Annotated in this window: 36 protein-coding genes, 1 tRNA gene and 1 riboswitch; of the genes, 15 read left to right on the forward strand and 22 right to left on the reverse strand. The window is 69.9% G+C overall.

The features are described from left to right. Nucleotides 1–261: aquaporin (locus tag E3T54_RS04405; protein ID WP_174844386.1), on the reverse strand; the 261-nt coding region annotated here is incomplete at its 3' end. 139 nt (nucleotides 262–400) lie between these two features. Next, nucleotides 401–2,212, reverse strand: coding sequence for a glycerol-3-phosphate dehydrogenase/oxidase (locus E3T54_RS04410; protein WP_134474730.1), 1,812 nt, complete (start codon nucleotides 2,210–2,212; stop codon nucleotides 401–403). Nucleotides 2,213–2,246: 34 nt separating this feature from the next. On the opposite strand from E3T54_RS04410, the gene E3T54_RS04415 reads away from it, so the two are divergent. The 6 genes from E3T54_RS04415 to E3T54_RS04440 all read left to right on the forward strand — a co-directional run bounded on the left by E3T54_RS04415 (nucleotide 2,247) and on the right by E3T54_RS04440 (nucleotide 7,634). Further along, nucleotides 2,247–3,221 (forward strand): sugar-binding transcriptional regulator, encoded by a 975-nt coding sequence (locus E3T54_RS04415; RefSeq protein WP_134474731.1) that lies wholly within the window; start codon nucleotides 2,247–2,249, stop codon nucleotides 3,219–3,221. Nucleotides 3,222–3,542: 321 nt separating this feature from the next. Beyond that, a riboswitch (FMN riboswitch) is annotated at nucleotides 3,543–3,675 on the forward strand. A 91-nt stretch (nucleotides 3,676–3,766) separates the two neighbouring features. Continuing rightward, nucleotides 3,767–4,813, forward strand: a complete 1,047-nt coding sequence (ribD, locus tag E3T54_RS04420) for a bifunctional diaminohydroxyphosphoribosylaminopyrimidine deaminase/5-amino-6-(5-phosphoribosylamino)uracil reductase RibD (protein WP_134474732.1) — start codon at nucleotides 3,767–3,769, stop codon at nucleotides 4,811–4,813. Then, entirely contained in the window at nucleotides 4,794–5,468 is a 675-nt protein-coding gene (locus tag E3T54_RS04425; RefSeq protein ID WP_134474733.1) for a riboflavin synthase, read from the forward strand. The genes ribD and E3T54_RS04425 overlap by 20 nt, the downstream gene beginning before the upstream one ends. After that, nucleotides 5,465–6,727: a GTP cyclohydrolase II gene (gene ribA, locus E3T54_RS04430; RefSeq protein ID WP_134474734.1), complete on the forward strand. Its 1,263-nt coding sequence runs from the start codon at nucleotides 5,465–5,467 to the stop codon at nucleotides 6,725–6,727. The genes E3T54_RS04425 and ribA overlap by 4 nt, the downstream gene beginning before the upstream one ends. Next, nucleotides 6,724–7,197: a 6,7-dimethyl-8-ribityllumazine synthase gene (ribH, locus tag E3T54_RS04435; protein ID WP_134474735.1), complete on the forward strand. Its 474-nt coding sequence runs from the start codon at nucleotides 6,724–6,726 to the stop codon at nucleotides 7,195–7,197. The genes ribA and ribH overlap by 4 nt, the downstream gene beginning before the upstream one ends. 80 nt (nucleotides 7,198–7,277) lie before the next feature. Then, a complete protein-coding gene (locus E3T54_RS04440; RefSeq protein ID WP_092322988.1) occupies nucleotides 7,278–7,634 on the forward strand; it encodes a hypothetical protein in 357 nt (118 codons plus the stop codon). 73 nt (nucleotides 7,635–7,707) lie between these two features. Here the strand turns inward: E3T54_RS04440 and E3T54_RS04445 are convergent, their stop codons facing one another. The 3 genes from E3T54_RS04445 to E3T54_RS04455 are packed head-to-tail and all read right to left on the reverse strand — an operon-like array spanning nucleotide 7,708 to nucleotide 10,294. Beyond that, nucleotides 7,708–8,487, reverse strand: a complete 780-nt coding sequence (locus E3T54_RS04445) for an ABC transporter permease (RefSeq protein ID WP_092323016.1) — start codon at nucleotides 8,485–8,487, stop codon at nucleotides 7,708–7,710. 47 nt (nucleotides 8,488–8,534) lie between these two features. Further along, nucleotides 8,535–9,371 carry an ABC transporter permease gene (locus tag E3T54_RS04450; RefSeq protein ID WP_134474736.1) on the reverse strand — a complete coding sequence of 279 codons (837 nt, stop codon included), beginning with the start codon at nucleotides 9,369–9,371 and terminating at the stop codon, nucleotides 8,535–8,537. Then, on the reverse strand, nucleotides 9,368–10,294 hold the full coding sequence (locus E3T54_RS04455; protein WP_092322985.1) for an ABC transporter ATP-binding protein: 927 nt from the start codon (nucleotides 10,292–10,294) through the stop codon (nucleotides 9,368–9,370). The genes E3T54_RS04450 and E3T54_RS04455 overlap by 4 nt, the downstream gene beginning before the upstream one ends. Before the next feature lie 183 nt (nucleotides 10,295–10,477). On the opposite strand from E3T54_RS04455, the gene E3T54_RS04460 reads away from it, so the two are divergent. After that, nucleotides 10,478–12,412, forward strand: coding sequence for an ABC transporter ATP-binding protein (locus E3T54_RS04460; protein WP_134474754.1), 1,935 nt, complete (start codon nucleotides 10,478–10,480; stop codon nucleotides 12,410–12,412). Nucleotides 12,413–12,610: 198 nt separating this feature from the next. Here E3T54_RS04460 and E3T54_RS04465 read toward each other — a convergent pair whose 3' ends face one another. Beyond that, nucleotides 12,611–14,464: a phosphoenolpyruvate carboxykinase (GTP) gene (locus E3T54_RS04465; RefSeq protein WP_134474737.1), complete on the reverse strand. Its 1,854-nt coding sequence runs from the start codon at nucleotides 14,462–14,464 to the stop codon at nucleotides 12,611–12,613. Between the two features lie 157 nt (nucleotides 14,465–14,621). Here E3T54_RS04465 and E3T54_RS04470 point away from each other — a divergent pair, with 157 nt between their 5' ends. Continuing rightward, the gene (locus tag E3T54_RS04470) at nucleotides 14,622–16,064 is read left to right on the forward strand and encodes a helix-turn-helix transcriptional regulator (protein WP_134474738.1); all 1,443 of its coding nucleotides are present in this window, start codon (nucleotides 14,622–14,624) and stop codon (nucleotides 16,062–16,064) included. Between the two features lie 177 nt (nucleotides 16,065–16,241). Here the strand turns inward: E3T54_RS04470 and E3T54_RS04475 are convergent, their stop codons facing one another. Further along, nucleotides 16,242–16,844, reverse strand: a complete 603-nt coding sequence (locus tag E3T54_RS04475; protein WP_241977057.1) for a TetR/AcrR family transcriptional regulator C-terminal domain-containing protein — start codon at nucleotides 16,842–16,844, stop codon at nucleotides 16,242–16,244. Between the two features lie 187 nt (nucleotides 16,845–17,031). On the opposite strand from E3T54_RS04475, the gene E3T54_RS04480 reads away from it, so the two are divergent. Then, the gene (locus tag E3T54_RS04480) at nucleotides 17,032–17,856 is read left to right on the forward strand and encodes a DUF4386 domain-containing protein (protein ID WP_166804822.1); all 825 of its coding nucleotides are present in this window, start codon (nucleotides 17,032–17,034) and stop codon (nucleotides 17,854–17,856) included. Further along, nucleotides 17,853–19,952: a S9 family peptidase gene (locus tag E3T54_RS04485; RefSeq protein WP_134474741.1), complete on the forward strand. Its 2,100-nt coding sequence runs from the start codon at nucleotides 17,853–17,855 to the stop codon at nucleotides 19,950–19,952. The genes E3T54_RS04480 and E3T54_RS04485 overlap by 4 nt, the downstream gene beginning before the upstream one ends. A gap of 130 nt (nucleotides 19,953–20,082) precedes the next feature. Here the strand turns inward: E3T54_RS04485 and E3T54_RS04490 are convergent, their stop codons facing one another. From E3T54_RS04490 to E3T54_RS04505, 4 genes are all read right to left on the reverse strand, one after another. Further along, nucleotides 20,083–20,862 (reverse strand): SDR family NAD(P)-dependent oxidoreductase, encoded by a 780-nt coding sequence (locus E3T54_RS04490; protein ID WP_134474742.1) that lies wholly within the window; start codon nucleotides 20,860–20,862, stop codon nucleotides 20,083–20,085. A 4-nt stretch (nucleotides 20,863–20,866) separates the two neighbouring features. Next, nucleotides 20,867–22,051 (reverse strand): thiolase family protein, encoded by a 1,185-nt coding sequence (locus E3T54_RS04495; protein ID WP_134474743.1) that lies wholly within the window; start codon nucleotides 22,049–22,051, stop codon nucleotides 20,867–20,869. Between the two features lie 93 nt (nucleotides 22,052–22,144). Continuing rightward, entirely contained in the window at nucleotides 22,145–22,951 is an 807-nt protein-coding gene (locus E3T54_RS04500; RefSeq protein ID WP_092322972.1) for an RNA methyltransferase, read from the reverse strand. 233 nt (nucleotides 22,952–23,184) lie between these two features. Then, nucleotides 23,185–24,651, reverse strand: a complete 1,467-nt coding sequence (locus E3T54_RS04505) for an NAD-dependent succinate-semialdehyde dehydrogenase (protein WP_370254875.1) — start codon at nucleotides 24,649–24,651, stop codon at nucleotides 23,185–23,187. 411 nt (nucleotides 24,652–25,062) lie between these two features. On the opposite strand from E3T54_RS04505, the gene E3T54_RS04510 reads away from it, so the two are divergent. The 5 genes from E3T54_RS04510 to hpaD all read left to right on the forward strand — a co-directional run bounded on the left by E3T54_RS04510 (nucleotide 25,063) and on the right by hpaD (nucleotide 30,980). Next, entirely contained in the window at nucleotides 25,063–26,577 is a 1,515-nt protein-coding gene (locus E3T54_RS04510; protein ID WP_134474744.1) for a fumarylacetoacetate hydrolase family protein, read from the forward strand. Beyond that, on the forward strand, nucleotides 26,574–27,233 hold the full coding sequence (locus E3T54_RS04515) for a GntR family transcriptional regulator (protein ID WP_092322967.1): 660 nt from the start codon (nucleotides 26,574–26,576) through the stop codon (nucleotides 27,231–27,233). Before E3T54_RS04510 ends, E3T54_RS04515 begins: the two co-directional genes overlap by 4 nt. Before the next feature lie 46 nt (nucleotides 27,234–27,279). Further along, nucleotides 27,280–28,224: a 4-hydroxy-tetrahydrodipicolinate synthase gene (dapA, locus tag E3T54_RS04520; protein WP_092322966.1), complete on the forward strand. Its 945-nt coding sequence runs from the start codon at nucleotides 27,280–27,282 to the stop codon at nucleotides 28,222–28,224. Between the two features lie 41 nt (nucleotides 28,225–28,265). Further along, nucleotides 28,266–29,789, forward strand: coding sequence for a 5-carboxymethyl-2-hydroxymuconate semialdehyde dehydrogenase (gene hpaE / locus E3T54_RS04525; RefSeq protein WP_134474755.1), 1,524 nt, complete (start codon nucleotides 28,266–28,268; stop codon nucleotides 29,787–29,789). 126 nt (nucleotides 29,790–29,915) lie between these two features. Next, nucleotides 29,916–30,980, forward strand: coding sequence for a 3,4-dihydroxyphenylacetate 2,3-dioxygenase (hpaD, locus tag E3T54_RS04530; protein WP_134474745.1), 1,065 nt, complete (start codon nucleotides 29,916–29,918; stop codon nucleotides 30,978–30,980). 191 nt (nucleotides 30,981–31,171) lie between these two features. Here hpaD and E3T54_RS04535 read toward each other — a convergent pair whose 3' ends face one another. The 11 genes from E3T54_RS04535 to E3T54_RS04580 all read right to left on the reverse strand — a co-directional run bounded on the left by E3T54_RS04535 (nucleotide 31,172) and on the right by E3T54_RS04580 (nucleotide 41,123). Continuing rightward, the gene (locus tag E3T54_RS04535) at nucleotides 31,172–31,903 is read right to left on the reverse strand and encodes an alpha/beta fold hydrolase (RefSeq protein WP_134474746.1); all 732 of its coding nucleotides are present in this window, start codon (nucleotides 31,901–31,903) and stop codon (nucleotides 31,172–31,174) included. 27 nt (nucleotides 31,904–31,930) lie between these two features. Then, nucleotides 31,931–32,521: an isochorismatase family protein gene (locus E3T54_RS04540; RefSeq protein WP_134474747.1), complete on the reverse strand. Its 591-nt coding sequence runs from the start codon at nucleotides 32,519–32,521 to the stop codon at nucleotides 31,931–31,933. Between the two features lie 16 nt (nucleotides 32,522–32,537). Further along, nucleotides 32,538–33,029: a D-alanyl-D-alanine carboxypeptidase gene (locus tag E3T54_RS17210; protein ID WP_241977058.1), complete on the reverse strand. Its 492-nt coding sequence runs from the start codon at nucleotides 33,027–33,029 to the stop codon at nucleotides 32,538–32,540. 26 nt (nucleotides 33,030–33,055) lie between these two features. Further along, on the reverse strand, nucleotides 33,056–34,015 hold the full coding sequence (locus E3T54_RS17215; protein WP_241977059.1) for a D-alanyl-D-alanine carboxypeptidase: 960 nt from the start codon (nucleotides 34,013–34,015) through the stop codon (nucleotides 33,056–33,058). Between the two features lie 80 nt (nucleotides 34,016–34,095). Further along, the gene (locus tag E3T54_RS04550; RefSeq protein WP_134474748.1) at nucleotides 34,096–35,754 is read right to left on the reverse strand and encodes a bifunctional diguanylate cyclase/phosphodiesterase; all 1,659 of its coding nucleotides are present in this window, start codon (nucleotides 35,752–35,754) and stop codon (nucleotides 34,096–34,098) included. Next, nucleotides 35,730–36,278: a hypothetical protein gene (locus tag E3T54_RS04555; RefSeq protein WP_134474749.1), complete on the reverse strand. Its 549-nt coding sequence runs from the start codon at nucleotides 36,276–36,278 to the stop codon at nucleotides 35,730–35,732. Before E3T54_RS04555 ends, E3T54_RS04550 begins: the two co-directional genes overlap by 25 nt. A gap of 143 nt (nucleotides 36,279–36,421) precedes the next feature. Beyond that, complete coding sequence (locus E3T54_RS04560) at nucleotides 36,422–37,405, reverse strand: Gfo/Idh/MocA family protein (RefSeq protein ID WP_134474750.1); 984 nt, start codon at nucleotides 37,403–37,405, stop codon at nucleotides 36,422–36,424. A gap of 101 nt (nucleotides 37,406–37,506) precedes the next feature. After that, nucleotides 37,507–37,582: transfer RNA gene (locus E3T54_RS04565), tRNA-Thr, on the reverse strand. Between the two features lie 52 nt (nucleotides 37,583–37,634). Then, nucleotides 37,635–38,270, reverse strand: coding sequence for a TetR family transcriptional regulator (locus E3T54_RS04570; protein ID WP_134474751.1), 636 nt, complete (start codon nucleotides 38,268–38,270; stop codon nucleotides 37,635–37,637). Between the two features lie 77 nt (nucleotides 38,271–38,347). Then, nucleotides 38,348–39,895 carry an alpha/beta hydrolase gene (locus E3T54_RS04575; RefSeq protein ID WP_134474752.1) on the reverse strand — a complete coding sequence of 516 codons (1,548 nt, stop codon included), beginning with the start codon at nucleotides 39,893–39,895 and terminating at the stop codon, nucleotides 38,348–38,350. 34 nt (nucleotides 39,896–39,929) lie between these two features. Beyond that, entirely contained in the window at nucleotides 39,930–41,123 is a 1,194-nt protein-coding gene (locus E3T54_RS04580; RefSeq protein WP_134474753.1) for a DNA polymerase III subunit delta', read from the reverse strand. Nucleotides 41,124–41,315 lie beyond the last annotated feature (192 nt).

Consider the following 41,315-nt stretch of genomic DNA (forward strand, 5'->3'; position numbering starts at 1 on the left):
CGGCACGCCCGAGCCGAACTCGGTGGCGCCGGAGGCCACGAGGCCGAGCGTCACCGCCGGGTTCAGGTGCGCGCCCGAGTTGTAGGCGACGATCACGCCGGCGTAGACGGCGAGGCCCCAGCCGATCGTGACCATGAGGAAGCCACCGCCGAAACCCTTGGTTTTTGCGAGCGCGACGTTGGCGACAACGCCGCAGCCGAGGAGCACGAGGATGGCCGTCCCAACGACCTCCGACAGGAATACAACACCGAGATTGTCCACATTGACCTTTCTGATGGGGTGAAGCTGAGGATCCGATTCACCAGGGGTGAATCAGCAATCCTGTGAAACCGTACCGGTCCCCCGGTACCCGTTTGGGGGGTTTGGACTGCACGTTCGTGCAGATCCGGCCCGCCGGGCGTCAGGCGGCCGCGTGGGCGTCCCGTTCGATCGGAGCCAGGTCGACTCCGTGAACCTGGCGCAGGATGCCGACCGCGAGCTCGATCTCGGCCGCCCGACGCGCGGCATCCCAGCCGAGCACCGGTGCGACCAGATCGGCGATCTCCCCGGCCAGGGCGCTGCTCGCCCCGCCGACGAAGGCGATGCTCGTGCGCCGCAGCAGCACGTCGATGAGTCGCACGACCGACTCCGTAGCGGCGAGGTATTCGATCTCGCGCCGGGTGTAGTCCGAGGCGTGCTCCAGCGGGGCATCCGGCCCGGCCGTGAGGTGCTCGATGACCTGCACCGCCCGAGTGCCGTACCGGGCCAGGAGCCGCGCGGCCCGGGGCCGGCCCACCTCGTCGCCGTTCGCGGCCAGCCAGACCTGCATCGCGTCATCCGTCACCGGAAAGTCACGCCCGCCGCCGATGGGGAGCCCGACCGTCGAGACCGTTCTCGGCATGCCCAGCAGGGTCAGGATGTCGCCGCCCAGGTTCTCGGCGAGGGCGCGGAACGTCGTCCACTTGCCGCCGACCAGGCTGAGCAGGGTGCCGGGCCGGGCGCCGAGCGGGCGGGATTCGATCCGGTAGTCGCGGGACACGAAGCCGGGCTGTTCGTCGTCGTGGCGGGGCAGCGGCCGCACCCCGGCGAAGCGGAAGACGATGTCGGAACGGCCGACCGTGATGTCTGGGAATACGTGCGAGACGAGTTCGAAGAAGTAGTCGATCTCGGTCTCGGTGCAGCGGATCGGCTGGGTCATGTCGTGCTCGAGGTCGGTCGTGCCGATCAGCACGCGGTCCTTCAGCGGGTAGATCAGCACGATGCGGCCGTCGCTGTGCTCGAAGAAGATCTCCCGCCCGCCGGTCGCGGCGAGCAGTTCGGGATGGTCGACGACGATGTGCGAGCCCTTGGTGCCGCCCATGAACTCGCTGGCCCGGCCGAGCGCGGCATTGGTGAGGTCGGTCCACGGCCCCGAGGTGTTCACCACGACATCGGCCGTCACGCTGAATTCCTCGCCGGTGACGACGTCCCGCAGGCGCACGCCGTCAGCATCCATCCCGATCGCCTCGGTGTAATTGGCGCTGCGGGCGTGCGGCCCGGCGTCCAGGCCGTCGCGCAGCACGTCGAGCGCGAGGCGCTCCGGGTCGTGCATTGCCGCGTCGTAGTAGGTGGCCGTGTACTTGAGGCCCGGGTTCAGCCGGGGCAGCTGGGCCAGCGACTCGCGGGCGCCGCGGAACTCGTGGCGGGGAACGCTGCCGCCGTCGCGGGAGAAGGAGTCGTAGAGGGAGAGGCCGACCTTGATCAACAGGGCGCCGCGCTCCTGGTGCTTGCCCTGCTTGTGGGTGAGGAACCGCAGCGGCGCGGCCAGCACACCGGAGAAGGTCGAGAAGATCGGCACCGTCGTCTTGAGCGGCTTGACGTAGTGCGGCGCGATTTTCAGCAGCCCGTTGCGCTCCTCGACGGATTCCTTGACCAGGCGGAACTCACCGTTCTCGAGGTAGCGGACGCCGCCGTGGATCATGTGCGAGGACGCGGCCGAGGCGCCCGAGACGTAGTCTCCCTTGTCGACGATCACCACGTCGACACCCTGCAGGGCAAGGTCGCGGAAGGTCGCGATGCCGTTGATGCCGGCTCCGATGATGAGCACCTGCGCCTCGGGGCGGGTGCGGATGGCTGACTGAGACTGGGTGGACGTCACTGTTCTCGGGCCTCTCGGGTGGGAGCGTTGCGGGGGGCGCTTGCGCTGACGGCAAGACCTGTGAATGAATACAGCCTGACAGTCCGACACAAACATTCAGTCAGATTGCACATACGTGCAAGGAGTGGGAATGCTGCTCGACGACGACGCGGCGCAGTCTGACCGCAACCGCGACGCGCTCACCGCGTCGCAGCTGTACTACCTGCAGGACCTGACGATGGAGGCCATCGCGCAGGAGCTGCACACCTCGAGATCCTCGGTCTCCCGACTGCTCAGCCACGCCAGGGCGACCGGGCTCGTCGACATCCAGATCCGGTCCCCGCTGGATGCGCCGAGCCGGCTGGAGCAGGAAATCCAGGCCCGCTACGGGGTCACGGCGCACGTCGTTCCGGTGTCCGACCGTGCCAACGACGTCGACCGGCTCGAGCGCGTCGCTCTCTCGGTTGCACGAATTCTCGGCCAGTACTTCGACTCGAACATGATCATGGGCATCGCCTGGGGCTCGACGATGAGTGCGATCAGCCGGCACATCACGCCGAAGGCGACCCACAATTCGCAGATCGTGCAGCTCAATGGCGCCGGCAATATGAGCACCACCGGGCTCGGCTACGCGAGCGAAATCCTCGGCCGGTTCGGCAACGCCTTCGGCGCCCATGTGCAGCAGTTCCCGGTACCCGCGTTCTTCGACGACCCGGTGACCCGGCAGGCGCTCTGGCGCGAGCGCAGCATGGCCCGGCTGATCGAGATGCAGGGGCGGATGGACGTCGCGCTGTTCGGCCTGGGGTCGCCCTTCTCCGAGGTGCCCAGCCACGTCTACGCCGGCGGCTACCTCGACCCGGACGACTTCGACGCGCTCAGCCGCGACGGGGTGGTCGGCGACGTGGCGACGGTGTTCTTCCGCGCTGACGGGTCGACCGGCGGCATCCCGTTGAACGCACGCGGCACCGGCCCGGATTTCGCCGTGCTGCGGAAGACGCCTCGCCGCATTTGCGTCGTCTCGGGCAGCTCCAAGCTGCCGAGCCTCCGCGGAGCCCTCTGTGCCGACCTGATCACCGACCTGTTCCTCGACGAGGGCACGGCGCGGGCGCTGGTCGCCACGCCCTGACCGGCCGGCACGCGGTCCGCCGGTCGCCGCCGCACCAATCCGCCGTCGCCCGGTCCCACGGCCGCCACCGCCGCAATCCGCCGACCAGCGGCTGGTTCGCTGTGTGGCCAACTCAGGAGAATCCGTGCGGCGGCGCCCGGAGGCCGCACTCATCCGGGGGAACGGGGCCCGAACATCCGAAAACTCCTGAGTTGGCCACACAGCAGCCGACGCGGGAAGCGGGAGGCGGGAGGCGGGAGGCGGGAGGCGGGAGGCGGGAGGTGACGATGCGGGCGGGAATTATCCGGAGCCGCCTGCGTTGGGCTATAACTAGAAGTAAGAAACGTGCTCCGGGGTCGGTGAAAATCCGAGCCGGCGGTTAAAGTCCGCGACCCGTGACGCTCCCTGGAGCGAAGCGGTTGAGCTGGTGAAACTCCAGCACCGACGGTTAAAGTCCGGATGGGAGGCGCACGAGCCGGTTGATCTTACGAGATCGATCGGCGGGTTTCGCGTATCCGCGACGCCCACATCCCCGGAGTTCGTGCAGACCACGGACGAGGACGGGAATGACACAGGACGCGGCAGACGAACGCTCCATGCGGCGCGCCCTCGACCTCGCCGGCAACGGCCCGTCGACCGGCGTCAACCCGCGCGTGGGCTGTGTCATCCTGGGCGCCGACGGGGAGACCCTCGCCGAGGGCTGGCACCGCGGCGCCGGCACCCCGCACGCCGAGGTCGATGCCCTCGCCAAACTTCCGGCCGGCGCCGCCCGCGGCGCCACCGCCGTCGTCACCCTCGAACCCTGCAACCACACCGGCCGCACCGGCCCGTGCTCGGTCGCCCTCCTCGACGCGGGCATCGGCCGCGTCGTCTACGCGGTCGCCGATCCCGGCGAGCACTCCTCCGGCGGGGCCGAGCGGTTGCGTGCGGCCGGGGTCGCGGTCCAGGGCGGCGTCCTCGCCGAGGAGGCCGCGGCCTTCCTAGCCGACTGGCTGTTCGCCGCCGGGCTCGGCCGGCCGTTCGTGACCGTCAAGTGGGCCTCCAGCCTCGACGGCCGCGCGGCCGCGGCCGACGGCACAAGCCAGTGGATCACCGGCCCCGAAGCCCGCCAGGACGTTCACCGGCGGCGAGCGCAAGCCGACGCCATCCTCGTCGGGACCGGGACCGTCCTCGCCGACGACCCCGCGCTGACCGCCCGCGACGCCGACGGCGCCCTGCTGGCCGGCCAGCCGGTTCCCGTCATCCTCGGCAGCCGGCCGATCCCGGCGGGCTCGGCCGTGCTCGCGCACCCGAAGGCTCCCCTCTTCTTCGACGGCGGCGACCTCGGCTCCGTTCTCCGCGACCTGCACGATCGCGGCATCCGGCGCGCCTTCGTCGAAGGCGGCCCCACCCTCGCCAGCGCGTTCGTGGCCGCCGGCCTCGTCGACGAATACCTCGTCTACCTCGCCCCCACCCTGCTGGGCGGCGGCCGGCTGGCCCTCGGCGAAATCGGCGTGTCCAGCATCGCCGAGCAGCGACGCCTGGCCATCGACCACATCGACCGACTCGGCGAAGACATCCTCGTCGTCGCCCGCCCCCGCGAAAGGAACGACCATGTTCACCGGAATCATTGAGGAACTCGGCAGCATCGAACGGATCGAGCGTTCGACGGATGCCGCACGCCTCACCTTCCGCGCGCCCCTGGTCGTGGCCGGCGCGGGGCACGGCGACTCGATCTCGGTCAACGGCGTGTGCCTCACCGTCGTCGACCGCACCGCGGAGGGCTTCACGGCCGACGTCATGGCGCAGACCCTGGCCATGTCCACGCTCGACGGCCTGGCCGAGGGCACGCCGGTCAACCTCGAACGCGCCGCCCTCGTCGGCGACCGCCTCGGCGGACACATCGTGCAGGGCCATATCGACGGCACGAGCGCCGTGCTCCGGGTCACCCCCGGCGACGCCTGGCGGGTGCTGCGGTTCGGTCTCTCCCCCGAGCTCGCCCCGCTGGTCACCGGCAAGGGGTCGATCGCGATCGACGGGGTGTCGCTCACCGTGAGCAACATCAGCCCGGCGAGCGAACCGGAGCAATGGTTCGAGGTCTCGCTGATCCCCGAAACCCTCACCGCGACCACCCTCGGCGCCCTCGGCGTTGGCGACCAGGTCAACCTCGAGACCGACATCCTCGCTCGCCACGCCCTGCGAATCCTCGACCTGGCGGCGGCCGCACGACCGGCGCCCGCCACACCGGCACCAACACCAACACCCGCAACACAAAGGAGCGCATCATGAGCCTCGCCGACATCCCCACCGCCCTCGAGGCGCTGCGCCTGGGCAAGCCGGTCATCGTCGCCGACGACGAAGGCCGGGAGAACGAGGGCGACGTGATCATCTCCGCCCAGATGGCCACGCAGGAGTGGATCGCCTGGACGGTGCGGTACTCGTCCGGCTTCATCTGCGCGCCGATGACCAACGACATCGCCGACCAGCTCGACCTGCCGATGATGGTGCTGAACAATGAGGATGTTCGCGGCACCGCCTACACCGTGTCGGTGGATGCGGCCGATCGCCTGAGCACCGGCATCAGCGCCGCCGACCGGGCCCACACCCTCCGGGTGCTGGCCGACCCGGTCTCCACCCCGGCCAGCCTGCACCGACCCGGCCACATCCTGCCCTTGCGCGCCGTGGACGGCGGGGTGCGCGAGCGCGACGGCCACACCGAGGCCGCGGTCGACCTGATGAAGCTGGCCGGCCTCGTGCCGGTCGCCGGGATCGCCGAGATCGTCGCCGAGGACGGCGAGATGATGCGCCTGCCCGGCCTGCTCGAACTCGGCGAGCGCGAGGGCGTGCTCGTGATCACTATCAAAGAGCTGATCGAGTACCTGCAGGAATTCCACTGCGACACCGACCTGCCCACGATCAGCCCCATCCCCGCGTCGCCGCGGGTGGACTTCGAGGTGGAGACGACCGTGCCGACCAGGCACGGCGCGTTCCAGATGCGGGCCTACCGCGACCGGATGACCGGGGCCGACCACGTCGCGATCGTCTCGGGCACCCCGGCCGACGGCGCCCTCGTCCGGGTGCACTCCGAATGCCTGACCGGCGAGGCGTTCGGCTCGCTCAAGTGCGAGTGCGGGCCGCAGCTGGACGCGGCGCTGGAGACCATCCAGCGGGACGGCGGCGTCGTCGTCTACCTGCGCGGCCAGGAGGGTCGCGGCATCGGGCTGATCAACAAGCTGCGCGCCTACAAGCTGCAGGAAGACGGACTCGACACGCTGGACGCGAACCTGGCGCTGGGCCTGCCCGGCGACTCCCGCGACTACGGGGCGGCCACCGGCATCCTGCACCAGATGGGGCTGACCTCGGTGCGCCTGCTGACCAACAACCCGGAGAAGGTGCGCCAGCTCGAGTTGCACGGCGTCGCCGTGATCGAGCGGGTCCCGCTGGTCGTCGGGATCGGCAGCCACAACGAGGACTACCTGGCCGCCAAACGCGACCGGATGGGCCACCATATCGAGGAGCACCACATGTTGAAAGGACTCGCACTGTGAGCGGAGCAGGATCCCCCGAGCTGACCGTCGACGGAACCGGCCTCACCGTCGTGATCGTGGCCGGGCGGTGGCACGACGTGATCACCGACGGGCTGATCGCCGGCGCAACCCGCGTGCTCGAGGCGTCCGGCGCAAGCTGGTCCCTCGTGCGGGTGCCGGGCAGCTTCGAGCTGCCGGTCGCCTGCAAGGTCGCCCTCGACAACGGGGCGGATGCGGTGGTCGCGCTCGGCGTGATCATCCGCGGCGGCACCCCACACTTCGAATACGTGTCAGCGGCGGCGACGGATGGCCTCACCCGGGTGGCGCTGGACGCCGGCAAGCCCGTCGGTTTCGGCGTGCTCACCCTCGACGACGAGCAGCAGGGGCTCGACCGGGCCGGGCTGCCCGGTTCGAAGGAGGACAAGGGCGAGGAGGCCGCGTCGGCGGCCATCGCGACGGCTCGGCTGCTGCGGGAGCTCGCCTCCCAGTGAGCCTCGCCTCCCAGTGAGCCTCGCGTCCCGGTGAGCCTCGCCTCCCGGTGAGGGGCCGTGCCGTCCCCTAGGCTGGCGGCATGGACATCCTGATCGGCATTCTCGTCATTCTGCACTTCATCGGCCTCGCCTCGCTGCTCGGCGGGTTCCTGGTGCAGGTGAAGGACATCATCGCCGGCAAGGGCACCGTCGTCGCCGCGATGTTCCACGGCGCCCTGACCCAGCTGGTGACCGGCCTGCTGCTCGTCGGCCTCGTGCAGATGGCCGAGCCCGGCGAGATCGACAATGCCAAGATCGCCGTCAAACTGGTCGTGCTCATCGTGATCACGGTGCTCGTGATCATGTACCGCAAGAAGCCCGTCGCCCCGTCCTGGGCGCTCTGGGCCATCGGCGGCCTCACCGTCGCCAACATCGCCGTCGCGGTTCTCTGGAAGTAGTCCCCGCGAAACCGCAGTTGTGCGCGCTAAAACGACGTTTTAGGGCGCACAACCGCGGTTTCGCGGGGAGAGGTCAGTCGAGGAAGAGCACCCGCAGGCGGCGGGTGGTGAAGACCAGGCCGACGAGGATCATCACGACGTAGTAGAGCACGTGCCAGAGCATCCCCGGCCCGACCAGTCCCGTGGTCAGCCCGCGCACGAGCTCCACCCCGTGCCAGAGCGGCAGCGCCTGGATGACGTACTGGATGCCCTGCGGGTACACGCTGAGCGGGTAGAACGTCGCCGAGAACAGGAACATCGGCAGCAGGAACAGGTTGATCCAGTCCATCTGCTGGAACGTCTTCATGTAGCTGGTGATCGCCATGCCGACGCTGGCGAAGCCGAACGCGATCAGCAGCACGGCCGGCAGCGCCAGCAGCGCCCACCAGGACAGGTTCAGCCCGAGCGCCTGCATCACGAGCATGAAGCCGGTCGCGTAGATCCCGCCGCGCAGCAGGGCCAGCGAGATCTCGCCGAGCGCGACATCCAGCGGCCCGAGCGAGGTGGACAGCATGCCCTCGTACAGTTTCGCGAACTGCATCTTGAAGAACACGTTCCAGGTCGAGTCGTAGATCGCGCCGTTCATCGCCGACACGGCCAGCAGCGCCGGCGCGATGAACGCCGCGTACGGCACCTCATCGCCCGATTCGGTGGTGATCGTGCCGATCAGCGCGCCGAGGCCGAGGCCCATCGAGAGCAGGTAGAAGATCGGCTCGAAGAAGCCGCTCACCACGATCATCCAGTTCGAGCTTCTCGTCGCGCGCCAGCCGCGCTGCATGACGCTGCGCGCGTTGCCGGCGTAGAGGGCGCGCATCGGCCGGGCTGCGGCGACGGATGCTGCCACCGCGGTCTCGGAATCCGTCACTTGTTCAGCCTCCTCACGGTGACGCGCCGGGCCCAGGTCCAGCCGATGCCGAGCAGCACGGCCAGGTAGAGCACGTGCACGACGGTCAGCCAGATCGGTTCGCTCGCGCCGTAGGCGAAGACCCGGGCGAGTTCGGTGCCGTGCCAGAGCGGGGAGATCCAGCCGATCCACTGCAGGTAGATCGGCAGCACGCTGAGCGGGAAGAACGTGCCGGAGAACAGGGTCATCGGCAGGATGATGAAGCGCATGACCATCACCAGCTGGCCGTTGTCGTCGATGATCCTGGCCGTGTAGCCCATCAGCAGGGCCCCGAGCCCGAGGCCGGTGAGCAGCGCCGCGAGGACGGCGAGGAAGCCCGTCGGCGACGGGACCGCGCCAAAGAGCAGCATGAAGCCGAAGTAGATGCCCAGGGTGACGAACATCCGAACGGTCACCGAGATGACGATGCCGTTGATGATCTGGCCCGGCTGGATCGGGGAGGCGTTCATGCCGTAGAAGATCGGGTTCCACTTGAAGCCCAGCAGGACCGGGTAGCTGAACTCCTCGGACGCGACGGCGACGGCCGCGCTGGCGAGCAGGGCCGGGGCGACGAAGGTCAGGTAGCTGACGCCGTCGACCGCCTCCGCGCCGAGGTTGCCGTCGACGAGCGTGGCCAGGCCGACGCCCATGGCGTAGAGGTAGATCAGCGGGTTGCCGATGGCCGTGACCACGACCGTCTGCGCGTAGGAGCGCATGACCCGGAACCGGTGCTCGGCGACGTACCAGGACCCCCAGCGGCGTGGTTTGACCGTCGCCGCGATGGCCTGTTCGGCCTGGTCGACCACGGCGCTCATTCGATCAGGGTCCGTCCGGTCAGCCGGAGGAAGACGTCTTCCAGGCTCGAGCGCCGCACGAGGCTGGTGATCGGGTGCAGCCCGGCCTGGGTCATCCGTTCCATTTCACGCTCACCGTTGCCGCTGTAGACGAGGATGCGGTCGGGCAACACCTCGATCCGGTCGCCGAAGCCGGCGATCTGCTCGGCGACCTGGGCGTTGCGCTCGGAGCCGAACCGCACCTCGAGCACCTCCCGGGACGAGTGCTTGCGGATCAGCTCGGCCGGGGACCCCTCGGCCATGATCGTGCCCTTGTCGACCACGACGAGCCGGTCGCAGAGCTGCTCGGCCTCGTCCATGTAGTGGGTGGTCAGCAGCAGGGTGGTGCCCTGCTCCTTGAGCCGGAAGAGCCGGTCCCAGAGGATGTGCCTGGCCTGCGGGTCGAGGCCGGTGGTCGGTTCGTCCAGCAGCAGGATCTTCGGGTCGTTGATCAGCGCGCGCGCGATCGTGAGGCGGCGCTTCATGCCGCCGGAGAGGGCGTCCACCTTCGATTTGGCCTTGTCCTCGAGCTGCGCGAAGGCGAGCAGTTCGTCGGCTCGCTCGGCCACCTGCTTGCGCGGCAGGCCGAAGTAGCGGCCGTAGACGAGCAGATTCTCGCGCACGCGCAGCTCGGTGTCGAGGTTGTCGGACTGCGGCACGACGCCGAGGCGGGAGCGGATCTCCGGCCCGTAGCCGTTCGGGTCGAGGCCGAGGATGCTGAGGTCGCCGCTTGTGCGGGTGGAGACCGCGCCGACCATCCGCATAGTGGTCGATTTGCCGGCGCCGTTCGGGCCGAGCAGGCCGAAGGACTCCCCTGGCGCCACCTCGAAGGAAATGCCGTCGACGGCGGCGAAGTCCTTGTACTTTTTGACGAGGTTTTGGGCGATGATCACGGGCTCCGGCACAGTTCCCCACTGTAGACCGGTCGGAGGTCATCTCCCGGGAAGTAAACTCGGTTGGTGAGCACGACACCCAGCGCCGAATCCGCCCCTTCCTCCCTCCCCTCCTCGGAGCGTCCCCCGACGACGTCCCGGTTCGGGCGCCGCGGCGGAACCCCCGAGGGGCCGCGCGCGAAATTCAGCCAGCTCATGCCCTACCTCCTCGAGCACAAGAAGGTGCTCGGCGTCGTGATCGTGCTGAGCATTCTCGGCGCCGCGGCCAGCCTGGCGCAGCCGCTGCTGGTCAGCCAGGTGATCACGATCGTGCAGAAGGAGGACCCGCTCGGCGGGCTCGTCGGCGCCCTGATCGCGCTCGTCGTCGTCTCCGGCCTGATCAGCGGCTACCAGCACTACCTGCTGCAGCGCACCGGTGAGGGCGTCGTGCTCTCCAGTCGCCGCAAGCTGATCGGGCGGATGCTGCGGCTCCCGATCAGCGAGTTCGACACCCGGCGCACCGGCGACCTCGTCTCCCGGGTCGGCTCCGACACGACCCTGCTGCGTGCCGTGCTCACCCAGGGACTCGTCGAGGCGGTCGGCGGCTCCCTCACCTTCGTCGGCGCGCTCATCGCCATGCTCATCATCGACCCGGTGCTGCTCGGGCTGACGGTGCTCGTGATAACCGTGTCGGTGGTGACGGTGACGCTGCTGTCCCAGCGCATCCGTACCGCCAGCGCCGCGGCGCAGGCCAAAGTCGGTGACCTCGCCGCCAGCGTCGAACGGGCCATCAGCGCCGTGCGCACCGTGCGCGCCTCGAACGCGACGGAGCGCGAGATCGCGGTCGTCGAGGAGGACGCCAGGGGCGCCTGGCGGATGGGCATCAAGGTCGCGAAGATCTCCGCCCTGGTCGTGCCCATCGCCGGCATCGCCATGCAGGTGTCATTCCTCGTCGTGCTCGGCGTCGGCGGCTTCCGGGTCGCCAGCGGCGCCATCACCGTCGCCGACCTGGTGGCCTTCATCCTCTTCCTGTTCATGATGATCATGCCGCTCGGCCAGGCCTTCGGCGCGATCACCTCGGTGAACGCGGCGCTCGGCGCGCTCGGCCGCATCGAGGAGATCATCGACCTGCCCGCCGAGGACCAGTTCGACCGCGACATCGCCCCGCTGGCCCTCACGGTCGGCGCCGCCAACGCGTCGATGCTGCCGGATGCCCCCGCCATCGCCTTCGAGGACGTGCACTTCGGCTACGCGGTTCCGGCCGCGCCGGGTGGCACGCCCGAGCCCGGGGCCACGCCGCCGGCCGCCGCAGAAGCCCCGGTCGCCGCCGCGGACGTGCCCGCGGTGCTCGAAACCCTGATCATCGCCCCCGGCGTGCTCGAGGAAGTGCTCGCCGAACCCGACCTGATCGACGCCAACCTGGCCGCAGCCGACGGCGCCGGCACGTCGGGACCGGCGCCGGCCGGTCCGCGCGCGGTGCTCCGCGGCGTCTCGTTCAGCGCCCCGCGCGGTCTGCGCACGGCCCTGGTCGGGCCGTCCGGCGCCGGCAAGAGCACCATCCTCGCCCTGATCGAGCGGTTCTACGACCCCACCGCCGGCATCGTGCGACTGGGCGGGCTGGACATCCGCACCCTCGACCGCACCGCGCTCCGGTCGCAGATCGGCTACGTCGAGCAGGACGCCCCTGTGCTCGCCGGGTCGCTGCGCGACAACCTCACCCTGGCCACGCCGGACGCCACCGACGAGGAGTGCATCGCCGTGCTGCACGCCGTCAACCTCGGCGAGGTGCTCGACCGTGACCCGGCCGGGCTCGGCGCGGCGGTCGGCGAGTCGGGCGTCATGCTCTCCGGCGGGGAACGCCAGCGGCTCGCGATCGCGCGGGCCCTGCTCGCGGCGCCGCCGATCCTGCTGCTCGACGAATCCACCTCGAGCCTCGACGGCGTCAACGAGCAGAAGATGCGCGCGGCGATCGACGCGGTCGCCGTCAACCGCACCCTGATCGTGATCGCGCACCGGCTCTCGACCGTGGTCGATTCCGACCAGATCGTGGTGCTCGACCACGGCCAGGTCGTCGGCACCGGCACCCACTCCGAGCTCGTCGCCTCCACCCCGCTCTACCGCGAGCTCGCCAAGCACCAGCTGCTCGTCTAACCGGCGCTCCCCGCACGCCAATCCCCCACGCCGAACTGTGAGTTTGGCACCTTCCCGGGGGTCGGGAAGGTGCCAAACTCACAGTTCGGCGAGGTGGGGTGGTCCGGAAGGGGACGGTTGGCAAACGTCAAACGCCCGGCTCTGCCGTCGCATTCGACGGGAGAGCCGGGCGTTGGGCCGGGCGGTGAGGCCGGGCGGCTACTCCGCGCGGAGGTTGTAGCGCACGCTGGCGAGCTCGGCGAGCAGCGCCGGGGGAACGCGGCTGCCGAACTTCTTGAAGTATTCCTCCGTCATGTCGCACTCCTCCATCCAGGACTCGTTGTCGATGCGGAACAGCTGCTCGACCTGGTGCTCGGACAGGTCGAGTCCGTCGAGGTTGAGCGCGTCGTCGGACGGGAGCAGTCCGATCGGGGTGTCGACGGCATCCGCCTTGCCCTCGATGCGACGCACGATCCACTCGATCACGCGCGAGTTCTCGCCGAAGCCGGGCCAGAGGAAGCTGCCGTCCGCGCCCTTGCGGAACCAGTTCACCTGGAAGATCGCCGGGGCGTTGACGCCGAGTCCCTTGCCGACCTTGAGCCAGTGGGCCCAGTAGTCGGCCATGTTGTAGCCGCAGAACGGGAGCATCGCGAACGGGTCGCGGCGCAGCTCGCCGACGGTGCCCTCGGCGGCCGCGGTCTTCTCGGAAGAGATCGTGGCACCCATGAACACGCCGTGCTTCCAGCTGCGCGCCTGGGCGACGAGCGGGACGTTGGTGGCGCGACGGCCGCCGAACAGGATGGCGTCGATCGGCACGCCGCCGAACGCCTCCCAGTCCTCGGAGATGGACGGGCACTGCGCGGCAGCGACGGTGAACCGGGAGTTGGGGTGCGCGGCCGGGCGTCCGGAATCGGGCGTCCAGTCGTTGCCCTGCCAGTCGATGAGGTGGCTCGGGGCCGTCTCGGTGAGGCCCTCCCACCAGACATCGCCGTCGTCGCGCAGCGCCACGTTTGTGAAGATCGTGTTGCCCCAGACTGTGTTCACGGCCGTCGGGTTCGTGATCTCGCCGGTGCCGGGGGCGACGCCGAAGAAGCCGGCCTCCGGGTTGATCGCGTAGAGCTTGCCGTCGGGGCCGGGGCGCAGCCAGGCGATGTCGTCGCCGATGGTCTCGACCTTCCATCCGGGGATGGTCGGGCGCAGCATCGAGAGGTTCGTCTTGCCGCAGGCGGAGGGGAACGCGGCGGCCACGTGGGACACGCCGCCCTCCGGCGAGGTGACCTTGATCAGCAGCATGTGCTCGGCGAGCCAGCCCTCATCGCGGGCCATGACGGATGCGATGCGCAGCGCGAACGACTTCTTCGACAGCAGCGCGTTGCCGCCGTAACCAGAGCCGTAGGACCAGACCTCGCGGGTGTCCGGGAACTGGACGATGTACTTGAGCTCGCTGCAGGGCCACTGCACGTCGTCGCGCTTGTGGCCGTCTTCCTCGATCAGCGGGAAGCCGACGCTGTGCACGGTCTGCACCCAGCGAGCACCGCCCTCGATCAGGCGGAGGACCTTGTCGCCCATGCGGGTCATGATGCCCATGTTGAGCACGACGTAAGGCGAGTCGGTGATCTCGACGCCAAGCTGCGAGATGGGGCCGCCGAGCGGGCCCATCGAGAACGGCACGACGTACATTGTGCGGCCGCGCATGCTGCCGGCGAAGACGACCTTGAGCTCGTCGCGCATCAGCTCGGGGTCGGCCCAGTTGTTCGTGGGGCCGGCGTCGTCGGGGTCGGCGGAGCAGATGAACGTGCGGTCCTCGACGCGGGCGACATCGGAAGGGTCCGTGCGGGCGAGGAAACTGTTGGGGCGCCATTCCGGGTTCAGGCGGATGAGCTTGCCCTCGGTGACGAGCTGCTTGGCCAGGGCGTCGGCTTCGCGCATGGAACCATCGCACCAGACGATTGCGTCCGGCTGGGTCAGGCGGGCGACCTCGTCGACCCAGGCCTGGAGGTTGGGGTCGGTCGTGCCCGAACCCGTGCTGGATTGTTCTCCGCCGGTCTGGATGGGGAAATTAGCGATGGTCATCTCCTGGCCTTTCATCGTTGATTTCAGGTCGATCTCGCTCGGGTGCGACGTTGCAGGGCGTGAAAATTTGCCCTCTTGATCCAGTGTGCGGCAGAAATCCGGACAGAAAGCGAGAACCAGCCGTTAAGAAAGTCGTTTCTTTCGGTATTGTTAAGGAATGTCGTCGCAAGCCTCTGATCTCATCACCCTCGGCCATCGCATCCGTCATTTCCGCGGCCAGCGCGGGCTCACCCTGGACCAGCTCGGTGACCGGGTGGGGCTGGCCGGCAGCCAGCTCTCCCTGATCGAGAATGGGCGGCGGGAGCCGAAGCTCTCGACGCTGCAGGATGTCGCGGCCGCCCTGGGCGTCGACCTCACCGAGCTGCTCAGCCGCGAGGCTCCGAACACGCGGGCGGCGCTGGAGATTGAGCTGGCCAGGGCGCAGAAAAACCCGCTCTACGGCGCGCTCGGCCTGCCCCAGGTCAAGGTGACCAAGGGCACCCCGCTGGCGGCCGTCGAGTCCCTCGTCGGGCTGCACCGGGAGCTCGCCCGCCGGGCCAGCGAGGCCATCGCCACGCCCGAGGAGGCGCGGCGCGCGAACACCGAGCTGCGCGAGCTGATGCGCGACCGCGACAATTACATGCCCGACATCGAGCAACTGGCCGAAGACCAGGTGCGGGCCTCCGGGCACGTCTCGGGCGCGCTCACCCACCGGGAGGTGAGCGTGATGGCCGAGCGCCTGGGCTTCAACCTCATCTACGTCAACGACCTGCCCAACTCCACGCGCTCGGTGACCGACCTGGTCAATCACCGGATCTACCTGCCGCCGGCGTCCATCCCCGGCGGCCACGGCCTGCGGTCGATGGCGCTGCAGGCGATGGGGCACCGGCTGCTCGGCCACGAGCGGCCCTCCAGCTACGCCGAGTTCCTCTGGCAGCGGCTGCAGATCAACTACTTCGCGGCGGCAGCGCTGATGCCACGCGAGGCATCCCTCGCCTTCCTCTCCACCGCCAAGCGCGAGCGCGAGCTGGCCGTCGAAGACTTCCGCGACGCCTTCGGGGTGACGCACGAGGCCGCGGCCCTCCGGCTGACGAACCTGGCGACGAGCCACCTCGACATGACGCTGCATTTCCTGCGCGTCACCGGCGACGGCGCCCTGCAGAAGGGCTACGAGAACGACGGCCTCCCGTTGCCGGTCGACGTGACCGGCTCGATCGAGGGCCAGTACGTGTGCAAGCAGTGGAGCGCCCGCAGCGCCTTCACCCACACCAACCGCACCACCGAGTTCTACCAGTACACCGACACGCCGGCCGGCACGTTCTGGTGCGCGACGCAGACCGGGGCGACGGATGCCGGCGAGTTCTCGATCACCGTCGGGGTGCCTTTCGCGCAGGCGAAGTGGTTCCGCGGCCGGGAGACGACCCAGCGGGCCGTGTCCCGCTGCCCGGACGAGTCCTGCTGCCGGCGCCCGGTATCCGCGGTGTCGTCTCGCTGGGTCGGGAAGGCCTGGCCGAGCGCCAGACTGCACGCCCATGTGCTCTCGCCGCTGCCCTCCGGGACCTTCCCGGGCGTCGACGACACCGAGGTCTACGAGTTCCTCGAGGCGCACGCCGCGGAGTAGCCCCGTCGGGCGCCCGCCCTCGCGCTGGCTGAGTTGCTGTTACTGAGTTACTGAGTTACTGAGTTACTGAGTTGCGGAAAAAGTACCTTCCCGAGGCCGCGGAAGGTACTTTTTCCGCAAGTCAACGGCATCCGCGACCGCGCGAAGCCGGAGCCGCGGGCGGCGGGCACCGTCGGACTATGACGCGTTTCGCATCGCCTCGAGCCCGTCGAGTATGAGGTCGAGTCCTACGAGGAACTCGTCGCCGTAGAAGTAGCCCGGCTTCAGCACATAATCGGCGGTGAGCTCGGCAAGGTATGGGTACTCACTCCTGGGGAGCTGCGCGAGCATGATTTCGGCCATCGCGGCGACTTCTTCCGGTGTGGTGAAGGGCAGACTCTTCTCCTGCATTGCGAACCCATAGATGTAGCTGTCCACCGCTGAGAACGCGTGCGCCGCCATCGCGACGGAGAAGCCGCCGTTGCGGAACGTGCCGATCACCCGGTCGTGGTGCCGGAGGGTGGCCGCACCGGGGTTCGCGCCGGAGTCCCGCACCGTCGTCGCCCAGGGGTGCCGGGCGAGTACCTCGCGAAAGGAGATCGAGCGTTTCCGGATGGCCGTCTTCCAGTCGTCGCTGTGCGAAGGCAATTCGATCTCGCTGAAGACCGCGTCTGCCATGCCGTTGATGAGGTCCTCTTTGTTGGCGACGTGATTGTAGATCGACATTGCTTCGACGTTCAGCTCTTCGCCCAGCCGCCGCATCGTGAGCCCATCGAGTCCCCCGGCGTCGGCAAGCCTCACGGCCGCCTCAATCACCCGATCACGGCTCAGTCGAACTCGCGTCCCTGGCGCCGTCCTGCGCGGTGATGCCATGTCGCTCTCCTCTATTTTTCCTCAGTCGTTGACAACCTTACTACGTACATGTACCGTACTTACAACCTAAACATACGTTGTAAGTATGGGCACCCTACAACGTAAGGAAATGATCATGACAACTCACCTGCAGCTCGCACCGACCATCACGGCACGGGCGTTCACCCTGAACCCCTTCCGCTGGTCGCAGGCCACGGGAGCACTCGTGTCGGGCATCGCCCTGACGCTCATGGTGTTCCTGGCCATCTTCGGCAACTTCGTCGCCATCGAGGGTCTCGTGACCGCCGGAGACGCAGAGAAGACCGCGGAAGCGATCGCGGCCTCGCCGGCGCTGTGGATCGCCGGCATCGTCGCGATGTATCTCGTCGCCGTGCTGGACGTCGTCGCAGCCGCCGGAACCGCCGCGCTCTTCAAGCCCGTCAACAGCCTCGTCTCCACCGTGGCCGGCCTGACCAGGACCGCCTTTGCGGTCTGGTTCATGATCGCCCTCGGCCAGCTCGTGATCGCCTTCAACAACCTCGGCACCCCGGAGGCAGCGCTCCACAACATCGAGGCGTTCACCTCGATCTGGAACACCGCCCTCGGCCTGTTCGGCGTGTATCTCCTCATGGTCGCCTACCTGTCGATCCGCTCCGGCTTCATGCCGAAGATCTTCGGGATCCTCATCGGCATTGCGGGCCTGGGCTACATCGCCGACCTCGTCGGCCTGATCCTCGTACCCGGCTTCACGCCCGTCTTCGGCCTGTTCGGATTCGTCGGCGAGACCGCAATGATCTTCTGGCTCCTGATCAGGGGCCGCAAACTCCCCGCATGTGCGTCATTCGACGCTGAGTTGCGGAAAAAGTACCTTCCCGAGGCCGCGGAAGGTACTTTTTCCGAAAGTCAACGGCATCCGTTGGCGAATGGGGGGCCCGGCGCACCCGCTAGCGTGGGGCCATGACACTGACGTCCCCGTTCTCGCCGTTCTCTGCCCTCGATGACTACATCGCGCTCCCCCGGGTGGAAGGCCTCGCGCTCTCGCCCGACGGCCGGCGGGTGGTGCTCACGGTCGCCACGCTCTCCCGCGACCGCACCGGCTATGACCGCGCGCTCTGGTCCGTGCCCGCCGACGGCTCCGGGACGCCCGCCCGGCTGACGCGCTCCGCCAAGGGGGAATCCGGCGTTGCCTTCACCGGGTCCGGGGACATCCTCTTCGTCTCCGGGCGCCCCGATGCCGACGCCGAGAAAGACACCGAGGCCGCCCAATTGTGGGTGCTCCCCGCCGCCGGCGGCGAGGCCCGCGCGGTCACCCGCCTGGCCGGCGGCGTGTCCGGAATCGCCGCCACGGCGACAGCCTCGGACACGATCGTGATCGCTGCGAACCTGCTCGTCAGCGCGACCGACCTCGAGGCCGACGCCACGGCGCGCGCCCTGCGCAAGGACAAGAAGGTCGCCGCCATCCTGCACGAAAGCTACCCGGTGCGGTACTGGGACCAGGACCTCGGTCCCGCCGAACCGCACCTGTTCTCACTCGACCTGTCCGCGCTCGAGGACGTCCTGGCGGCTTCGACCCCCGAATCGGCCGGCTCGGACAAGAAAACGGATGCTCCCGCCCCCTACCCGGTGGACCTCCCGCGCCCCAGGGACCTCACCCCCGGCCCCGGCCGCTCGGGCGACACCGCCGGGGCGGACCTCACTCCCGACGGCCGCACCCTGATCGCCGCACTGCGAGCGCAGGAGCAGCGCTCCGGCCGTTCCATCCTCGTGTCGATCGACCTGGAATCCGGCGTGCAGACCGTGCTCTTCGACGAAGAGCACGTGGGCTTCGAGGCCCCGGCAGTCAGCCGCGACGGCCGCAGCATCGCGTTCGTGCGCGCCGAGGACAGCACCCCCGAGGGCCCCGCCGACCGGGAGATCTGGGTTGCCGACATCGACGGCGGCAACCCCCGCCGCCTCGCCCAGGGCTGGGACCGCTGGGCCTCGAGCCTGATCTTCGACGCCGACGACGAGGCCCTCGTCGTCACGGCCGACCACGACGGCCGCGGCCCCGTGTTCCGTGTGCCGCTCGACGGTTCGGCCGTGCGACGGGTGACGACCGACGAGTTCAGCTACACCGACGTGGCCGTCGACGCGGCAACCGGAGACCTCGTGGCGCTGCGGTCCTCGTGGACGGCGCCGTCGCATCCGGTTCGGATCAATCGGTCCGGAAAGGTCACCGTGCTCGCGACGCCGGCGACGCTGCCGGCCGCCCCGGGCACGATCACCGAGGTCGAGACGTCGGCCGAGGATGGCGCGCGGGTTCGGGCCTGGCTGCTGCTGCCCGAGGGGGCCTCGGCCGAGCATCCGGCGCCGCTGCTGCTCTGGATCCACGGCGGCCCGCTGAACAGCTGGAACGCCTGGAGCTGGCGGTGGAGCCCGCTGCTCGCGGTAGCTCGGGGCTACGCGGTGCTGCTGCCCGACCCCGCGCTCTCGACCGGTTACGGGCTCGACTTCATCGCCCGCGGCTGGGATGCCTGGGGCGCCAAGCCGTACACCGACCTCCTGGCGATCACGGATGCCGCGGAGGCCCGCGCCGACATCGACGCCGCGAAGACCGCCGCGATGGGCGGCTCGTTCGGCGGGTACATGGCGAACTGGGTCGCCGGGCACACCGACCGGTTCAGCGCCATCGTCAGCCACGCGAGCCTGTGGGCGCTCGACCAGTTCAACGGGACGACGGACAGCTCGCACTACTGGCAGAGCATCTTCTCGCCGCAGGGCATGATCGACAACTCGCCGCACCACAGCGTGCGCGAGATCGCGACGCCGATGCTCGTCATCCACGGCGACCACGACTACCGGGTGCCGATCGGCGAAAGCCTGCGGCTGTGGTCCGAACTCGCCGAGCATCACGCCGAGCCCGACGGGAGCACTCGGCACAAGTTCCTGTACTTCCCCGACGAGAACCACTGGGTGCTGAAGCCCCAGCACGCCGTCGTCTGGTACGAAACGGTGTTCGCCTTCCTCGACCAGCACGTGCACGGGGCGGCGTGGAAGCGGCCGGAGTTGCTCGGCTGAGCGCCCCGGGCCGGACGGAGTCGCCCCCTCGCGGAATCACTCGGTTCAGTTGCGGAGAAAGTACCTTCGTTTCGACATTGAAGGCACTTTCTCCGCAACTCAACCTGAACCTCGGCGGTTCACGGAACGGTCAGCGCGGCTGCATCCGGATGGCGCCGTCGAGCCGGATGGTCTCGCCGTTGAGCATGGGGTTCTCGACGATGTGGCGCACGAGGGCCGCATATTCGGACGGGTCGCCGAGCCGGGACGGATGCGGCACCTGCGCGCCGAGGGAGTCCCGCACCTCCTGCGCCATGCCCTGCATCATCGGGGTGTCGAAGATGCCCGGCGCGATGGTCATCACCCGGATGAACGACTGGGCGAACTCGCGGGCGAGCGGCAGGGTCATCGCGGCCACCCCGCCCTTGGACGCCGCGTAGGCGGCCTGCCCGATCTGGCCGTCGAAGGCCGCGACCGACGCGGTGTTCACGATCACGCCGCGCTCGGATGCTCCCTGTCCGGTTCCGCCGAGCGGTTCCGTCTGTTGCATGGCGGCGGCGGCCAGCCGGATCACGTTGAACGTGCCGACGAGGTTGATCCGGATGGCGCGTTCGAAGTCCTCCAGCGGCAGCGGGCCGCCCCGGCCGACCGTGCGCGCGCCGGGGGCTATGCCGGCGCAGTTGACGACGATCCGCAGCGGGGCCAGCGCGGTCGCGGCATCCACCGCGGCCTGAACGTCGGCCGGGTTGGTCACGTCTCCCGGAGCGAAGACGGCGCGACCGCCGAAATCGGCGGCGATCCGCTCGCCCGGCGACCCGGGGAGGTCGAGCAGCACCACAATGGCGCCGGCCTCGTGCAGGGCCGTCGCGGTGGCCAGGCCGAGGCCGGAGGCGCCTCCGGTGACGAGGGCGGAGCATGCGTCGATCTGCATGGGGTTAGAGCCTTTCGATAATGGTGGCGTTGGCCATGCCGCCGCCTTCGCACATTGTCTGGAGGCCGAAGCGGCCGCCGGTGGCTTCGAGGTGGTTCAGCAGGGTGCCGAGCAGGCGCGTGCCGGAGGAGCCGAGCGCGTGGCCGAGGGCGATCGCGCCGCCGCGCGGGTTGAGCCGCTCCGGGTCGGCGTGCAGGTCCTGGAGCCAGGCCAGCGGCACGGAGGCGAAGGCCTCGTTGACCTCGTAGGCATCGAGGTCGTCGATGCCGAGGCCCGCGCGGTCGAGGATGCGGCGGGTCACCGGGATCACGCCGGTGAGCATGAGCAGGGGGTCGCTGCCGGTGACCGCGAAGCTGTGGAAGCGAGCGCGGGGGGTGAGGCCGAGCTGTTCGGCGCGGGCGGCGCTCATGATCAGCGCGGCGGATGCGCCGTCGGTCAGCGGGGAGGAATTGCCGGCGGTGATCTGCCAGTCGAGGTCGGGGAAGCGCTCGGCGAGGGCGTCGGTGCGGAAGGCCGGCTGGAGGCCGGCCAGGGATTCGACGGTGGTGCCGGCCCGGACGGTTTGGTCGAGGCTGACCACGCTGCCGTCCGGCGTGGTCACCGGCACGATCTCGCGGGCGAAGTCGCCGCGCCCGGCCGCGGCCGCGGCGAGCCGGTGCGAGCGGGCGGCGAAGGCGTCGAGCCCCTGCCGGCCGAGGCCCCACTTCTCGTTGATCAGCTCGGCCGAGACGCCCTGGCTGACCAGGCCCTCCGGGTAGCGCTCGCGGAGGAGCTCGCCGTAGGGGTCCTTTCCGCCGAGGGAGGAGCCGAGCGGCGCCCGGCTCATCGATTCGACGCCGCAGGCGATGACGATGTCGTAGCTGCCGGCGATCACGCCCTGGGCGGCGAAGGTGGCGGCCTGCTGGCTGGAGCCGCACTGCCGGTCGATCGTGACGGCGGGGACGGAGTCGGGGAAGCCCGCGGCGAGCAGCGCGGTGCGGGTGATGTTGAAGCCCTGTTCGCCGGCCTGGCTGACGCATCCGCCGATCACGTCGTCGACGAGGGCCGGATCGAGGCCGTTGCGGCTGACCAGCTCGCCCAGCACGCCCGCGAGCAGGTCGGCGGGGTGCACGCCGGAGAGGGCGCCGCCCGGCTTGCCGCGGCCCGACGGGGTGCGGACGACATCCACGATTACGGCTTCGTTGCTCATGTCCCCAGCCTAGGACACCCCCGCGAAACCGCAGTTGTGCGCGCTAAACGGGCGTTTTAACGCGCACAACTGCGGTTTCGCGGGGGGTCGGGACTAGTCGGAGAGGGCCCACATGGCGACGGCGCTGGCCGCGGCCACGTTGAGCGAGTCGATGCCGTGCTTCATCGGGATCTGCACCACGGTGTCGGATGCCGCGAGCGCCTCGTCGGTGAGCCCGTGCCCCTCGGCGCCGAGCACGAGGGCGAGCCGCTCGTGCGCGCGGCCGTCGAAGTCACGCAGGCTCACGGCATCCGGGGTCAGGGCGAGCGCGGCCACATGAAAGCCGTGCCGGGTCAGCAGCCCGCGGGTGGCCGGCCAGTCGCCGACTCGGGTCCACGGCACCTGCAGCACGGTGCCCATCGAGACCCGGATGGCGCGGCGGTAGAACGGGTCGGAGCAGCGCGGCGTGACCAGGATGGCGTCGGCGCCGATCGCGCCGGCCGAGCGGAAGATGGCCCCGACGTTGGTGGGATCGGCGACGTCCTCGAGGATGACGATGCGCCGGGCGCCGGCGAGCAGCTCGTCCGGGTCGGGCAGGGCCGGCCGGTGCATCGAGGCAATCAGGCCGCGGTGCAGGATGTACCCGGTCAGCTCCGCGAGCAGCTCCCCCGGCCCGACGAAAACCGCAACGTCTGCGGCCCGATCGCCGAGGGCGGCCAGGGCCTCCTCGGCCGAGCCGCCGAGGGCGAGCACCGAGCGCGGCTGGTGCCCGGCCCGGAGCGCCCGCTCGAAGACGAGCAACGACTCGGCGAGGTACAGCCCGTGTTCGGTGCCGCGGGCCTTCTTGAGCGCCACATCGGTCAGGTGCGCGTAGTCGGCCAGCCGCGGGTCGCTGAGCTCTGTGATCTCGATGACGGGCATCCGCAAAGTCTAGGCCGCGGCCCACGCGCCCCCTCGTGCCCGCCGGCCGTTGTGGCCAACTCAGGAGAATCCGTTCCCGCGGGTCCCCAGTCCGCGGACCAGCGCGGCAAGTTCCGGATGCGACACCGATTCTCCTGAGTTAGCCACACACACACGGACACGGACACGCGGACACACACAGCCGGAGCTCCCGCGCGGTGCGCGGGAGCTCCTCAGGGTGGGGCGGGGCGGGTCTAGACGGTGAAGGGATCGGGCGTGAGCGTGTACTTCGTCGAGAGGTACTCGTGGATGCCCTCGAAGCCGCCCTCACGGCCGAGGCCCGACTGCTTGACCCCGCCGAACGGGGCGGCCGCGTTGGAGATGACGCCCATGTTGAGCCCCATCATGCCGGTCTGCAGGCGCTCAATCATCCGCTGCCCGCGGGCCAGGTCCTTCGTGAACACGTAGCTGATCAGCCCGAATTCGGTGTCGTTGGCGATCCGCACCGCGTCATCCTCGTCGACGAACGGGATGATCGACAGCACCGGCCCGAAGATCTCTTCGCGCAGGATGTCGCTGCCGGCCTTCACCCCGCTGATCACGGTGGGCTGGTAGAAGGTGCCGACGCCCTCGATCGCGGAGCCGCCGGTGAGCAGCGTGGCGCCGCGCCGGACGGCGTCCTGCACGAGCGTGTCGGCTTTCGCGACGGCGTCGTCGTTGATCAGCGGGCCGATCGTGACGCCGTCTTCGGTGCCGCGCCCGACGGTGAAGCCGTTCACGCGCTCCGTGACGCGGCGCGCGAATTCCTCGGCGATGGAGGCGTGCACGACGAACCGGTTCGCGGCGGTGCAGGCCTGGCCGATGTTGCGGAACTTGGCCATGATCGCCCCGTCAACGGCCCGGTCGAGGTCTGCGTCCTCGAACACGATGAACGGGGCGTTGCCGCCGAGCTCCATCGAGGTGCGCAGCACGCCCTGGGCGGACTGCTGGATGAGCTTCTGGCCGACGGCGGTCGAGCCGGTGAAGGAGAGCTTGCGCAGCCGCGGGTCGGCAATGATCGGCCCGGCCACGGCCGAGGAGGTCGAGGTCGTGATCACATTGACGACACCGGCCGGAAGACCGACCTCTTCGAACAGTTTGACCAGGTAGAGGGTGGTCAGCGGGGTGAGCTCGGCCGGCTTGATGACGACCGTGCAGCCGGCGGCGAGCGCCGGGGCGATCTTCCGGGTCGCCATGGCGAGCGGGAAGTTCCACGGGGTGATCAGGAAGCTCGGCCCCACCGGGTGCTGGGTGACGATCATCCGGCCGGTGCCCTCGGGGTTGGTGCCGTAGCGGCCGCTGATCCGCACGGCCTCCTCGCTGAACCAGCGCAGGAACTCGCCGCCGTAGGCGACCTCGCCGTGCGCCTCGGCCAGCGGCTTGCCCATCTCGAGCGTCATCAGCATCGCGAACTCGTGCTTGCGCTCCTGCAGCAGGTCGAACGCGCGGCGCAGGATCTCGCCGCGCACCCGCGGCGGGGTGGCGGCCCAGCTGTCCTGAGCCTCCACGGCGGCGTCGAGTGCGGCGGCGCCGTCTTCGACCCGGGCGTCGGCGATCGTCTTGATCACCTTGCCCGTGGCGGGGTCGAACACCTGGAGCGTGCCGCCATCGGCAGCCGGTACCCACCGGCCGTTGATGTACAGCTCGTTGGGTACCTGCGCGAGCAATTCGGATTCTGAAATGTGCAACACAATGCCTCCTCGGAAAGTCTGCTTCAAATCTAGCCGGTCTGAGCAAGAACTTCGCCCGGCCGCAGCGGAAGAGAGTCGTCTCGGTGACTGACGACGACGGATTCCGCGGCAGCCGGACGAAAATACGCTCAGAACCGCTGCATTCGGTCCGTGCCGGCCCGCACTTCGCGGATGCGCGCACGTTCCGGCGGTCGATCACCGGGCGCCGAGAGTCGCCGTTCCTGCCGACAGTCGCCGTTGCACCGGGGATTCTCGGCGTAATCGGCGATTCTCGGCGAGGGGATCCACCGGCGGCTCGAGCGCGGATGATATACGATCTGTGATACGTTGGCCGGATCGTATCGGAGATACAAGGGAGTATTCCATGGCAGTGACGCCTCGATCGGTAGCGACCACCAGATCATGCTGATTCCACAGGTTCCGGGTGCCGGCGAACACGGCACCGGGGGTGCGCCGGGCAAGATCATTGCCGTGCACCTCAACTACCCGAGCCGCGTCGCCCAGCGCGGCCGCACTCCGGAGCAGCCCGGGTATTTCCTCAAGCCGGCCACCTCGCTCGCCGTGAGCGGGGCTCCGGTCGAACGCCCGGCCGGATGCGAGCTGCTCGCCTTCGAGGGAGAGATCGCGCTGGTCATCGGGCGCCTCACCCGCCGCGTCACACCCGAGGAGGGCTGGGCGGCCGTCTCGCACGTCACCGCGGCCAACGACCTGGGCGTCTACGACCTGCGCCACGCCGACAAGGGCTCGAACCTGCGCTCCAAGGGCGGCGACGGCTTCACCCCGCTCGGCCCGGTCTTCCTTCCCGCCGAGGGGCTCGACCCGGCCGGCCTGCGCCTGCGCACCTGGGTCAACGGCGAGCTCGTGCAGGACGACACGACCGCCGACCTGCTCTTTCCGTTCGGCCGGCTGGTGGCCGACCTCTCCCAGCTGATCACGCTCGAGCCCGGGGACGTCATCCTCACCGGAACCCCGGCCGGGTCATCCGTTGTCTCGCCCGGCGACGTCGTCGAGGTCGAAGTGGATGCCCCCGACGCCCCCGGCGCGCCGACAACGGGCCGCCTCGTCACCCCCATCACCGGGGGCGCCGTGCCGCTGGCCGCGTGGGGCGCCGGGCCCAGGGTCGACGACCTGCAGCGCGCCGAGGCCTGGGGCTCGGCCGAGGCCGCCGGCCTCGTGCCGGCGGCTGCCCCCGCGGACGCGCCGGCGGATGCCCCGGCCGCGTTCACCCTCACGCCCGAGCTCATCGCCCGGATCAACAGCGTCGGCACGGCCACCCTCAGCTCCCAGCTGCGTAAGCGCGGCCTGAACAACGTGTCCATCGACGGGCTCCGGTCGACCCGGCCGGAGGCCCGCCTCGTCGGCCGCGCCCGCACGCTGCGCTACATCCCGAACCGGGAAGACCTGTTCGAGTCCCACGGCGGCGGGTACAACGCCCAGAAACGCGCCTTCGACGGGCTCGGCCCGGGCGACGTGCTGGTGATGGAGGCCCGCGGCGAGCGCGGCACGGGCACGGTCGGCGACATCCTCGCCCTGCGCGCCCAGGTGCGCGGCGCCGCCGGCCTCGTCACCGACGGCGGCGTGCGCGACCTCGTGGCCGTCTCCGCCCTGGACATCCCCACCTACCACGCCGGCGGGCACCCGGCCGTGCTCGGGCGCCGCCACGTTCCCTGGGACGTGGACGTGACCGTCGCCTGCGGCGGCACATCGGTGCAGCCCGGCGACGTCATCGTCGGCGATGCCGACGGGCTGCTCGTCATCCCGCCGCACCTGGTCGAGGAAGTCGTCACCGCGGGGATCGAACAGGAACGCGAGGAAACGTTCATCGCCGCCATGGTCGCCGCCGGCGAGGGCGTCGACGGCCTGTACCCGATGAACGCGGCCTGGCGGGCACGCTACCTGGAGGCGCGGGACGCATGAGCGCCTCGGATGCCGCCGGCGTGAGCAAGTCCCAGCTCGCCTACGGGTGGATCCGGGAGCGCATCGCCGACGGCCGGTTCAGCCCGGGCTACCGGCTCGTGCTCGGCCAGATCGCCGGCGACCTCGGGGTCAGCGCGGTTCCGGTGCGCGAGGCCATCCGGAAACTCGAGGCCGAGGGCCTGATCACCTTCGAACGCAATGTGGGCGCCCAGGTGGCCATGCTGAACGCCGCCGAGTACGAAGTCACCATGCAGACGCTCGGCCTGGTCGAGGGGTACGCCACCGCCCTGGCCGCCCCCACGATCAGCGTCGTCACCCTGCGCAAGGCCAGGGCCGTGAACCAGGCGATGCGGGAGAACCTCACCCACTTCGAACCGGCCAGCTTCACCCGGCTGAACGCCGAATTCCACACGCTCCTGTTCGAGACCTGTCCCAACCCGCACATCCTCGACCTGGTGCACCGCGGCTGGACGCGCCTGAACGCGCTGCGCAGCTCGACCTTCAGCTTCGTGCCGGGCCGGGCCCCCGAATCCGTCGCCGAGCACGACGCGCTGCTCGACCTGATCGAGGGCGGGGCGGACCCGCTCGACATCGAGCTCTGCGCCCGCAACCACCGCCTGTCCACCCTCGACGCCTTCCTCGCCCACCACGCGTAACACCGATCCGGGCAGCACGCAGGCACCGGATCAGAGAGCAGAGACAATGAAGTTCCGCAGCAATCCAGCCCAGATCAAGGGCTCCATCGCGCCCCTGATGTCGCCGTTCACCGCGGACGGGGCCGTCGACCACGCGGGCCTGGTCAACCTCGTGAACTGGCAGCTGGCATCCGGCACCCACGGAATCTCGATCGGCGGCTCGACCGGCGAGCCCAGCTCGCAGACCATCGCCGAGCGCGCCGACGCCATCCGCACGGTCGCCGCCGCGATCGACGACCGGGTGCCGTTCATGCCCGGCACCGGCTCGGCCAAGCTCGACGAGACCCTCGAGCTCACCGCTGCCGCGCAGGATGCCGGCGTCGACGCCGCCCTGATCATCACGCCGTACTACGCCCGCCCCACCCAGGAGGCGCTCTACGTCTGGTACAAAACGGTCGCCGAGGAGTTCCCCGACCTGCCGATCGTGGCCTACAACGTGCCCAGCCGCACCGCTGTCGACATCGGCCCGGAGACCATCGCGCGCCTCTACCGCGATTTCGACAACTTCGTCGGCGTCAAGGAGACGACCAAGGACTTCGAGCACTTCTCCCGGGTGCTCCAGCTCTGCGGTCCCGACCTGCTGGTCTGGAGCGGCATCGAGCTGCTCTGCCTGCCGTTGCTCGCCCTCGGCGGCGTCGGCTACATCAGCGCCACCTCGAACATCGCCCCGGTCGCCCACGTCGAGATGTACAACGCGTGGATCGAAGGCGACATCGAACGCGCACGGGAGATCCACTACGGCCTGCACCCGCTCGTCGACCTGCTCTTCGTCGAGACCAACCCGGCACCGGGCAAATGGGTGCTCGAGCAGCGCGGCCTGATCGCATCCGGTTTCGTGCGCCCGCCGCTGATCACGCCGACGCCTGAAGGCATCGAAAAAATGACCAGGCTGCTGGCCGCGGGCGAGAAATACCTCTCCCCGGTCGACGGCTTCACCGTGAAGGGAGCATGACCATGCCCGACCCCGCCTCCGCCGCCGCCCGCGCGGCCCAGATGCACGCCGCGCCCACCCACCACGCGGCCGCCGCCCACTACATCCCGGAGAACCTGCCGACCCGAATCCAGCACTTCATCGACGGCGAGTTCGTCGACAGCGCGTCGGGGAAGACGTTCGACGTGCTCGACCCGGTGTCGAACCGGAGCTACGCCACGGCCGCCGCCGGGCAGGCGGAGGACATCGACCTGGCCGTCGCCGCGGCGACGCGCGCGTTCACCGACGGGCCCTGGCCCCGGATGCTCCCCCGCGCCCGCGCGCAGGTGCTGAACCGCATCGCCGAAGCGATCGAGGCGCAGGATGCCCGGCTGGCCGAACTCGAAACCTTCGACACCGGGCTGCCGATCACGCAGGCCCTCGGCCAGGCGCACCGCGCGGCCGAGAACTTCCGCTTCTTCGCCGACCTGATCGTGGCCCAGGCCGACGACACGTACAGCGTGCCGGGGCGGCAGATCAACTACGTCAACCGCAAGCCGGTCGGTGTCGCCGGCCTGATCACCCCGTGGAACACCCCGTTCATGCTGGAGAGCTGGAAGCTCGCCCCCGCGCTGGCCTCCGGCTGCACCGTCGTGCTCAAGCCGGCCGAGTTCACTCCGCTGTCGGCGAGCCTGTGGGCGGAGATCTTCGCCGCCGCCGGGCTGCCCGCCGGGGTGTTCAACCTGGTCAACGGGATCGGCGAGGAGGCCGGCGACGCGCTGGTGAAGCATCCGGGCGTCCCCCTGATCTCGTTCACCGGCGAGACCACGACCGGCCAGCTGATCTACCGCAACTGCGCCGCGAACCTCAAGGGCATGTCGATGGAGCTCGGCGGCAAGTCGCCCGCCGTCGTCTTCGCCGACGCCGACCTCGACGCGGCGATCGACTCGACCCTGTTCGGTGTCTTCTCGCTCAACGGCGAGCGCTGCACCGCCGGCAGCCGCATCCTGGTCGAGGCCAGCATCTACGAGGACTTCTGCGCCCGCTTCGCGGCGCGCGCCCAGCAGATCGTGGTCGGCGACCCGCACGACCCGAAGACCGAGGTGGGCGCGCTCGTGCACCCCGAGCACTTCGCCAAGGTGATGAGCTACGTGGAGCTCGGCAAGTCCGAGGGCCGCCTGCTCGCCGGCGGTGGACGGCCGGCCGGCCTGCCGGAGGGCAACTACGTGGCGCCGACGGTGTTCGCGGATGTCGCCCCGACGGCGCGGATCTTCCAGGAGGAGATCTTCGGCCCGGTCGTGACGATCACCCCGTTCGACACCGACGCGGAGGCCCTCGAACTGGCCAACGGCGTGAAGTACGGGCTGGCAGCCTACCTCTGGACCTCGGACCTCACCCGCGCGCACACCTTCGCGCACGCGGTCGAGGCCGGCATGGTCTGGCTGAACTCGCACAACGTGCGGGACCTCCGCACGCCGTTCGGCGGGGTGAAGGCCTCCGGTCTCGGCCACGAGGGCGGCTACCGGTCGATCGACTTCTACACCGACCAGCAGGCCGTGCACATCTCGCTCGGCGTCGTGCACACCCCCCGCTTCGGCGCGCGCTAGCCGCCGCTCGGGCTGTGAGGGGCCGCATATCGACCTTCATTGCCGTCAGGAAGGTCGATATGCGACCCCTCACGGACGGGGCCCCGTCCCGCACCGTCACGAACCCACTCAACGAGGAGACCTCCCATGAACCCCCAGCCCACCTCCACCCCGCCGGACATCATCCGCGCCGCCTACGCGGAGCTGATCGTGACCGACCTCGCCGAGTCCCGCGCGTTCTACGTGGGCGTGCTCGGGCTCGTCGTCACCTACGAGGACGACGAGGCCATCTACCTGCGCGCCTTCGAGGAATACCTGCACCACTCCCTGGTGCTGCGCCTCGGCCCGGTCGCCGCCCTCGCCGCCCTCGCCTACCGGGTGCGGTCGCAGGACGAGGTCGCGGTCGCGGCCGACTATTACCGCGAGCTCGGCGCCCGCGTCGAGCCACGCCCGGCCGGCGCGACCCGCGGCGTCGGCGAGGCGGTCAGGGTCGAGGATCCGCTGGGCTTCCCGGTCGAGTTCTTCTACGACTCCGAGCACGTCGAACGTTTCACCCGCCGCTACGACGTGCACGGTGCCGGGGCGATCTCCCGCCTCGACCACTTCAACGTGATGACCCCCGACGTCGAGGCCGCCCGCGCCTACCACGAGGGCCTCGGCTTCACCGTGTCCGAGGACATCCAGGATGCCGAGGGCACCACCTACGCCGCGTGGATGTACCGCAAGCCCACCGTGCACGACGTCGCCCTCACCGGCGGCGACGGCCCGCGCCTGCACCACATCGCCTTCGCCACGCACGAGCAGCACCAGATCCTGCACATCTGCGACCACCTCGGAGCCCTGCGCCAGTCGGACAAGATCGAGCGCGGTCCGGGCCGGCACGGCGTCTCGAACGCGTTCTACCTGTACCTGCGCGACCCCGACGGGCACCGGATCGAGATCTACACGCAGGATTACTACACCGGCGACCCGGACAACCCCACCCTCACCTGGGACGTGCACGACAACCAGCGCCGCGACTGGTGGGGCAACCCGGTCGTGCCCAGCTGGTACAGCGAGGCATCCGCCGTGCTCGACCTGGACGGCGTCGTGCGCCCCCTGGTCGCGCGCACCGAGCCGGCCGAGGCGGCCGTCACGATCGGCGCCGACGGCTTCTCGTACACCCGCGAGGGCGAGCCGAGCCCCGAGTACAAGCTCGGCCACCAGCTCTAACCCGTCCCCCATTCCCCATCCCCCATCCCCGTCCCCCGTCCCCACCCCACATCCCCGCGAGACCGCGAGACCGCAGTTGTGCGCGCTATGACGCACGTTTAACGCGCACAACTGCTGTTTCGCGGGAAAGAAGGGCGGGGAAAAAAAGGGGGGGGGTATGGGGAAGGGGGAAGGGGTCAGGCGGGAAGGGGTCAGGCGAGGAAGGCCAGCGCGGCCTGCTTGAACTCGCGGGAGGTCAGGGCGTTGATGTGGCCGCGGCCGGCGAGTTCCAGGTACTCCGAACCGCGCGCCCGCGCGATCTCCGCCACCCCGGCCGGGATCGTGTCGGCCCCGCCGGCGACGTAGAGCACCGGGATTCCCGGCGGCACGTCGAGCGTGGCGCCCGCGACTCCCTGCACGCAGGCCATGAGCGCGTCCCGGTCGGCACCGGCCTGGATCGCCGCGCCGAGCACGGCCGCGATCGTCGGGTCGGCCGGCAGGTCGCCGTGGGTGACGAAGCGGCGCACCGCGTCCGGGTCCCAGGTTTCGAAGAGTTCCAGCGGCCCGGCCCCGCCGAGCACGACCCGCCGCACCCGCTCGGGCGCCAGCTGGGTGAGGGCCGCGGCGACGCGCGAGCCCATCGAGTAGGCGATGACGTCGACCTGGTCGAGTTCGAGCGCGTCGAGCACGGCGACGAGGTCGGCCGCGAGCTGGCGCGGCGCGTAGTCGGCCGCGCGGCGGGGAGCATCGCTGCGCCCGTGGCCGCGCAGGTCGGGGGTGATCACGCCGCGTCCGGCATCCGTGATCGCGCGCACCCAGCCGGGGGTCGACCAGGTGACCGCGGCCGTCGACGCGAAGCCGTGCACGAGGAGGATGGGGCGCTCCCCCGGCACGTAGTCGTAGGCGATCCTCACGCCGTCGAGGCGCCGGGCTAATTCGGCCACCGCTACCGGACGCTCACTCAGCGGCACCTACTCGACCATGTCAGACGTGGCGAGGGCGGCGCCCAGGTGAGCCATTTCGGCCAGGGCCGCCTCGCTCGTGTCCGCCGAGACCCCGGCGACCAGGTCGGTGAGCACGCGCACGTGCTGGCCGTGCTCGAGCGCGTCGACGACCGAGGCGCGCACGCAGTAGTCGGTGGCGAGGCCGACGACGTCGACATCCGTCACGCCGTTGGCGATCAGCAGTTCGCCGGTCTTGTCCCCGCCCTCGGAGACGCCGTCGAAGATGGAGTACCCCGGGGAGCCCTGTCCCTTGCGGATGTGGATGGTCTCCTCGGGCAGCAACAGGGCCGCGTGGTAGTCGGCGCCCGGCGTGCCCGCGACGCAGTGCACCGGCCAGGTGGTGCTGAAGTCGGGCTCGCCCGCCGCGGCGAAGTGGCCCGCATTGTCACTGTCGGCATCGTGCCAGTCGCGCGACGCGAAGACGACGTCGTAGGCGTTCGGATGCGCCGCCAGCAGTTCGGTCACCGCCGAAGCCACGGCGCCGCCGCCCGCCACAGCGAGCGCGCCGCCCTCGGTGAAGTCGTTCTGCACGTCGATGATGAACAGTGCCCTGGTCACGGATTTCTCCTTCGCTTCAGTTGTTCGAGAGGTTGTCGCCGCAGCGGAAGAACCCCGTCGTAATGGTATCGATGGCCTGCTTCGCATTATCGCTCACATCACCCAGCGCGTATACGGCGAAGGTCAGCGGGGTGCCGTCGGCGGCGTGGATGATGCCCGAGAGCGTGTACCCGGTGTCGATCCAGCCGGTCTTCGCGAAGACCGCACCGTCGGCGGCCGAGTTGGCGCCGGCGAACCGGTCGCTGTAGGAGAGCGACCCGGTGCGCCCGGCGACGGGGAGGCCGTCGGCGATGACGCCCAGGCTGCCCTCGCGCCGGTGGACCTTCACGAACAGGCGGGTCAGGTAGGCCGGGGCGACCGCGTTGTCGACGCTCAGGCCGGAGCCGTCCTTGATCACGATCCCGGTCGTGTCGATGCCGTACGGCTCGAGACCGTCGACGATGCTCTGCTGCAGCGCGTCGAACGTGTTCCCGGCGCCGGATGTCACCGCGACGAGCCGGGCGAGCATCTCGGCGACGGCGTTGTCCGAGACGATCAGCGACTCTTCACCAGGGTGGATACCGGCTGGGACGACACCGCGGCGAGCTTCGCGGCGCCGGAGGGGGCGGTGCCCCGGCTGATCGACACTCCGCCGCCGAGGGCGTCGGCGAAGGCCTGCCCGGCCCGGCCGATCGGGTCCTCGCTGCGCGGCGAGGTGCCCCGGTACGGGTCCTCGCGGTCGCCGTCGACCTGCAGCGCGGTGATTTCGGGCATGTAGCCGGCCGCCAGTTCCGTGCGCGCCCAGCCGGGCTGCCAGCCGGGGCCGCCGAAGAGCGAGGCGTCGAGCACGAGCGAGGTGATCGGCGTGCCGGGGTGCGCCGCGGTCCACGCAGCGGCGGTCTGCCTGGCCAGCTCGTCGAGGTGCGCGGCGCCGGCGTAGACGGATTCGTTGCCCGACGGCGTGCGGGACAGCGTCACGTCTCCCCCGCCGACGAGCACCACCTGGCCCGGTTCGCTGCCGGCGACGACGGTGGTCGTGGCCCGGTAGTCCGGTCCGAGCACGCTGAGCGCGGCGGCGCTCGTGAGCACCTTGAGCACGCTGGCCGTGCGGGTGGCGGTGCGTCCGCCGCGGTCGAAGAGCACCTCGCCGGTTTCCGCGTTGACCACCTGCGCCTGGAAGTCGGCGAGTCGGGGATCAGCGGCGAGGCCGGCCACCGAGCAGGTGCGGAGGCGCCCCGGGACGGTGGTGGCGGCAGGGACGGGACGGGCCGTCGGCTGCTGCGGCTGCGCGCTCGCGGCGGGCACGGCCGCGGTGGGACTCACGGCGGCCACGGGCCTCCGGCCGGCGGCCCCGGCGCCGACGGCGACCATGGCGCCTCCGAGCAGGGCGAACAGGGCGGCCCCGGCGGCGACCCGCACGGCTGCGCGGTGCCGGGCGAGGAACGACCGACCGGCGTGGGCCGACCGGCCGGCGCGGGCCGACCGGCGGTCGAGCGGGGGATCCGGTTCGTTCACCCCAGCATGCTAGCCGCCCGGCCTGACCGATTCCCAGCGTCGGCCGGCCCAGCGGAAATGGGCCCCGGGGCAACGGGCCCTCAGACCGGGAGCGATTCCAGCCGGCGGTGTTCCAGCCACTCGTCGAGCACGTCGGCGGGGAGGGCCTTCGAGAGGAAGAAACCCTGCGCGTGGTCGCAGCCCTGTCGCACCAGGGCGTCGTAGGCATCCGCGTCTTCGACGCCCTCGGCCACCATCCGCAGGCCCAGGCTGTGCGCGAGGTGGATGGTGGACGACACGAGCGCGGCGGCCCGGAGGTCATCGGCCATGGGGATGACGAATGAGCGGTCCAGCTTGAGCTCGTCGATGGGCAGGTCCCTCAGGTAGGCCAGGGAGCTGTAGCCGGTGCCGAAGTCGTCGACGGCCAGACGGATGCCGCCCGCACTCAACTCGGTCAGGATCGCCCGGGCGCGCTCCCGGTCGGCCATCAGGAATTCCTCGGTGATTTCGAGCATGAGGGCGGATGCCGGCAGTCGCCTGGCCGCGATCATTCCGATCACGCGCTGCGGCAGGTCCGCGTCGACGAGCGAACTCGCCGACAGGTTGACGGCGACCGTCATCGGCCGGCCCTCGGCCTCCCAGACCGCGGCCTGGTCCAGCGCCTTTTCGAGCACCACCTCGGTCATCCAGTGCATCAGGCCGGCCTCCTCCACGAGCACGAGGAACGCTTCGGGGTAGAGCAGGCCGCGGGCCGGGTGCTTCCACCGGACGAGGGCTTCCACCCCGTGCACGGTGCCGGTGGTGAGGTCGATTTTGGGTTGGTAATGCAGCACGAGCTGGTCGTCGCGCAGGGCGATGCGCAACTCCTCCAGGGTGCGGAGACGGTCGTCGCCGTGGCTGTTGTCGACGCTCATGTAGATGTGATGGCCGCTGCGCGCCGCCTTGGCCTTGTACATCGCCATGTCGGCCTTGCGCAGGAGCACCTTGAGGTCGTCGCCCTGGTCGGGAGACAGGGCGATCCCGATGCTGACGTCGACCTGCAGCGCGATCCCCTCCAGCGTGAACGACTCGGCCAGCGCCGCGCGCAGCTTCACGGCCACGGCCACGGCCTGGTCCCGGCCCGCGTTGTCGAGGAACACCGCGAATTCGTCGCCGCCCAGCCGCGCCAGCAGGTCACGGCCGCGAAGGTGCGTCGACAATCGAACACCCACTTGCACCAGGAGCCGGTCGCCGACGTCGTGGCCGAGGCTGTCGTTGACCTCCTTGAACCGGTCCAGGTCCAGCAGCAGCAGTGCGCTGTGCCCGTCCTGGCGTGATGCCAGGCGCTCGGGGACATCCGCGTAGAGCGCCCGGCGGTTCGGCAGCCCGGTCAGGTCATCCGTGAGCGCCTGCCGACGCAGGTCGGCCATTTTGACCAGCTGACGGAAGGCCAGCTGGGTGCGAACCACCGCCAGGACCAGGGTTCCGCCGGCGAGGGCGACCGCGAGGGCCGACACGGGCAGCCGGGTACCCAGGATCAGCACGCCCAGCGCCGCTGCCGTTGCTGCGGCCGGCACCAACAGGCCCCACGCGCCCTTGAGCCCGCGACTCCCCGCGCCGGCCGGACGCGTCGCGCCGTCGACCCACGTGGCCACGAGGGCGAGGCCGAGGGTCCAGGCGGCATCCAGCATCGTTTCCAGCCGGTAGCCGGCACCGCGGCCCATCAGTGCCAGGACGACATCGGATGCCGCGAAGATCAGGAACCCGCCGATGAGCAGCACCCAGCGGCGTCCGAGCCGCCGGCTGCGGAGTCCAGGATCGGGCTGAGCAGCACCGCCAGCACCGCGGCCGTGCCGAGCGCGCCGACCGCGCTGTCCAGCAGCACCGAGGACGCCAGGCCGCCCAGCTGGCTGCGCACGAGCGCGAGCAGGGCCGCCAGCATCAACACGTAGAAGAGCAGGTAGCCGGCGTCGGCGGCCGACGGGAAGGGAAGCTCGCTCCCGGTGGCCGTCGCGGCGACCGTATAGCTGTCCGCGAGCGCGAATGCGGTAACCGCGGTTGCGGCGAGGATGACCTGGAGGCTCCGGAATCCGACCCGGGACGCGGCAACCCAGCACACGGCCACCGGAACCCAGTCGCAGAGCAGCGACAACCAGACCTGCGCCGGCGAGCCGGCTTCGGCACCGGGGAGCAGGAGCCCGACGGTGAAGAGGCCGAGGGCGGCCCACAGCGCCCAGAGGGGCCAGGCACCGGACCGGTCGCCGCGGCCCCCGGAGCGCCGGGCGACCAGCATGCTTGACTGCACAAAACCCCCCGATTAGCGGACGATTTCACGGTATCTCAGCGGGGGCGTCTTGCCCAGAGCCCTCCTGCCTCCGGGGCTAACCCAGTCCGGGTGCCCCCCAAGAGCGGCAGGCAGCCTGCCCGGCGGCGGCCGGACTCTTCGGATTACTCGCCGGGGTAGGCCAGCCCGATCTGGTCGCGCACGGCGTCGAGGGTCTCCATGATGGCCACGACCTCTTCGGTCGGGAGGATGTCGCTCGACGTCTTCCCGGCGCCGATGACCTGCTCCATTTCCGCCGCCTGGAAGTGCATGCCTCGGCCGGCGACCTCGGCGGTGAAGCTCTCGACGATTTCGTTGTCGCTGCCGCGAACGTGGATGGTGGTGGGCGAGTACCAGACCTGGTCGATGTCGATCCGCCCCTGGGTGCCCAGGATGGTCGCCGTGTTCGGCCCCTGGGTGTCGCTGGCGGAGAGCGTCGTGGCGATCTGCCCGCCCGGGTAGCGGAAGATCGTCGCGACCTGGGCGTCGGCTCCGGTTTCCTTGAACGACGCGCTGGCGAGGATCGTCTCGGGGCGCCCGAACAGGTCGGACGCGAACGACAGCGGGTAGATCGCCAGGTCGAGCAGCGCGCCGCCGCCGAGGGCCAGGTCGTTCAGTCGGTGCTTCGGGTCGTCGGGGAGGTCCTGCGTGTGGTCGGCGATCAGGGTGTGCACGTCGCCGAGCGTGCCGGCAGCGATGATCTCGCGCACACGCACCATGTGCGGCAGGAACCGGGTCCACATTGCCTCCATCACGAGCAGGCCGAGGCTCGCGGCCAGGTCGACGATCTCGCGCGCCTCGCGGCCGTTCATCGCGATGGGCTTCTCAATCAGCACGTGCTTGCCCGCCTTCAGCGCGAGCGCGGCGTTCTCGGCGTGGAACGGATGCGGGGTCGAGACGTAGATGATGTCGACATCCGGATCGGCGACCAGCGCTTCGTAGCTGCCGTGAGCGGTCGGGATCCCGAACCTGGCCGCGAAGGTGTCGGCGGATTGCTGGGTGCGGGAGCCCACGGCCTGAACCTGGAAACCGTGCAGCACGAGGTCGGCGGTGAACATGTGGGCGATTCCGCCCGTGGCCAGGATGCCCCAGCGAAGAGTGTCGGTCATGCTGCAAGCCTAGGCCGACGGGAACCGGCTGACTTGCGGAGAAAGCACCTTCGTCGTGACGTGGAAGGTACTTTGTCCGCAAGTGGGCGTGCGGCACAGCGTGGGGCCGCCTATCAGAATCGAACTGATGACCTATTCATTACGAGTGAATCGCTCTACCGACTGAGCTAAGGCGGCGTGACTGCCGATGCTCCCCGCGAAGGGAGACTCGGTGACACAGCATCCAAGCTTAGCCGGTCGGGCGGGTGAAGTTGTACAGCTCGGAGAATGACGACGCCAGGGAGTCGGACAGGGAGGTTGCGCTGTCCTCCTCGGCCCAGCACCGCCAGGCGTGCCGCATGGCGGCCACCGCGACCAGGCTGAAGAGCAGGGCGCGCTGGGCGAGGCCCGGCGTTCCGGACCGTTCCGGGTGGTCGGCTTCGAATCGGCGCGTCACGATGTCGAGCAGCCGGGCCTCGAAGTCGCGCAGGGTCGCCATCCGCAGGCCGAACAGGTAGGTGCTGTCCTTCAGGACGGCCTGGCGCAGCTGGTGGATCTCGCGGTCGGTTTCGCTGCGTTCCAGGCTTTCCGCGAGCAGTACGGCGACCTGGCCGAGGATGTCCCCGTCCGGCCCGCCGTGCACGAAGGCCTCGATGGCCTCCTCGGAGGCCAGGTCGGGGGTGTCGCCGAGCAGGGCGGCATCCTTCGAGGGAAAGTAGTTGAAGAACGTGCGTGGGGAGATACTCGCGGCGCGGCTGATGTCCTCGACCGTGACCTTTTCGAGGCCGGTCTGCAGCGACAGGCTCAGGACCGCGTGCTGGATGGCCCGCCGGGTTGCGAGCCGCTTCCGCTCCCGAAGCCCGGGCTCTTCGGTGTCGGGTGACATGTCGTCAATTCTTCCATATGAAGCGGCCCGCGGGAGAGCCGGGATGGCGTCAGTACGCCCGTATCAGCACGCCCGTATCAGCACCGGGGATCCGTCTCGGGCACCGCCCCGGTCAGAAGGTAGTCGTCCACGGCGTCGTTCACGCAGTCGTTGGACTTGTTGTACGCGGTGTGACCTTCGCCCTCGAAGGTGACGAGGTGGCCGCTGTCGAGCTGGGCGGCGAGGTTCTTCGCCCAGACGTAGGGCGTCGCCGGGTCGTTGGTGGTGCCGATGACGAGGATGGGCGGGGCCCCCTCGGCCGTGATCTCGCTGCGCTCCCCGGTGAAGCTGTGCGGCCAGTTGGCGCAGCCGATGTCGCCGAAGGCCATGTAGCGGCCGATGGTCGGGGCCGCGGCCTCGATCTCGGCGGCCTGGGCGCGCATCGTGGCCGGGTCGTCGTTATAGGCGTAGTCGATGCAGTTGATCGCCGTGAACGCCTCGGTGGAGTTGTCGGCGTAGCTGCCGTCCTTGTTCCGCCCGTTGTACTGGTCGGCGAACTGGAAAGCGTAGTCGGCCTCGCCCGCCAGGACGCTCTCGAACATGTCGCTCAGGTACTGCCACGCGGTCGCCTGGTAGAGGGGGTAGATGATCGCGGTGAGCAGGGCGTTCGAGCCGAGTTCGCGGCCGTCCTTCGCTGCGATCGGGCTCACGTCGACCGACGCGAGGAGGGCGCCGATGGTGTCCATCGCCTGGTCGACGGTGCCGGTGAAGCGGCATTCCGACCCGGCGAGGCAGTCGGCGAGGTAGGCGCGCAGGGCGCTTTCGAAGCCCTGTGCCTGCACCCGCGTCACGTCGAAGTTGCTCGTCGACGGGTCGAGGGCGCCGTCGAGCGCCAGCCGGCCCACCTTGTCGGGGTACAACTCCGCGTAGCTGGCACCGAGGAAGGTGCCGTAGGAATAGCCGAGGTAGTTCAGCTTCTTGTCGCCGAGCACGGCACGCAGCAGGTCGAGGTCGCGCGCGGCGCTCTCCGTGTCGACGTGTCCGAGCAGCGCTCCCGTGTTCGTGTCACAGGCCGCGCCGAAATCGGCGGCGGATGTCTCGAGTTCCTGGATCCAGGCATCCGTGCCCCGGGGCGCACTGGTGAGGCCGTAGAGGTATTCGTCCATCTGGGCGGGCTCGAGGCAGGTCACCGCAGAGGAGCGACCGACCCCGCGCGGGTCGAAGCCGACGATGTCGAAGCCGGCCTGGAGTTTCTCGTCGGCGGCGTAGTCGAGTGAGTCCTTGACGAAGTCGTAGCCGGAGCCGCCGGGGCCGCCCGGGTTCACCAGCAGGGAGCCGACGCGCTTGTTCCCGGTGGCAGGGTGCCGCACGAGGGCCAGGTCGATGTCGCCGGCGGCGGGATCGGTCCAGTCGAGCGGGGCCGTCGCGGTCGTGCATTGCAGGCCGTCGCCGCAGTCCTTCCAGCGCAGCACCTGCGAGTAGAACGGGTCGAGTGCGTTCTCGACGTTTTCGCCGGTCGGCGTCGACGTGGCGGGGGATTTCTGCGGGAGGAACCAGGGCACACACCCGCTGAGGGTCAGGGTGAGCACCAGCGCGGCCGCCACGGCGGCGACCGGTGACGTGCGGACGCGTATTCGTCTGGTCAACGGATTCCTCTTTCCTGGGCTGCGTCCGCCGGCATCAGCGGCGGCGAATCGCGCTCACCAGCATCGCCTCGAGGGCGAGCGCCGGTGCCACGTTGGATTCAATTCTCTGCCGCGCAAGCGCGATCGCATCCATTGTCTCCAACGTTGCTGCCTGAGTGCTGGATGCGCCGCCCGAGCGCAGCTCGGCGAGGAGTTCGCGGTTGATCACGCTCGCCTCGCGTCCCAACTGCACCATGAGCACGTCGCGGTAGAGCGAGGTCAGATCGACGAGGATGCGGTCGATCCCGTCACGCAGGCTGCGCGTCGCCCGGCGTTTCTGGTCGTCTTCGAGCGCCTTCAGCTGGCTGCGCAGGGCCGGCGGCACGGACTGGCCGGGCTCCACGCCGAGAGAGCGCAGCACGCCCTCGCGCTCCTCGGCGTCGCGCTCTTCGGTGATCGCCTTCGCGTCGTCGCCCGCAATCGCCAGCAGGCGGGCGGCAGCATTGACGGCCGTGGAGACCCCGCGGATGCCGAGGGCCGTGCGGAGCGTTTCCTCGCGCCGGGCCCGCGCCTCCGAGTTGGTGGCCAGCCGGTGGGCCATGCCGATATGGCTCTGGGCTTCCCGCGCGGCGCGCTCGGCGATCGCGGGGTCGACGCCGTCGCGTGCTATCAGCAGTGCCGCGACGTCTTCGACGCTGGGCACCCGGAGGCGCACGGTGCGCACGCGAGAGCGGATGGTGGGCAGCAGGTCGGCCTCGCTCGGCGCGCAGAGGATCCAGACGGTGCGCTCCGGCGGCTCCTCGAGGGCCTTGAGCAGCACGTTCGAGGTGCGTTCGACCATCCGGTCGGCGTCTTCGACGACGATCACCCGGTAGCGGCCGACGGACGGCGAGTACTGCGACCGTGCCACGACCTCCTTGACGCTGTCCATCTTGATGATGACGCCCTCGGTGGTGAGCACGGTGAGGTCGGGGTGGGTGCGCGCGGCGACCTGGCGCTCGGTGGCCTCTTCGTCGTCGGCGCTCCGGCTGAGCAGGGCCGCGGCGAAGGCGTACGCGAGGTTGGAACGCCCGGAGCCGGGCGGGCCGGTGATCAGCCAGGAGTGCGTCATCGACGCCGACTCCCCGCCGGTGGCCCGGCCGGTCGAGCCCCCGCTGGTCGAGCCTGTCGAGCCCCCCGAGCGCGCGGCAGCGGCCCGGAAGATGGCGATCGCATCGGCCTGTCCCGTGAGCTCGTCCCACAATGCCATTTATCTAGGCTACCGTCCTCCTGCGACACTCCCCCGCGAAGACGTCTCGGGTTGAGTTGCGGAGAAAGTACCTTCAATTTGTGAACGCGCGCGATGTCAAGCTGAGTGGAGCCACTCGGGTTAGTTTGTGACGGCTGTGTCGGGGATGTTGATTCCGACGGTGCCGGCTGGTGCGGGTGTTCTTGGTCGCGC

The organism is Cryobacterium sp. Sr8, assembly GCF_004403225.1.
In the GTDB taxonomy this organism is placed as follows: Bacteria; Actinomycetota; Actinomycetes; order Actinomycetales; family Microbacteriaceae; genus Cryobacterium; species Cryobacterium psychrotolerans.

Coding starts and splice junctions, on each gene's coding strand:
- E3T54_RS04560 (WP_134474750.1), bottom strand. CDS start 37,405: ATGACCGACACTCTTCGCTGGGGCATCCTGGCCACGGGCGGAATCGCC.
- E3T54_RS04580 (WP_134474753.1), bottom strand. CDS start 41,123: ATGGCATTGTGGGACGAGCTCACGGGACAGGCCGATGCGATCGCCATC.
- E3T54_RS04450 (WP_134474736.1), bottom strand. CDS start 9,371: ATGAGCGCCGTGGTCGACCAGGCCGAACAGGCCATCGCGGCGACGGTC.
- E3T54_RS04440 (WP_092322988.1), top strand. CDS start 7,278: ATGGACATCCTGATCGGCATTCTCGTCATTCTGCACTTCATCGGCCTC.
- E3T54_RS04445 (WP_092323016.1), bottom strand. CDS start 8,487: ATGCGCGCCCTCTACGCCGGCAACGCGCGCAGCGTCATGCAGCGCGGC.
- E3T54_RS04465 (WP_134474737.1), bottom strand. CDS start 14,464: ATGACCATCGCTAATTTCCCCATCCAGACCGGCGGAGAACAATCCAGC.
- E3T54_RS04425 (WP_134474733.1), top strand. CDS start 4,794: ATGTTCACCGGAATCATTGAGGAACTCGGCAGCATCGAACGGATCGAG.
- ribD (WP_134474732.1), top strand. CDS start 3,767: ATGACACAGGACGCGGCAGACGAACGCTCCATGCGGCGCGCCCTCGAC.
- E3T54_RS04490 (WP_134474742.1), bottom strand. CDS start 20,862: ATGCAGATCGACGCATGCTCCGCCCTCGTCACCGGAGGCGCCTCCGGC.
- E3T54_RS04480 (WP_166804822.1), top strand. CDS start 17,032: ATGACAACTCACCTGCAGCTCGCACCGACCATCACGGCACGGGCGTTC.
- E3T54_RS04495 (WP_134474743.1), bottom strand. CDS start 22,051: ATGAGCAACGAAGCCGTAATCGTGGATGTCGTCCGCACCCCGTCGGGC.
- E3T54_RS04410 (WP_134474730.1), bottom strand. CDS start 2,212: ATGTTTGTGTCGGACTGTCAGGCTGTATTCATTCACAGGTCTTGCCGT.
- E3T54_RS04470 (WP_134474738.1), top strand. CDS start 14,622: ATGTCGTCGCAAGCCTCTGATCTCATCACCCTCGGCCATCGCATCCGT.
- E3T54_RS04415 (WP_134474731.1), top strand. CDS start 2,247: ATGCTGCTCGACGACGACGCGGCGCAGTCTGACCGCAACCGCGACGCG.
- E3T54_RS04460 (WP_134474754.1), top strand. CDS start 10,478: ATGCCCTACCTCCTCGAGCACAAGAAGGTGCTCGGCGTCGTGATCGTG.
- E3T54_RS04515 (WP_092322967.1), top strand. CDS start 26,574: ATGAGCGCCTCGGATGCCGCCGGCGTGAGCAAGTCCCAGCTCGCCTAC.
- E3T54_RS04570 (WP_134474751.1), bottom strand. CDS start 38,270: ATGTCACCCGACACCGAAGAGCCCGGGCTTCGGGAGCGGAAGCGGCTC.
- dapA (WP_092322966.1), top strand. CDS start 27,280: ATGAAGTTCCGCAGCAATCCAGCCCAGATCAAGGGCTCCATCGCGCCC.
- ribA (WP_134474734.1), top strand. CDS start 5,465: ATGAGCCTCGCCGACATCCCCACCGCCCTCGAGGCGCTGCGCCTGGGC.
- hpaD (WP_134474745.1), top strand. CDS start 29,916: ATGAACCCCCAGCCCACCTCCACCCCGCCGGACATCATCCGCGCCGCC.
- hpaE (WP_134474755.1), top strand. CDS start 28,266: ATGCACGCCGCGCCCACCCACCACGCGGCCGCCGCCCACTACATCCCG.
- E3T54_RS04500 (WP_092322972.1), bottom strand. CDS start 22,951: ATGCCCGTCATCGAGATCACAGAGCTCAGCGACCCGCGGCTGGCCGAC.
- E3T54_RS04485 (WP_134474741.1), top strand. CDS start 17,853: ATGACACTGACGTCCCCGTTCTCGCCGTTCTCTGCCCTCGATGACTAC.
- E3T54_RS17210 (WP_241977058.1), bottom strand. CDS start 33,029: ATGCTCGCCCGGCTCGTCGCGGTGACATCCGGCGCCGGGAACACGTTC.
- E3T54_RS04510 (WP_134474744.1), top strand. CDS start 25,063: ATGCTGATTCCACAGGTTCCGGGTGCCGGCGAACACGGCACCGGGGGT.